This window comes from Enterococcus sp. 5H (assembly GCF_028128615.1).
Taxonomy (GTDB): domain Bacteria; phylum Bacillota; class Bacilli; order Lactobacillales; family Enterococcaceae; genus Enterococcus_L.
Genome location: NZ_AMDP01000019.1, coordinates 288357 through 346027, shown reverse-complemented (window position 1 = coordinate 346027; position 57671 = coordinate 288357). Strand labels below are relative to the sequence as shown.

The 57671-nt window shown below is 35.7% G+C and carries 57 protein-coding genes and 1 pseudogene (1 of these 58 only partly in view); 16 read left to right on the top strand and 42 right to left on the bottom strand.

What is annotated here, in order from left to right:
- Positions 1–42: 42 nt before the first annotated feature.
- From C240_RS07655 to C240_RS07640, 4 genes are read right to left on the bottom strand one after another with little or no spacing between them, the layout of a single operon-like run.
- The gene (locus C240_RS07655; protein WP_271493389.1) at positions 43–1026 is read right to left on the bottom strand and encodes a family 20 glycosylhydrolase; all 984 of its coding nucleotides are present in this window, start codon (positions 1024–1026) and stop codon (positions 43–45) included.
- A gap of 1 nt (position 1027) precedes the next feature.
- Positions 1028–1891 (bottom strand): ROK family protein, encoded by an 864-nt coding sequence (locus C240_RS07650; RefSeq protein WP_271493387.1) that lies wholly within the window; start codon positions 1889–1891, stop codon positions 1028–1030.
- Between the two features lie 17 nt (positions 1892–1908).
- Entirely contained in the window at positions 1909–4599 is a 2691-nt protein-coding gene (locus C240_RS07645) for an alpha-mannosidase (RefSeq protein WP_271493385.1), read from the bottom strand.
- A 24-nt stretch (positions 4600–4623) separates the two neighbouring features.
- A complete protein-coding gene (locus C240_RS07640) occupies positions 4624–5913 on the bottom strand; it encodes a glycoside hydrolase family 125 protein (RefSeq protein WP_271493383.1) in 1290 nt (429 codons plus the stop codon).
- A gap of 171 nt (positions 5914–6084) precedes the next feature.
- Between C240_RS07640 and C240_RS07635 the strand changes: the two genes are divergently transcribed.
- Positions 6085–7122: a GntR family transcriptional regulator gene (locus C240_RS07635; RefSeq protein WP_271493380.1), complete on the top strand. Its 1038-nt coding sequence runs from the start codon at positions 6085–6087 to the stop codon at positions 7120–7122.
- Positions 7123–9267 carry a GH92 family glycosyl hydrolase gene (locus C240_RS07630; protein ID WP_271493378.1) on the top strand — a complete coding sequence of 715 codons (2145 nt, stop codon included), beginning with the start codon at positions 7123–7125 and terminating at the stop codon, positions 9265–9267.
- Positions 9268–9313: 46 nt separating this feature from the next.
- Here C240_RS07630 and C240_RS07625 read toward each other — a convergent pair whose 3' ends face one another.
- The 6 genes from C240_RS07625 to C240_RS07600 all read right to left on the bottom strand — a co-directional run bounded on the left by C240_RS07625 (position 9314) and on the right by C240_RS07600 (position 17063).
- A complete protein-coding gene (locus C240_RS07625) occupies positions 9314–10813 on the bottom strand; it encodes a response regulator transcription factor (RefSeq protein ID WP_271493376.1) in 1500 nt (499 codons plus the stop codon).
- Entirely contained in the window at positions 10803–12554 is a 1752-nt protein-coding gene (locus C240_RS07620; RefSeq protein ID WP_271493374.1) for a sensor histidine kinase, read from the bottom strand. Before C240_RS07620 ends, C240_RS07625 begins: the two co-directional genes overlap by 11 nt.
- The gene (locus C240_RS07615; protein WP_271493371.1) at positions 12529–13143 is read right to left on the bottom strand and encodes a YesL family protein; all 615 of its coding nucleotides are present in this window, start codon (positions 13141–13143) and stop codon (positions 12529–12531) included. The genes C240_RS07620 and C240_RS07615 overlap by 26 nt, the downstream gene beginning before the upstream one ends.
- 179 nt (positions 13144–13322) lie before the next feature.
- Complete coding sequence (locus C240_RS07610) at positions 13323–14789, bottom strand: ABC transporter substrate-binding protein (protein WP_271493369.1); 1467 nt, start codon at positions 14787–14789, stop codon at positions 13323–13325.
- 390 nt (positions 14790–15179) lie between these two features.
- On the bottom strand, positions 15180–16100 hold the full coding sequence (locus tag C240_RS07605; protein ID WP_271493367.1) for a carbohydrate ABC transporter permease: 921 nt from the start codon (positions 16098–16100) through the stop codon (positions 15180–15182).
- Positions 16101–16115: 15 nt separating this feature from the next.
- Positions 16116–17063 carry an ABC transporter permease gene (locus tag C240_RS07600; protein ID WP_271493365.1) on the bottom strand — a complete coding sequence of 316 codons (948 nt, stop codon included), beginning with the start codon at positions 17061–17063 and terminating at the stop codon, positions 16116–16118.
- Between the two features lie 189 nt (positions 17064–17252).
- On the opposite strand from C240_RS07600, the gene C240_RS07595 reads away from it, so the two are divergent.
- Positions 17253–17588, top strand: a complete 336-nt coding sequence (locus C240_RS07595) for a RidA family protein (RefSeq protein ID WP_271493363.1) — start codon at positions 17253–17255, stop codon at positions 17586–17588.
- A 60-nt stretch (positions 17589–17648) separates the two neighbouring features.
- Here the strand turns inward: C240_RS07595 and C240_RS07590 are convergent, their stop codons facing one another.
- The 3 genes from C240_RS07590 to C240_RS07580 all read right to left on the bottom strand — a co-directional run bounded on the left by C240_RS07590 (position 17649) and on the right by C240_RS07580 (position 19572).
- Positions 17649–18134: an AmiS/UreI family transporter gene (locus tag C240_RS07590; RefSeq protein WP_271493361.1), complete on the bottom strand. Its 486-nt coding sequence runs from the start codon at positions 18132–18134 to the stop codon at positions 17649–17651.
- Between the two features lie 224 nt (positions 18135–18358).
- A complete protein-coding gene (locus C240_RS07585; RefSeq protein ID WP_271493359.1) occupies positions 18359–18970 on the bottom strand; it encodes a class I SAM-dependent methyltransferase in 612 nt (203 codons plus the stop codon).
- 14 nt (positions 18971–18984) lie between these two features.
- Positions 18985–19572 (bottom strand): SGNH/GDSL hydrolase family protein, encoded by a 588-nt coding sequence (locus C240_RS07580; protein ID WP_271493357.1) that lies wholly within the window; start codon positions 19570–19572, stop codon positions 18985–18987.
- A 164-nt stretch (positions 19573–19736) separates the two neighbouring features.
- Here C240_RS07580 and coaA point away from each other — a divergent pair, with 164 nt between their 5' ends.
- Positions 19737–20660, top strand: coding sequence for a type I pantothenate kinase (gene coaA, locus C240_RS07575; protein WP_271493356.1), 924 nt, complete (start codon positions 19737–19739; stop codon positions 20658–20660).
- 312 nt (positions 20661–20972) lie between these two features.
- Positions 20973–22529, top strand: a complete 1557-nt coding sequence (guaA, locus tag C240_RS07570; protein ID WP_271493354.1) for a glutamine-hydrolyzing GMP synthase — start codon at positions 20973–20975, stop codon at positions 22527–22529.
- Between the two features lie 87 nt (positions 22530–22616).
- Here the strand turns inward: guaA and C240_RS07565 are convergent, their stop codons facing one another.
- Positions 22617–23759, bottom strand: a complete 1143-nt coding sequence (locus tag C240_RS07565) for a protein kinase family protein (protein ID WP_271493352.1) — start codon at positions 23757–23759, stop codon at positions 22617–22619.
- Between the two features lie 199 nt (positions 23760–23958).
- Positions 23959–24273 (bottom strand): hypothetical protein, encoded by a 315-nt coding sequence (locus C240_RS07560; RefSeq protein ID WP_271493350.1) that lies wholly within the window; start codon positions 24271–24273, stop codon positions 23959–23961.
- 87 nt (positions 24274–24360) lie between these two features.
- Here C240_RS07560 and C240_RS07555 point away from each other — a divergent pair, with 87 nt between their 5' ends.
- On the top strand, positions 24361–24591 hold the full coding sequence (locus C240_RS07555) for a helix-turn-helix domain-containing protein (protein ID WP_271493348.1): 231 nt from the start codon (positions 24361–24363) through the stop codon (positions 24589–24591).
- Positions 24592–24667: 76 nt separating this feature from the next.
- A complete protein-coding gene (locus C240_RS07550; RefSeq protein ID WP_142477141.1) occupies positions 24668–24889 on the top strand; it encodes a helix-turn-helix domain-containing protein in 222 nt (73 codons plus the stop codon).
- Between the two features lie 233 nt (positions 24890–25122).
- On the opposite strand, the gene C240_RS07545 is transcribed toward C240_RS07550, so the two are convergent.
- A protein-coding gene (locus C240_RS07545; protein ID WP_271493344.1) for an IS3 family transposase occupies positions 25123–26249 on the bottom strand; the annotation gives its coding sequence in 2 pieces (ribosomal slippage) (positions 25123–26018 and positions 26018–26249; 1128 coding nt in all).
- Between the two features lie 67 nt (positions 26250–26316).
- Here C240_RS07545 and C240_RS07540 point away from each other — a divergent pair.
- Positions 26317–26550, top strand: a pseudogene (locus C240_RS07540) (integrase core domain-containing protein); the annotation flags it as partial.
- A 139-nt stretch (positions 26551–26689) separates the two neighbouring features.
- Here C240_RS07540 and C240_RS07535 read toward each other — a convergent pair.
- The 6 genes from C240_RS07535 to C240_RS07510 form a co-directional block, all read right to left on the bottom strand.
- The gene (locus tag C240_RS07535) at positions 26690–26926 is read right to left on the bottom strand and encodes a hypothetical protein (protein WP_271493342.1); all 237 of its coding nucleotides are present in this window, start codon (positions 26924–26926) and stop codon (positions 26690–26692) included.
- A gap of 220 nt (positions 26927–27146) precedes the next feature.
- Positions 27147–27458 carry a hypothetical protein gene (locus C240_RS07530; protein ID WP_271493340.1) on the bottom strand — a complete coding sequence of 104 codons (312 nt, stop codon included), beginning with the start codon at positions 27456–27458 and terminating at the stop codon, positions 27147–27149.
- Positions 27459–27531: 73 nt separating this feature from the next.
- The gene (locus C240_RS07525; RefSeq protein WP_271493339.1) at positions 27532–27900 is read right to left on the bottom strand and encodes a hypothetical protein; all 369 of its coding nucleotides are present in this window, start codon (positions 27898–27900) and stop codon (positions 27532–27534) included.
- 26 nt (positions 27901–27926) lie between these two features.
- A complete protein-coding gene (locus tag C240_RS07520; RefSeq protein WP_271493337.1) occupies positions 27927–29435 on the bottom strand; it encodes an EndoU domain-containing protein in 1509 nt (502 codons plus the stop codon).
- The gene (locus C240_RS07515; RefSeq protein ID WP_271493334.1) at positions 29428–29790 is read right to left on the bottom strand and encodes a hypothetical protein; all 363 of its coding nucleotides are present in this window, start codon (positions 29788–29790) and stop codon (positions 29428–29430) included. Before C240_RS07515 ends, C240_RS07520 begins: the two co-directional genes overlap by 8 nt.
- Positions 29791–29797: 7 nt before the next feature.
- Positions 29798–30064 carry a DUF3130 family protein gene (locus tag C240_RS07510; RefSeq protein WP_271493332.1) on the bottom strand — a complete coding sequence of 89 codons (267 nt, stop codon included), beginning with the start codon at positions 30062–30064 and terminating at the stop codon, positions 29798–29800.
- A gap of 280 nt (positions 30065–30344) precedes the next feature.
- Between C240_RS07510 and C240_RS07505 the strand changes: the two genes are divergently transcribed.
- Positions 30345–30668: a winged helix-turn-helix transcriptional regulator gene (locus C240_RS07505; protein ID WP_271493330.1), complete on the top strand. Its 324-nt coding sequence runs from the start codon at positions 30345–30347 to the stop codon at positions 30666–30668.
- Positions 30669–30765: 97 nt separating this feature from the next.
- Positions 30766–31374: a hypothetical protein gene (locus C240_RS07500; RefSeq protein ID WP_271493328.1), complete on the top strand. Its 609-nt coding sequence runs from the start codon at positions 30766–30768 to the stop codon at positions 31372–31374.
- Positions 31375–31432: 58 nt separating this feature from the next.
- Here the strand turns inward: C240_RS07500 and C240_RS07495 are convergent, their stop codons facing one another.
- The 12 genes from C240_RS07495 to C240_RS07440 all read right to left on the bottom strand — a co-directional run bounded on the left by C240_RS07495 (position 31433) and on the right by C240_RS07440 (position 44499).
- The gene (locus C240_RS07495) at positions 31433–32323 is read right to left on the bottom strand and encodes a hypothetical protein (protein ID WP_271493326.1); all 891 of its coding nucleotides are present in this window, start codon (positions 32321–32323) and stop codon (positions 31433–31435) included.
- Positions 32324–32473: 150 nt separating this feature from the next.
- Positions 32474–35104, bottom strand: a complete 2631-nt coding sequence (locus tag C240_RS07490; RefSeq protein ID WP_271493324.1) for an HAD-IC family P-type ATPase — start codon at positions 35102–35104, stop codon at positions 32474–32476.
- A gap of 218 nt (positions 35105–35322) precedes the next feature.
- Entirely contained in the window at positions 35323–36174 is an 852-nt protein-coding gene (locus C240_RS07485; RefSeq protein WP_271493322.1) for an aldo/keto reductase, read from the bottom strand.
- A 78-nt stretch (positions 36175–36252) separates the two neighbouring features.
- A complete protein-coding gene (locus C240_RS07480) occupies positions 36253–36684 on the bottom strand; it encodes a MerR family transcriptional regulator (RefSeq protein WP_271493320.1) in 432 nt (143 codons plus the stop codon).
- Between the two features lie 27 nt (positions 36685–36711).
- Positions 36712–37290, bottom strand: coding sequence for a histidine phosphatase family protein (locus C240_RS07475; RefSeq protein WP_271493318.1), 579 nt, complete (start codon positions 37288–37290; stop codon positions 36712–36714).
- An 83-nt stretch (positions 37291–37373) separates the two neighbouring features.
- Positions 37374–38294, bottom strand: coding sequence for a helix-turn-helix transcriptional regulator (locus tag C240_RS07470; protein WP_271493315.1), 921 nt, complete (start codon positions 38292–38294; stop codon positions 37374–37376).
- Positions 38295–38372: 78 nt separating this feature from the next.
- Positions 38373–38867: a DUF1456 family protein gene (locus tag C240_RS07465; RefSeq protein ID WP_271493313.1), complete on the bottom strand. Its 495-nt coding sequence runs from the start codon at positions 38865–38867 to the stop codon at positions 38373–38375.
- Positions 38868–39001: 134 nt separating this feature from the next.
- Positions 39002–40633 carry a peptide ABC transporter substrate-binding protein gene (locus C240_RS07460; protein WP_271493311.1) on the bottom strand — a complete coding sequence of 544 codons (1632 nt, stop codon included), beginning with the start codon at positions 40631–40633 and terminating at the stop codon, positions 39002–39004.
- A 26-nt stretch (positions 40634–40659) separates the two neighbouring features.
- Entirely contained in the window at positions 40660–41736 is a 1077-nt protein-coding gene (locus C240_RS07455) for a M42 family metallopeptidase (RefSeq protein WP_271493309.1), read from the bottom strand.
- 32 nt (positions 41737–41768) lie between these two features.
- The gene (ald, locus tag C240_RS07450; RefSeq protein ID WP_271493307.1) at positions 41769–42881 is read right to left on the bottom strand and encodes an alanine dehydrogenase; all 1113 of its coding nucleotides are present in this window, start codon (positions 42879–42881) and stop codon (positions 41769–41771) included.
- Positions 42882–43062: 181 nt separating this feature from the next.
- On the bottom strand, positions 43063–44052 hold the full coding sequence (gene lacD / locus C240_RS07445; RefSeq protein WP_271493305.1) for a tagatose-bisphosphate aldolase: 990 nt from the start codon (positions 44050–44052) through the stop codon (positions 43063–43065).
- 102 nt (positions 44053–44154) lie between these two features.
- Positions 44155–44499, bottom strand: a complete 345-nt coding sequence (locus C240_RS07440; RefSeq protein WP_271493303.1) for a hypothetical protein — start codon at positions 44497–44499, stop codon at positions 44155–44157.
- Positions 44500–44720: 221 nt separating this feature from the next.
- Here C240_RS07440 and C240_RS07435 point away from each other — a divergent pair, with 221 nt between their 5' ends.
- A complete protein-coding gene (locus C240_RS07435; RefSeq protein ID WP_271493302.1) occupies positions 44721–45008 on the top strand; it encodes a hypothetical protein in 288 nt (95 codons plus the stop codon).
- Between the two features lie 18 nt (positions 45009–45026).
- Positions 45027–45956, top strand: a complete 930-nt coding sequence (locus tag C240_RS07430; protein WP_271493299.1) for a LacI family DNA-binding transcriptional regulator — start codon at positions 45027–45029, stop codon at positions 45954–45956.
- Positions 45957–46016: 60 nt separating this feature from the next.
- Here the strand turns inward: C240_RS07430 and C240_RS07425 are convergent, their stop codons facing one another.
- Together C240_RS07425 and C240_RS07420 are read right to left on the bottom strand one after the other, a co-directional pair.
- Complete coding sequence (locus C240_RS07425; protein ID WP_271493297.1) at positions 46017–46412, bottom strand: DUF1801 domain-containing protein; 396 nt, start codon at positions 46410–46412, stop codon at positions 46017–46019.
- 70 nt (positions 46413–46482) lie between these two features.
- A complete protein-coding gene (locus C240_RS07420; protein WP_271493295.1) occupies positions 46483–47208 on the bottom strand; it encodes a YebC/PmpR family DNA-binding transcriptional regulator in 726 nt (241 codons plus the stop codon).
- Positions 47209–47391: 183 nt separating this feature from the next.
- Between C240_RS07420 and C240_RS07415 the strand changes: the two genes are divergently transcribed.
- The 3 genes from C240_RS07415 (at position 47392) to C240_RS07405 (ending at position 51070) form a co-directional block, all read left to right on the top strand.
- Positions 47392–48162, top strand: coding sequence for a MurR/RpiR family transcriptional regulator (locus C240_RS07415; protein WP_271493294.1), 771 nt, complete (start codon positions 47392–47394; stop codon positions 48160–48162).
- Positions 48163–48305: 143 nt separating this feature from the next.
- The gene (gene malX, locus C240_RS07410) at positions 48306–49862 is read left to right on the top strand and encodes a maltose/glucose-specific PTS transporter subunit IIBC (protein ID WP_271493293.1); all 1557 of its coding nucleotides are present in this window, start codon (positions 48306–48308) and stop codon (positions 49860–49862) included.
- An 11-nt stretch (positions 49863–49873) separates the two neighbouring features.
- Complete coding sequence (locus tag C240_RS07405) at positions 49874–51070, top strand: MalY/PatB family protein (protein ID WP_271493292.1); 1197 nt, start codon at positions 49874–49876, stop codon at positions 51068–51070.
- Between the two features lie 151 nt (positions 51071–51221).
- On the opposite strand, the gene C240_RS07400 is transcribed toward C240_RS07405, so the two are convergent.
- From C240_RS07400 to C240_RS07390, 3 genes are all read right to left on the bottom strand, one after another.
- A complete protein-coding gene (locus C240_RS07400; protein ID WP_271493291.1) occupies positions 51222–51431 on the bottom strand; it encodes a hypothetical protein in 210 nt (69 codons plus the stop codon).
- Between the two features lie 79 nt (positions 51432–51510).
- On the bottom strand, positions 51511–51903 hold the full coding sequence (locus C240_RS07395) for a YxeA family protein (protein ID WP_271493290.1): 393 nt from the start codon (positions 51901–51903) through the stop codon (positions 51511–51513).
- Positions 51904–52052: 149 nt separating this feature from the next.
- Positions 52053–52553, bottom strand: a complete 501-nt coding sequence (locus C240_RS07390) for a VanZ family protein (protein ID WP_271493289.1) — start codon at positions 52551–52553, stop codon at positions 52053–52055.
- A gap of 118 nt (positions 52554–52671) precedes the next feature.
- Between C240_RS07390 and C240_RS07385 the strand changes: the two genes are divergently transcribed.
- Complete coding sequence (locus C240_RS07385; RefSeq protein WP_271493288.1) at positions 52672–54480, top strand: M3 family oligoendopeptidase; 1809 nt, start codon at positions 52672–52674, stop codon at positions 54478–54480.
- A gap of 97 nt (positions 54481–54577) precedes the next feature.
- Here C240_RS07385 and C240_RS07380 read toward each other — a convergent pair whose 3' ends face one another.
- The 3 genes from C240_RS07380 to mreD form a co-directional block, all read right to left on the bottom strand.
- On the bottom strand, positions 54578–55873 hold the full coding sequence (locus C240_RS07380) for a coiled-coil domain-containing protein (protein WP_271493287.1): 1296 nt from the start codon (positions 55871–55873) through the stop codon (positions 54578–54580).
- Positions 55874–56132: 259 nt separating this feature from the next.
- A complete protein-coding gene (locus C240_RS07375; protein WP_271493286.1) occupies positions 56133–57449 on the bottom strand; it encodes a coiled-coil domain-containing protein in 1317 nt (438 codons plus the stop codon).
- Between the two features lie 203 nt (positions 57450–57652).
- A protein-coding gene (mreD, locus tag C240_RS07370; protein ID WP_271493285.1) for a rod shape-determining protein MreD crosses the window boundary here: on the bottom strand, positions 57653–57671 show its 3' end. Its footprint extends 491 nt past the window's final position; 19 of the gene's 510 nt are visible here — the last part of the coding sequence; the start codon falls outside the window, past its right edge; it ends in the stop codon at positions 57653–57655.

Genomic DNA, 57671 nt, shown 5'->3' with positions numbered 1-57671 from the left:
CGACTTTTGTTACAACCTTATCAGCCATATTCAACTGATTTTTCATTTATAAAAATGTGTAGCGAATCCCTGCATTAGTTTTTTGAGATCGTTCAAGATCTCATTTTCACTCTTAGCTTCTGGCAGATCACACCAAACAGCTAATGCAGATCCTTTGACTTGCTCCATCTCTTTTTCAGTCACTAGTTGATTTGACGCAAAAAGATTCGGTTGCCAGCTATTCTTGATTTTTTCAACAGTAGGGTACGTATAACCAGCGTTTTCACCCAATACATAATACAAGTAATTGTCATTAAAATTCAGCACTGAATAGCCTTGATCTAAAAACGTTTGAACAGGAGCCATGTTCTTGTGCCACTTCGTCCAATAAGTGATTTCAATTTCCTTTGAAAGTTGACTCTCTCGACCATCCCTAAAAAAAGCATCATTCCAAACTCTAGGGATAAATCCACGCGCTCTAACAAATTCAGCCACTTTATTCACATAATTTTCAAATTGTGCCAAACCATATGATGCCAACATCGGATAATTTTCAATTTGATCAAATTCAACAAACTCATCTGCTCCAATATGAAAGTAGCGACTCTTACTAAACAGATCCGTATATTCTCCATAAAGTGACAATGCGAAATTAACTGCTGCTTCATTTGTAATATCCAATGCTGAAACAAGCTTTTGACTATCACCATTCGCTGTTTTTCTCGTTAATTGCCATTTTGGTTTTCCCTTCAACAAGTGGGCCATATGTCCTGGTGTATCCAAATCTGGGATAATCTCAATCGATAAGTCAGCGGCATAATCAATCAGCGTTTGAACTTCATTCCATGTTAAAAATTGCTCCGAAACTAACTCAGGATATAAATGAGACTCAATCCGAAATCCTTCATTTTCAGAGAAATGGAGCTGTAAGTAGTTAAAATCATAAAGTGCCATTTGTTCGATTAACTGCTTTAATATTTCCAGCGAGAAATATTTTCTACCAATGTCCAGCATGAGAATCCGCTCTTTAACTAACTCCTGTCTCACTTTAAGCCCCCTGCTCTTTTGCTAGCAATAAACAACCTAAAGTTCCACTATTATCTCCTAACTCACAGCCAACTACATATTCGTCTAGAGGCGGCAAAGAAACATAACCGCCTAATTGTTGTTGTAAAGACTCTCGGATTTTTGGAAATAGCTGTGTTTGTTTCATGACACCTCCACCTAAAATGATTTTTTCTGGTGAAAGAGTCAGCGTATACGTCATTAGTGCTTGAGCTAAATAATAAGCCTCAATCTCCCAAACCTCATGCGTTTGCTCTAAAAGTTGACCTTTAATACCCGTTCTTTTTTCCAATGCTGGACCCGCAGCTAAACCTTCTAAGCAATGATCGTGGTACGGGCAACGGCTTATCAAAGTATCTTCTGGATATCGCTGAACAGGAATATGCCCCATTTCAGGGTGACTAAAACCTTGTAAAACGTGACCATTTACAACCGCTCCGCCACCAACACCTGTACCGACCGTCAAATAAATGCAGCTTTGCGTATTTTTCCCTGAACCGAGATGCATTTCACCATACGCAGCCGCGTTAACATCAGTTGTCCAAGCCATCGGAATATTGTAGCGTTGCTTTAATTTCCCTAAAAAATCGATATTTTTCCAACCTTGTTTCGGTGTTGAAGTGATATAACCATAAGTATCTGAGGTTTCATTTACATCAATCGGTCCAAAAGATCCTACGCCCAAAGCTGTTAATTGATATTCATCGAAAAACGCAAACACTTTTGCCAGCGTTTCTTCCGGAAATGTTGTGGGAAGACTGATCCGTTCTAAAATAGTCAAATTTTCATCGGCAACGGCACAAACAAATTTTGTTCCACCTGCTTCGATTGATCCATAATACGTCATACAATGTCCTCCATTTCCTAACGGTTAAAACCGATTGTCCGAATTTCGTAAGCACCTAGTTCACTTGAAACTTCTGCTGATTGTTTTTCTTCTAGTAAGTTTAACAAGTGTGGTGAGTCATTCTCTTTTTTGGTTATTGTAACTTCAGAAGCGCTAGCCCCCATATTAAATCCGCGAACGACTAATAATTCGTTATCTTCACTATTTTTCATTGCCGTTATCGCTAATGTTTCACCTTGAACCGTTAAATAGCCAGCTTGTGGCTGTAAGGTTCCACTATGCTTTGTTGTTTGTTTTACACTAAATGGAATCTGATCGGCATAGGCTGTTTGATAGGTTGCATAGCGCTCTTCTTTTGCTCCATGGAAATCAATTCCATATTCGAACTGATGGACTCCTAAACATTGTGCTTCCGGCGTTGGAAAATAGCCCCAATCGCCAAGTTCTCCCACCGCTCTTAATAAGGTCAGTGCAATCGTATTATTTTCAGCTAAAATCTCGTATTCATTTAAGCCATAATTTGAAACAGTTACCCCAGCATTTTCTTCGTGAATATTGACAAAGGCGTGCTGATGTTGCGGGTTCGTTGGGTTTTCCCAACTTTTACTTACTTGATTTGGACGTGTCACCACTTCATAGATACTGTCTGCTTCATGGGTTGTTGCTTCGAGTCCAGTTGGAAACAGCATCCGTACACGGTGATCTTTACACTGATTATCAATTGTTGTTTCAAAACTCAAGCGTGAAGAGTCTTTTTCCATCGTAATAATGGTTTCAACAGTCATTTCTCTTAGTTTATTTGATCTGCCAGCTTTACGGTAACGGAAATCAACAACCGCTATTTGTTCCTGTTCCAATAACTCATCTGCTGCTTCTGGTATCATCAATCGTTGCACAATTTTTAATTGAACTTTAAATGATTCATCCATTACTACAGAAATATCGGCTTGTTGAGTACTTGATAAAATAGGTTCTGTTCCTTCAGGTTGCTTAAAAATATATTCATTGGCAATATCCCCTGTGTCTTCAATTGTCAATAATTCTATATATTTTCGGTTTGTTTTTTTATCTAGCACATCCAGAGTACCGTCATTGTTTATTTTTACATTTAAGAGTTCATTTTCTAACACATAGTTTTTGTTATGCATAATCATAGACTCTACGGTCTCTGTCTGTAATTGTGCTTCTTCCAAAGCAAACGTTGTCCAAGAAAATGCTGGTAAATCTTTCACTTGAAGCGTAACTTCTACATATTTAGCCATATAGGGAACTCTGAAACGGTCTTTGGGTAAATCATAGCCAAAACGAACTTTTGGTGCTGAAATAGCTGCAGTTATTGTTTGCCCTTGACTATCAATTACTTCAAAACTAGGCGTAGGCTCATCTTCCAACTTTTGCCATAATTCATGCGGAATACCTTCTTTAAAAGGTTTTCGATCAATTTCAACTGTAATCGTTACACAATCTGTTTTTTGATAGCCTGATGTATTGAAAACCACAAACGGATAACTAGCTTCAGAAAACTGAGTTGTATCGACTGCATCAACCAATGTTGTTAAGGCATCTTCTGCTAAAAATTTTCCAACTTCGCTAGCCTTTTCGAATCTTGGCATCATTTCTCGATGGACTTCATCGACAGAACAACCACAAATACTATCGTGTGGGTGATTTTGCAGCAATAATTTCCAAGCATAATCTAATTGGTCATGTGGGTAATCTTGCGTTAAATCATAGGCCATCGCCGCTAGCGGTTCAGTAATATTTTCTAATTGGCGTTGTACTTTAGTATTCCATTGTTTCAAGAACACTCTCGCCGAAGCAGTATTCGCTAATGTAAACCAGCCGTCCGTTTCTTGGCTTGTTAATTCGCCGTGAACTGTACCTACTTTTTCGGGTAAATCTTGGCGAACTGCTTTTAGATAATCTTCAAAATTTGAATGAATAAATTCATAGTCCGGGAATAATTCATTAGCCAAAGCAATTGCTTGCCCTACATCTTTTTGAACGGGTTGATGATCGACGCCATTCATCATTAATAAATGATCCGTAGAGGCAAATTTTTCTGCTTCCGCTAATTTTTGGGTCCAAAAAGTGATTGCTTCCTCTTTTTGAGCTGGAATTTCATTACCATTGCTGTACCAATTAGCAAAAAGTAATCCTAAAATTTCACTGCCATCTGGACCTTGCCACCACATTTCCGAAAATTGAGATGTATAATTTTCGTCATCCAACACTTCGTTATTAAAGCCGACTGGTTTAACCCCTCTTCCAAATGCCGCCACATCAAGTCCAGCCTGTAACATCATTTGCGGTGTCTGTCCCATATTGCCAAAAGTATCCGGGAAATAACCGAGTTTAACCGAAGCTCCCCATTTTTCACATTCCTTTTTACCAATCAACATGTTGCGCACATTGGATTCTGAACTAATCAAGAAATCATCCTGCAAAATGTAAAACGGCCCAATTCGAAGTTTCCCTTCTGAAATTGCTTTTTGGACATCTGCTTTGCGCTCAGGGCGAACTTCTAAATAATCGTCTAAAATAATCGTCTGCCCATCTAAGTGAAAACTTTTAAATTCTGAATCAGTTTCAAAAAGTTCCAGTAGATCATCCATTAATTCAACTAACCGCATATGATGTTGCTCATATGGCATGTACCATTCCCGATCCCAATGTGAGTGAGAAATAATATAAACTTTTTTCTTCATGTTTTTTCCTCCAAACTGTTTATGTTAACGTTCTACTCGCAAATCAAAATAATCCATCACTAGTTCACAAAACATCATATTTGCCCATGAAAACCACTCACGAGTATATTGATTCGGATCATTTACATCAAAACCTTCATGCATTAAATGAGTCCCGCCATCATTTGTCACCAAAGAATCTAAAATACGTTCTTTTTCAGCTTTATCTTTTGTTGTCATACCCTCCATAGCTAAAGCAATCGGCCAAACATAGTTTTCTGGTGTATGAGAACTGCCAATTCCTCTTGCATACTGTCCTTCGTAAAAATAAGGATTTTCTTTACTTAAAATAGTTTTTCTTGTCATTTGATAGACAGAATCTTGTTCAGAAACGTAACCTAAATAAGGTGCTGAAAGTAAGTTGGGAATATTACTATCGTCCATGATGCTGGCATTTCCTAAACCATCCACTTCGTAGGCGTAAACATTTTCACCACTTTGATTTTCCGTTTGGCCGTATTCTTGAATTCCTTGCTCGATTTCTTTTTTCAACTTAGTTGCTGTTTTAACTACCTGATTATTCGGCAAAATATCGGTAAAAATTTCTTCAATATAGCCCAAAATGACCACCGCAAACATATTCGACGGAACCAAGTAACCATAACGACAAGCATCGTCGCTCGGACGGAAACCAGACCAAGTCATACCTGTTGGTTTCACTGGGGAACCGTTACCATTATTCGGCAGCGTATCTTCTAAGCGAGTTGTATCTCGTTCAAAGGTATATGGAGAAGTATTGTGATCTTGTTCGGTAATAAAAACCTCTAGAATTTTCTTCACACCAGCGATAAAGTTGTCATCAAATTGTTTGGTATAACCAGTATTTTTAAACAACAGATAAGCCAATTGAACTGGGTAGCATAAGGAATCAATTTCATATTTACGTTCCCAAATCCATGGATTCATCGTTGTATGATCGCTTTGATGCCCAGCATTATTGGCTGTTTCGTTAAAAGCATTAGCATATGGATCTATATTAATATAGAAAAACTGACGTTGGACTAATCCTGCAATCATATCTGCCAATTCATGATCTTCTTTAGCAAGTACTAAATACGGACGCACTTGCGCCGTTGAATCTCTGAGCCACATAGCCGGAATATCTCCCGTCAGTAAAAAGGTTGTGCCATCTGCTTGTTTACGAACCGTTGTTGTTAGGGTATTCGCAAAAGCTGCACGGAAATTTTCTGCCCATCCAGCATGTTCTTCACCACATAGTTGTGTAATTTTATCCATAAAATCTTTTACTGAGTTTGGTATATTATTCTTAGTCATAAGAACCTCCTAAAGTTGATATATCATTTCACGATGCAAGTATATGCTAATGAAAGCGTTTTGTCTACTGTTTTTTTCGACTTAATCCGATTTAAGTTTAAGTTGAGCTCTTTTTAATTTTATGGTACACTCTCAATAATGATATATCATTTCACATCTAGGAGACCTATTATGTCAAAACCACTATATAAAAAAATTATCGACGACTTATTAGCAGCGATGGACAATGGACAGTTAGCTGAACACGCACAGTTGCCCACAGAAAAGGAATTGTCTCAAACTTATGGTGTTAGTAGAATCACATCAAAACGTGCACTAACAGAATTGGAAAGTCTAGGATTAATCTACCGTACTCAAGGAAAAGGCAGTTATGTTCAAACGAAAAAAAAGCAGCAGAAAAAAGTTTCTCGTATTCTGTTTTTAATTCCTTTTGCAAACGATCTTTCTCTAGGAAATTTTAACGAAGGTTTGGCCCCAGTAACTAACGCTCACCAGTATGAAGTAATCATGTCTTCAGCAGAGTTTTTAATTAATGAGCAAGCAACAGATATTATCGAAGATTTCGACGGAATGATCTACTATGCGCACAATACCGAAGATTTTCTAGATACGTTATTTGAGTTATCCATTGCACAGTTTCCTGTTATTATTTTAGATAAAAAAATTCATGATCTACCTTATCCAACCGTTCAATCTGATAATTTTTCTGGTGGAGAGATGGCTACGAAGTCTTTAATCGCTCAAGGACATCAGCGGATTGCTTATATTTTCGGCGAACCGACATTACCTCAGTCCGTCCGTCAGCGTTATTTGGGCTACCTCCATGCAACAAAAGAACATAAGCTAGCATTTCATACAGCAATCACTGATAAGCTGGCTTTTTTAACCAATGATGTTATTACTTATCTTAATGAAAACCGTATTACTGGTGTTGTTTGTGAAAATGATTTAGTCGGCATTTCTTTAATGAATCAAGCGAAACAAGCCAACATTGATATACCAACTCAATTATCCGTAATCGGCTTTGATAATATTCAAGCAGCAGCTCTTGTTAATCCTGCTCTCACAACTATCGCTCAGGACTTCGAAGGAATGGGTAAGTTAGCAGGAGAAATGCTGATTAATTGGATTGAAAAACAAATCGTACCAACAGATCAACAAATACCAGTTCAACAAATTATCCGAGACTCAACAAAGGAGAACGAATAAATGACTCTTAACTTTATTGATACAAGACATGGTACAAATAATCGCTATTCATTTTCAAACGGTAATTGTTTACCGTATACTGGTGTTCCTTTCGGCATGAACTACTTTGCTCCTCAAACCAATGGTGATAACGGCAGTTGGTGGTTTAATCCTGATGATCGTGTTTTCCAAGGATTCCGCTTAACGCATCAACCTAGCCCTTGGATGGGGGATTTCAGTCATTTAGTTTTACTGCCGTTTAATGGAGAACTAAAAGAGGAAACCTTATTTCATGCTCAATCTTCTTACCGACCAGATGAAAGCGTTTTTATACCCAGTTACTTAAAAATTACTGAACAACGCTATCAATTAACGACTAAAATGATCCCAAGCATGTATGGTGGCGCACTTACTATAGATTACACACAAAAAACGGCTGGATTAATGCTTTCACTTCCTGGAAAATACGAATTAACGATTGAAGATCCTCAAACAGTTTCAGGGAAAATTATTAATTTTTCCGGCTGTGAAGACCCTAATTTTTCATTTTATTTCACTTTACATTTCCAGCAACCATTAACGATAGAGAATTTTGTGAAAAAAAGCGGAGAAAATGAATGTGTGACCTTTTCTTTTGGGGATATTGCAGAACAAATCGTCCAATTCGGGACTTCTTTTATCAGCGGTGAACAAGCGAAACTGAATCTAGCTCGTGAAATCGAATGGCAGCCGCAAGACTATTTGACTAACTCTGAACAGCAATGGGAGGACTATTTAAGCAGAATCGAAATTCACGACAAAAACCAAGCACGACGTTCGACTTTTTATCATAATTTATATCGAACCTTTTTATTTCCACAAACCTTTTATGAAAAAGATGCCGATGAGCAAATTATCCATTATGATACATTGGCGAAAGAAGTCAAACCGGGTTATCTGTATACCAATAATGGTTTTTGGGATACGTATAAAACAGTGTACCCTCTTTATTCCTTAATTGCTGAAGAAAAATACGCGGAAATGTTGGAAGGATTTTTGAATAATTATCGGGAAAGTGGCTATCTACCCAAATGGTTATCACCTGATGAACGCGGTTTAATGCCGGGAACCTTGATTGATGCTGTAATTGCCGATGCTGCGGTGAAAAATATTCGCCCTGATTTGATGCCTGAGTTGTTAGAAGGAATGATTACTGGGGCTACTATTCAAAGCGATAATCCCAATTACGGACGCCAAGGAACCAAGGATTATTTAACGTACGGATATGTTCCGGAAAGCTACCACGAATCCGTCAATCATACGTTAGACTATACTTACAGTGACTTTTGTATTAGCCAAGTAGCAAAAGTTTTAGGCAAAACAGAGATCGCCAAACATTATCAAACACAAGCGAAAAACTACCTCAATATTTTCGACTCTACAACTGGATTTATGCGGGCAAAACAAACGGATGGAACCTTTAAAGAATCGTTTAATTGTCATCAATGGGGGGAAGATTATGCAGAAGGCAGTGCATGGCAAAGTAGCTTTGCAGTTTACCATGATTTTGCTGGGCTAATTCAAGCATATGGCGGAGAAAAAACTTTCCAAGAAAAACTAATTGAGCTATGTAATCAAGCACCTACTTTTGATGTTAAGGGCTATGGTTTTGAGATTCATGAAATGAGTGAGATGGCGGCTACTGAATTTGGTCAACTGGCGATTTCCAATCAACCAAGTTTTCATTTTCCTTATATGTTTAACTATATTGGTAAACCAGAATTTGCTCAGCCGTTATTAAAACAATTGATGACTCAAGAATTCAATGATAGTCCAACTGGCTATCCCGGTGATGAAGACAATGGTAGTATGGCTGGCTGGTACATTTTTAGCTCCCTAGGACTCTATCCTGTTTGTCCAGGTTCTGGAGAGTATGTTGTTGGTATGCCATTATTTGATAAAGCAGTGATCCATCTTTCAAGTGGTAAAAAATTAACTATCACAGCAAAACCAAATCAGGAACAACAGCAATTTGTCGATCATATAACTTATAATGATTCGATTTACGAAAACTTATTTTTTAATCATGATGAGTTAATCAATGGTGGAGTAATTGATTTTTCTCTAGGCATCGTGCCTCATCCGAGAGAATATATGAAAGAACAATTACCGTTTAGCATGATATAGACAAAGAAACCACAAGTTGAGACACTTGTGGTTTCTTTGTCTATACCTACTCATCTTCTCCAACGGAATGATACTGATTCTGGTATTTTTCACGAAATTCTTTTGGTGTTAAATCATTCATCTTCTTAAAAATCTGAGAAAAATATGTGCTATTGTTAAAGCCAATTTTATCCGCGATTTCATTCACGTTATCATCTGAATAAAGAAGTAGATTCTGCGCTTTTTTCATTCGATATTGATTTAAATATTGAGAAAAACTCTTTTTGGTTTCTTTTTTAAAGAGCTGACCCAAGTACATCACATTTAAATGCAGCGATTGTGCCACACATTTTAACGTCAATTCACTTGCATACTCCGAACGAATTTTGTTAATCACATTTTGGACATTCTCCGAATAATCATAGGATAGCTTTTCTTTGGTGATCTGCTTAATTGTAGTCGTTAAAATCCCCTGCAATTTATCAGCATTCGACGAGTGGTTGATATCGTCTAAAACTTGCTGATACTCACTTTCATCTAGATGATTAAAACGTCGATAAATGTCCATGAATAGCATAAAGGTAATGTGTCGAACATCTTCTGGGCGTGCACCAATCTTTTGAGTTTTGTTAAAAATCTCCGCAATTGTTGCTTCAATCGTGGTAAAGTCCCCCACCATCAAGGTTTTGTTAAAATTGATAATATCTGCAGATAAATCAAAATCATCTGAAAAAACCGAGTACAGTAAATTGCTTCCGCTACTTTCATAAAATTTATAGCGCTGTAACGTTTGATTCGCTTTCTCAAAGCTGTCAGGAACATCTTCCCAATCATTCACCGTTTCTCCGATACTCACCAGCCAATTTTCATCTTCACATGACTGAAGTTGGTTACTTGATAACAATTGGTTTAGCTGATACTTCCCCCCTTTAAAAATATGTACAATCAAACTCTTATCTCCTAAGTTTCGAGAAAAAAAGAGGTTTTGCTGCTGTTCTTCCAGCCATCGAATTGCTTGTATTTTGTTCTCACGCGTGACCTCAATCACTAAAACCGTCCATTCAGCTTTTTCTGTGGTGTTTACCAGTTGATTTAATTCTTCGTAATTATCTTTATCAATCTCACCATTGACCCATTGAGCTAGCAAAATTTCACTATACAAACCATCTCTGGTTTCCTGCTGACTGCGACTGTCCAATCTTTTTTTCGCCTTCCGAACACTCTTTAGTAGTTCTTGTTTATCGACAGGTTTCATCAAATAATTGATTGCACCAAGCTGTAGACCACCCTTTAAGAAATCAAATTTTTGGTAGCCGGAAAGAATCATAAATTCAAATTGATTCGCTGCTTTTTGCGCTGCTTCAACAAATTCTAATCCAGTCATTTCCGGCATCGTAATATCTGTAATCACTAAATCAATGGCTTCTGTTTCCATCACCGTCAGTGCTTCTTTAGCATTTCTTGCCGTTCCTTTAATCGTAAACCCTTCATCTTCCCAAGAAATAATTCTCTTCAAGCCATTCACAATCATATATTCATCATCAACTAACAAAACATTATAATTCATTCTTTTGCTCCTTTTTAAACGAAAGTATAATTGAAACACCATTTCCCTCATTCGGATTAATGCTCATCAAAAAAGAAGTGCCGAAAAAAGCGCGCAATCGTTCGTTGACATTTTGCAGACCAATCGAGTCATGTAATTCAATTTGAGTGCTGCTTAACTTCGTTCGAATCAATGCTAATTTTTGCGGCGAGATCCCTTTACCATTGTCACGAATCATAATTTTTACTGTATTATCAACTAAGTGAGCTTTAACACTAATCGCATTATCGTTTCTTGAGAAATCAATCCCATGAACAAAATAATTTTCAATCAAAGGCTGAATGGTAAATTTAGGTATTGTCAATTTTTTCAGTGCATCGTCTATTTCAAAGTGATAAGCTACGCGATCTGGATAACGCATTTGATACAAGTAGACGTATTTTTCACAGAAGCTTAACTCTTTTTCCAACGTAGTTGTTTTCGCTTGATCGGTATTATTTCGCAATAACGTTGAAAAAGCATAAACTACGTCAGCCAATTCCTCGCTGCCTTCACTCAACGCATACATCCGAATATACTCTAACGTATTATAAAGAAAATGCGGGCTAATTTGTGCCTGTAACGCCCTCATATGCGCGTCCTGCTGCTTGATTTCCAGTTTATAAATATCCGCGATATATTGTTCGATGTTATCTAACATCGTATTGATCCCTTTAGACAACTCTCTTAACTCAAATTGAGTTGCTTGTTGATCAATTCGCGTATTTAAATCGCCTTGTGAAACCAGTGCCATCGAATCCATAATAATATCAACTTGCTGAGAATACTTGGTAAATGTCCGATACAATAAATACAACAATAGTAAAATTAATACAATTCCCCCTACTATTAAGATACGCAAATCCCAGAAAACATGTTGAAAAATTTTTTCTTTTGAAACAGTCACTAGAATATCAAATCCGCTTGTAGTTTGAAGATGTTCCAATTGATTATTTTCTTTTAGTATTTGGATTGGCAATTGAGAGTTCTTTTTCATTTCTTGCTGGATTAATTGTAAATCATTTTGCTTAGGGAGTTCTGAATAGACTAATAATTGATAGTCTGTATTTGAAAAAACATAGGCAGATAGTCCGCCGAAAGAAGTCAAATTGGCCAAACTGTCTAGCATATCTTTTTTAGAAAATTCAACATAAAAACTACCCAAAACCTCAAGTGTCACCGGATTGGTAATCGGATATGCCAAATAAAATTTATTATTTAACTGCGGTGACCCACTCTTTTTCACACCACTTTTATTAGACAAAGTTGATAGATAATAACCATCATAATTATTCAGCACCATTACAATTGATTCAATATTGTCGTACATTGTATAGAAATTTTGCACTTGTCCCGGTAAAAATAAATAATTTCCTGTTTCCAATTGTTGATCATAGGAATAGTTTAAATAATTAGAAATTGACGAGTCCATATAGCGGTTCAAGTTATTGATTTTCTCTTGATTGTCGGTCAGATTATTCAACATCGTTTTTCCCTGCATGTTCTTATCATTAATTGAACGACTAATCATATCAACTGCCTCTTGGGCTGTAATTTTCCCTCTTCCCATTGACTGCCATAACGTATTCATTCCAATACTAAACATGCCAAATAAAATCAGTACAACTAAAATCAACGCATAATTTTTCAACAATCGGTTCAGCAAGGTTTTTTCATTTAGAGAAGAAGGTTTCGTTTTACGCATGTAGTCCCAATCGCTCATCAATCGTTTCTCGCCATGATTTTGTTGCAGTAAAACTCCACAGCTGAATCATCGAAAATGTCCCAAATAAAATTAATCCTTTAAACTTCCAGGTAATAAACAAAATAACCCCTATACCGATTGCAATTTTCAATAGATTCGTAAAATTAGATAACGTTGAAATAAATGCTAGTTTCAATAAATTTTTTAACCCGATTTCATAAGAGCTGTCCAACAATAACGCATATTGAAAAGTAACAAGTCCATAAATCATGGCAAACACTAAGAGAAAATCAATAGCTAAAAAGAGCAATCCTTGGATTTGAACAGATAAAAAAAGGTTATACGTTAAGAAACTTAGTAGTACGACAACTCCGTAAAAAAGGATATTCCCTCGAATAAAATTCTGCTTAAACCGCTCCCAGCCTTCTTTTAACGTGATCTCTTTATAATTAAACTCATGGGTAACAAACAAATCGTTCACTGTTTTTAAAGCCGGACCGACGCCAGCGACTAATAACCCACAACAGCTAAACAACCAGAAAAATAAATTCAGTTTTATGATCACCCAGATTTTTATGAATAACGTTTCTAAAGCTTTTCCAACCATGTGTCTCTTCCTCTCTTTGTATCTATTAACATCATAAATAACTATTGCTCGAAATCCAAATAAAAAACACAGCGAAAACGAGTATCTGTTTTCGCCGCGCCTCAAAAAATCTGAATAAACGGCGAAACAGAAGTTGTTATTATAAAATAATCACTTCTGTCTAACCTTTTAACTATTGTTTATTTTTTCAAAAATTCATCGTATTGTTTTTGCATTTCAGTTAACACTTTATCATAACCAGCACCTTTTAGTGCTTCTTTTAATTTTGGTACTGTTTCTTCTGGATCAACAGTTCCTGTGTTTAAGCCATCTAGATACTGATTCATCACGTTTGCAATATTACTTAGTTCTGTTTTCACACTAGATGTCACAAAGTTAAACCCTAAGATTGGTGATGTTTCAGCATCAGCGATTGATTCATCACGTTCTTTAATCATTTCATCAGTAATGCTGTCTTGCGTGTACAAAATTTTGTTATTCCCTGTGTTCCAAGCAGAAAAATGGGTATTTGGTTTGTAGCCATCAAGTAGTTTGATTTTATCTTCTTTACCTTCAATTTTTTCCCAAGCTTCGCCTTCAATACCCCAAACTAAACCATTTAACAACTCAGGATCACTATTGATTTGACCTAAAACTTCAACAGATTTTTCCTTATTTTTAGACGTATTAGAAACAACGAAGTTTGCCATTTGTGCTTGAGCTGTCGATTTTAACGGAATCGTGAATGCTTTAGAAACTAATTCTTGTCCAGCTGCATTACTTAAAATTGTATCACCATAATCGTAAGGTCCTTGTGTTTCTTGGCGAATAAACCAAGTATTTCCTTCAAGCGGATATTCTGTGTTACTTGTTGCTGCATCAGATGGAATATAGCCTGCTTGATACCATTTGTGCATGATTTTTAGAGAATCCATAAAGTCTTTATTTTCATATTGATTGATAATTTTTGTCGGATCGCCATTCAAATCAACTGCAAACGGGTAGTTATTCCCAATTGGAAAATCAACATCTCCTTGAACTTTAAAACCTTGACCAATAGCAAAAGCTGCGATGTTTGGTTCTTTTTCATGGAACGTTTTTAGAACACTTTCAGCATCCTCATATGACTCAATATCATCAATAGATAAATTATATTTATCTAAATATTGCTTGTTAAATGTTAACACTTGTTGAGAATAAACATTTCCATTTACCGGAAACGCATACAATTTACCATCAACTAAATTCCCTTTAATGTACGCTTCATCCAACTGGTCATAAGCATCTTTAGCATATTTAGGCGCTAACTCAGTTAAATCAGCAAAGGCACCTTTTTGTGCATTTGGTACATAATTATCAGCAAAAGCAATATCATAATTTTCACCTGAAGAAACGATAACGCTCATTTTCTTCTGATAATCTCCCCAGCCGATATATTGAATATTTAACTTCACACCGGTTTTTTCTTCAATTTTTTTATTAGCAATGTCCATTAATTCATCATAATTATCCGGCTTATCACCAATTTGGTACATTAACAACGTATTCTCATCTGCATTCTTACTACTACCGTCCGTTTTGTCCTGACTTCCACCACCGCAAGCTGTTAAAGCACCTAAAAGAACAACCGCAGCACTAACACTGACCACTTTTTTCCAGATTTGCATTTGAATACCTCCTAATTTTAAAAGCTGAATGAGCTTGGTAGTATCGACGAAAAATAGGAAAAGTTGGATGTGACGCTTTTTGTCACGAACAACTTTTATCTTTTTTCCGAGATACTGGTTCATGAAGCTAGATAACTTAAAAGCTGAGCAGGTTGTTTAACCTTGATGAAAAATGGGAAAACATCACAGAGGCGTCCTCTGCCTCATTTAGGTTTTATCTTTTTTCCGAAAGGTTGACCTGCAAAGCTAGATAGATAAAAGCTGAATGAACCGATTAGCATCGACGAAAAATAGGAAAAGTCAGGTGTGACGCTTTCTGTCACAAACTACTTTTATCTTTTTTCTGAGGTGCTGGTTCATGAAGCTGGATAGATAAAAGCTGAATAATTTCTATTCTTTCACTCCGCCAATCGTTAATCCTTTGACAAAGTATTTTTGGAAAAATGGATAACTAATGGCAATTGGCAATGTTGAAATGACTACAATTGCCATTCGAGCTGATTCGCCCGGTATAGATGCCATACCACCAGCTAACTGACTGCTGGCACCTGCATTTTGCGTTAAATATTGAATATTATTTTGGATCTTCATCAATAAGTATTGCAACGGTACTAAGCTATCTTTTTGAATATACAGTAACGCGTTAAACCAATCATTCCAATAACCTAAAGCTGCGAATAAACTAATCGTTGCAATTCCGGGAACTGCTAACGGCAGCACAATTTGAATAAAAATCCGCAACTCAGACGCACCGTCAATTCTAGCAGATTCAATAATAGAATCTGAAACAGAACGCTTGAAGAACGTACGCATCACAATAATATTAAACGGACTGACCGCCATTGGCAAAATCAATGCCCAAATTGTATCTTTTAACTGCAGTAAATTCGTCATTACAATATAATTAGCAACCATCCCTGGAGAAAACAACATCGTAATTAAACAAAACACGGTAAAAAAACGACGGAAGGGAAAATTCGACCGCGAAATCACATAGGCATATAATGAAGTCGCCGTACTGTTAATCAATGTACCAACAACTGTCACAATCACAGTCACTAACAAAGCTTGAAAGATTTTTTGATTCATTTGATCAAATAAATAGGTATACCCGAAGAAACTAAACTCTTTCGGCCAAAAACTATAACCATACGTTGCTAACGCTGTTTCATTCGTTAAAGAAATCGCCACAACAAACAGAAACGGCAAAATACAAGAAAGAGCAAAAACAGCGATCAACAAATTAAAAAATATATTAACAGGTTTATTAAACGAACGAATTTCTATTTTTGAAACTGGTTTTTTCCTCAATGTTTTCACTCCTTCTTAGAATAATGCTGATTCATTATCGAATCGGCGAACAAGACCATTCGTAATCATCAACAAGACAAATCCAACCGTAGACTGATATAAACCAGCAGCTGCTGTCATGCCAAGATCACCTGTTGAGGTCAACCCATTATAGATATACGTATCTAAGACAGAAGTTACCTGATATAACGAACCAGAATTTCGAGGTACATTATAGAATAAGCCAAAATCGGCTCTGAAAATATTTCCCACTGCTAAAATTGTTAAAATCGTCATCAGCGGTAATAATTGCGGTATCGTTACATTTTTGATCTGCTGCCACTTACTCGCACCATCCACCATCGCGGCTTCATAATATGTCGGATCAATCCCCATAACTGAGGCAAAGTAAATAATGCTGTTGTAGCCAATCCCTTTCCAAGTACCAATGAATACTAAGATAAACGGCCAGAATTTCGGCTCGCTATACCAATTAATTGGTGTTCCTCCATTACTAGTAATCCATTGATTGAAAATCCCTTTATCTGGACTTAAAAACGCATAAACAAAATATCCGATAATAACCCAAGATAAAAAGTAAGGTAGTAAAGACATTGTTTGGTACACTTTGACCAAACGCTTATTCCGTAATTCACTCATCACGATTGCGAAAAATACAGAAATGACAAGGTTTAACGTAATAAATGTTACGTTGTACAACACTGTATTTTTAGTAATCAAGAACGCATCATTGGATGAAAATAAAAACTTGAAGTTTTCCAAGCCCACCCAAGGACTCGCTTTTAAACTAGCAAGAAATCCATCTGGAGAGATGTGAAAATCCTTAAATGCCACAACATTGGTCAATACTGGAATATAAAAGAAAAAAATCATCCAGACCATCGCCGGAATCGCCATAATAATCAATGCTTTATAACGCCACACATTACCCCAAAACTTGGCACTTTTTGACTTTCGTTTCATTTACTCAACTCCTTTCCTAAAAATCTCTACATTTGAATTGTAGCGCTTTCAAAAAGGAATAAAAATAAACAAATTATAGATGTTCGTATAAAAAATATAGATATTAATTAAATATATGAAAAGCACTCTATTAAAACGAATCTTCCAAGCTATGCTATACTCATAGTAAAAAAACGAGGAGGAATCCGCATGGCCATTTATCAAAATTCAAAAATCGCTGGAAACAAAACATTATATATATCTGGACAAACACCTAGCAAAGACAACTCAACACCAGATACAATTGCCGAACAAATGGATATTGTTATCGAAAAAATCGCTGCTACGCTTGAGGAATACGATTTAACCGCTGATGACCTAGTGAAAATTAATATCTACATCACTGACACAGCCTATTTACAAACCGTTAGAGAAAAGCTAGCTGAGTTTGTCGGCGATTCAAAATCAACAGCTACATTAGTCGTGGTTGCTGGATTAATTGATCCCGCATTTAAAATAGAAATTGATGGAATTGCTACTTTTTAATCATGAAAAAAGCCCCAGACAAAGTTAATCATCCTTTTGCCTGTGGCTTTTATTTTTATCTTACCAATTATTCGTTAACATCAATAATCCCGGGATCCAGCAGGTCACAACACCTTCAACAATCGCCAGATACAATACTGGTTTGCCAATTTCTTTCTTCAATACATACTCGACAAAACCCGTGAACCATAACACGCCCCATGCTAACCAAATCAAAGCAAAGCGCCAATCGCCATCTACAGTATAACTAATATAAGCTGCTGGTATGGTGTTTACCGCTACAAATAAAGCAAAAATACCATAAATCCGCATATCCAAATGAAACAAATAAATAATTCCCACCATCAAATAGGTAAACGCAAATAAATAGCCAGTTCCCGCATCATAGTACTCACCACGAAATAAATGAATTGTATTAATAAGGAAAGACAAACTTCCCGTAAGAACATTTAAAAGTCCTGTTGATTTTTTATCGACTCCCGCTAAACCACAATAACCATTACTAATTAAAGTAATCGCTACAAATAATAAACCTACACCTAACATCCAAATCCCTCCGTTACTCAAGAAAATATACTCCGATAACCGTGAACTATTTTACTTGAATTTTCATGACAGGAAAAGACTTTTTTCAATTGTATGAGGGTTTTCTAAAAAAAATGGATGCGAATAAAAATTTTTTCACTATGTATTCTAATAAAACCACACTTTTTGCACATAAAAAAGCCAAAACCATCACCCTTACTAGTGACAGCTTTTGGCTTAAATTATTATTCTGCTGCTTCTTTGACACTCTTCAAAATATAATAGCCTTTATCTTTCGTTACAATTTCCACATTGCCAAAAACTTCAGCCATTTTTTTCTCAGCACTTGGTGCACCTTGCTTTTTCTGAATAACGACGGTCAAAGTTCCCCCTACGACAAGCAGCGGATACGCTTCACTCAAAATCTCATGAACGACTTTTTTCCCTGCACGAATCGGCGGATTGCTTAAAATTGCGGCATATTGTGTTTCATGAATATCTGTATAAATATTGGATGCATGGATATCTACGTTTTCAATCTGATTTTTCTGCGCATTCTCTTGTGCCAATGCAACAGCTCGTTGATTCACATCAATCATTTCCACTGTTCTGCCGCTAATTGCTGCTAATGTCAGCCCAATCGGTCCATACCCACAACCAACATCTAACAAACGTCCTTCCGGCAACTCTTCCCATTCAAAGGCATCGATTAACACTCTTGAACCGAAATCAACCGTATTACGTGAAAAAACGCCGCTGTCTGTCAAAAACTGAAATTTTTTTCCTCTTAATTCAAACGACCACTGCTCTAGATCATGAGCAAGATCAGGATTTTCTGTATAATAATGATTCGCCATTTTCTTCGTCCTTACTATTTTTCTTTTGTCATCAGTCTACCTTTTATTTCCCGAACAATCAAGGCTGCAAGCAGATCATACCCTGTTTGTGAAAAATGCAGTCCATCTTCTTGTAAAAATTCATCTGTGCCGGGATATGCAGCCATCGCTTTGTACAAATCAATGACCGGAATTTCGTATCTCCCACCAATTACTTTTACTCGTTCAGCATATTCTTGGATGCGATGATCCTCACGATTTGGTTTGCGACCGCAATCTACGTATGGGGGTGTTAACAAAATGATTTTTTCCTTGCCGATTTTTTGGATCATGGTTTCGATATTTTCAGCGTATTTTTCTAAAGGAACTAAGTTATCACTATTCGTGTCATTGGCTCCAAAAAAGATCGTCACCATATCTGGTTTTTCCGCTAGAACTTCTTTTTCCAGCCGCTTCATACCATCATCTGTCGTATCTCCCGGCATTCCTGCATTCATAATCAGAATTTCTTCAAAATTTTGCGCGTCTAAGCCTTCAGTAATCAGGTTTTGTAAAATCGGCGTAATGGCTTCTTCCCCATACCCAGCTGTGATACTATCACCAAATAAAACCAGTTTTTTCATGCCTTGTCTTCCTTCCGTTCAACGTTTTTTCTGTTAATATGATACCACGATCTTCTTCATTTAGCTGAAGGAAAGAATTCTTTCAGGAATTGGTGTTAGGTCAAGCTAAATTGTGTTAAAATAAAAGGCGGAAAGAAACAATGCTGGCTTTGGTGGAGGTTTAAATGGACGAAAAAATGAATTACTACCCCATTTCCCGTGAGGAATGGCAAGGCTTCTATCATAACGGCAAAGCGCCGCTGACGGAAGAAGAATTAGAAAGTATTAAAGGCTTTAATGACCAGATCTCCTTGCAGGACGTTCAGGATATTTATGTTCCTTTGACACATTTAATCCATTTATATATGAAAGAATTTGAATCCTTGACTGTTAGTAAGGGCCTATTTTTACATGAATACGTACCTGTGCCGCCATTTATTATTGGGATCGCCGGAAGTGTAGCTGTAGGCAAAAGCACCACTGCGCGCTTGCTGCAGATCATCTTATCCAGAACCTTTAAACGCCGCAATGTTCAACTAATTACGACGGACGGTTTTTTATATCCTAATCGAGTTTTAGAAGAAAAAGGCATTATGAACCGTAAAGGATTCCCTGAAAGCTACGATATGGAAAAGCTGATTGATTTTTTAAATCAAGTTAAAAATGGGCAGGACGAAATCAAAGCCCCCCTGTATTCTCATAGTGTTTATGACATTATTGAAGGTGAGTACGAGATCATCCAACAGCCGGATATTTTGATTGTAGAAGGAATTAACACCTTACAACTGCCAGCGAATCAACAGATTTATGTTAGCGACTTTTTTGACTTTTCTGTTTTTGTTGATGCTGACCCAAATTTGATTGAAAAATGGTATCTAGAACGCTTCGGCGCCTTACTGGATACAGCTTTTCTTGAACCAGATAATTATTATTACCAGTATGCGATTGGAAATCGAGAAGAAGCATTTTCAATGGCAAAAGAAGTCTGGAAAAATGTGAATTTGAAGAATTTAGAAGAATACATCTTGCCAACACGCGGCAGAGCAGATATTATACTTCATAAGACTGAAAATCATATTATAGATAAAATTTTTATGCGTAAGTACTAGCTTATGAAGCTAGATCACAAAGCAACACTTAACTTGATTCTAAAGGGGTCAGAATTTTCCTAACGGAAAATTCTCCATAAACGGTGTAAAAAGAGCAGGTTTCTTGCTTTGAAACATACCAAGAAATACAACGAAGTGATGAGTTGCTATTGATTGGTACAAGGTGACTGAAAGGAACGTTGTTTCTATTTAGTGTCTTATGTTGAAAAGTACAAGACGCAACATTTGCATGTTGTTCCTTCTCGGCTCGAACCTAAACGCCGTTTTTACAACCTCTTATTAGATAAATCTAAATGAATAGGGGTAATAGATGTGACTAACGTTGCCGATTTGACAACTGTCGAAAAAATTATTGTTTTAGACTTTGGTAGTCAATATAACCAATTGATTACTCGACGTATTCGTGAATTTGGCGTGTTCTCAGAATTATTGAGCCACCGAATCACAGCGGATGAAATTCGCGAAATGGCACCAAAAGGAATTATTTTCTCTGGTGGTCCAAATAGTGTTTATGATGAAAATGCCTTCCAGATTGATCCTGAAATTTATGAATTAGGGATTCCAATTCTAGGGATTTGTTACGGTATGCAATTGATGATGCATAATCTAGGTGGAAAAGTTGAACCTGCCGGCAACCGTGAATATGGCAAATCAGAGCTATCTCTTTTGATCCCTGATTCACCTATTTTTAAAGGCACTCCTGAAAAACAAATCGCTTGGATGAGTCATGGTGACCTTGTTGCTGCTATCCCTGATAGTTTTGAAACGGTGGCAACTAGTGCAGATTGTCCGTTTGCAGCAGTTCAAGATACCGCTCAAAACCTTTACGGCGTACAATTTCATCCAGAAGTTCGTCACTCTGAGTACGGAAACGACTTATTACGTCACTTTACTTTTGATATTTGTCATTGCGAAGGCGACTGGACAATGGGTAACTTCATCGAAATGGAAATCAACAAAATTCGCGAACAAGTTGGCGATAAAAAAGTCCTTCTTGGCCTTTCAGGCGGTGTGGATTCAAGCGTTGTTGGTGTGCTTTTACAAAAAGCCATTGGCGATCAATTGACTTGTATCTTTGTAGATCATGGTTTATTGCGCAAAGGTGAAGCAGAACAAGTAATGGATAGTTTAGGCGGAAAATTCGGCTTAAACATTATTAAAGTAGATGCAAAAGAACGTTTCTTAGATAAATTAGCTGGCGTTTCTGATCCAGAGAAAAAACGTAAAATCATTGGGAACGAATTCGTTTATCTTTTCGATGATGAAGCGACAAAACTTGATGGCATCGACTTCCTAGCGCAAGGTACCCTTTATACAGATATCGTAGAAAGCGGGACTGAAACAGCGCAAACAATCAAATCTCACCATAACGTGGGCGGATTGCCAGAAGATATGCAATTTGAATTGATCGAACCGTTGAATACGTTGTTTAAAGATGAAGTTCGTGCATTAGGGATTGAATTAGGCATGCCTGAAGCGCTAGTTTGGCGCCAACCATTCCCTGGTCCTGGTTTAGGGATTCGTGTGCTTGGTGAAATTACTGAAGATAAATTAGAAATCGTGCGTGATTCGGATGCGATTTTACGTGAAGAGATTGCCAATGCTGGTTTAGATCGTGATATTTGGCAGTACTTTACTGTGTTACCTGGTATCCGCAGTGTGGGTGTGATGGGTGATGGTCGTACGTATGATTATACGGTTGGTATTCGTGCCGTGACTTCGATCGATGGGATGACGGCTGATTTTGCGAGAATTCCTTGGGATGTGTTGCAGAAGATTTCTGTGAGGATCGTGAATGAAGTGGATCATGTGAATCGGATTGTTTATGATATTACGAGTAAGCCGCCTGCTACTGTTGAGTGGGAATAATTAAAGAAACCGTGAAACCTTTGATACTAAAGGGTTTCACGGTTCTTTTTTGTTTGGTGCAACCATTTTGCAACCAATAGAGCTGACTTAAAAAGGTAAATCATCATTGTCAATATCAAATGGTTGAATTTTATTCTCTATCTGACTTAATCTACTTTTTAAGTTTTCTAGAATAATTTTTCTCTTCTGAAAATTACTATTTAAAAATAGCTCATAGAATTTCTCAACAACACTTACTGGTACACGAATTTTTATGCTATAAGAATACCCATTGTTTACAAACGCATTAATTAACAAACTGTTATTTTGGACTACCTCTTCTAAAATATTACTTTTAAGAATATCTTCCAAGTTAGTTAGTACTTCATTAGCATCAGTTACTGGAGAAAACTTACTGGTAAAATTTTTAATAATGGAACTTAAATTTTCTGCCATCGCTTTGTAAGTTCTTTTTTCAAACTCAGAAAAGTTCAGAGTTAAAAGCATACCCTTAGCAATTTCAACAGAAATTTTTTCAAAACTCTCATATCTGTTTTTTATATTGGTTTCACACATCTTCTCTAATATATTTGCAAATTTGAAATCATTAATAGAGTTTTCTTTGAGTAATTTTCTAAAAAGGTATCCTAAATAATAGATTTCCGTTTGAACAGTATAATCATTATGGCACTCAACTTCATCAGGATGTTCAGTTGCTGGCCAATTTAAAAGAATGCTATTTTCAGAATTCTCGCTATTTAAAATTTTGCCAAAACCAAAATCAATCACTTTAATTTGTCCGCTATTATCAACCATAATATTTGCTGGTCGTATATCTCTATGTAATACATTATTTTTTTCTAAACAAACAAATGCATCAATTGCACTACGAAATAAATTGTTAAGGTCAACAAAATTGTTTTCTACATATTCATCAATAGGAACGCCTTCAATGTATTCCATTTGAAGATAGCCTAGTGTACTTTGAGGATATAGATAATAATTATAAACTCTTACTATGTTTGAATGAGACAGTTGGAATAATATTTTAATTTCATCCACAAATCTATTATAGTATTCTTCCTCGTACTCTATATTTCCACCTGATGGTTGATATTTTTTTATCGCAAAAAAAGTGTCTGTGGTTTCGTCTTTAAATAGATTAGTTACTCCAGTACCACCACTACCTAATTCTCTTATAAATTTAAAATGCTTTGATTGATTAAACTTAACATTGTCTCCTGTTCTCATAAAATACCTCCCAAATCGCATTGTCATTACTATTCTATCATAAAATAGACAAAATCCATTTTTATTAAAAATATGCAATCTACTAAAAAACAAAAAAAGCTTATCTCACTATTTCTCTGAGATAAGCCATATATCAGAAAATCAGCTCTTTCTGGAAAGCTAATTCTCCTAAAAAATCAGTATTGCCGTACTGATTTTTTTACACTTTTATTTTTTCTTTTCTTTCTAAATTTGCAGCTTTTTCTTCTAACGTGTCCATACTTAATATAAAATTCATATAAAATATATTGAACACCCTAGCTTGTGCATGAAATTCCCTCATAATTTTCTTTTTGTTCAAAGGAATTGCCTGATTCTCAAAAAATTCATTCACTAATTTCAATGGCTCTTTCCAAGAAGCTAATTGTTCCAAGTGATCCCTTAAATCATAAATATCTTGCTTGGCAATCGACTTCACTGGCTGGTTTTTTTCCGTCAACAAAAGGCTTTCATTTTTTTCCTCGTTCTCTTCCATCTTAATTCCCCTTCCTTTCTATGCGTTTATCGCATGAAACAGTCCATGCGAAAATTGCATACTATAAAATAACCTTGAGGTGATTTTATGTATTATCGTATTCGTGATTTGCGTGAAGACGCTGATTTAAGCCAAGAACAACTAGCAAAGCTTTTAAACGTTAGTCAAACAACTTATTCACGCTATGAAACTGGAAAACTAGACATCCCAAGTCAATCACTGATAAAACTTGCTCAATATTATTCCACAAGTATTGATTATTTAGTAGAACTTACTAATCAAAAAAGTGCTTATCCAAAAAATAGTCTTTATTCTTAATCCCATTCTATGCGTTTAACGCATAAAAGTCAATATGCAAAAAACGCATATCGTAAAATAATTATGAGGTGATTCCATGTATTATCGTATTCGTAATTTACGCGAGGATAAAGATTTAAGTCAAGAACAACTGGCAAAACTTTTAAACGTTAGCCAAACTACTTATTCTCGTTATGAAACTGGGAATTTAGATATTCCTAGTCAGTCATTAATAAAGCTGGCTCAATACTACTCAACAAGTGTCGATTATCTTTTAAATCTCACAGATATAAAAACACCTTATGGTAAACACAAATAAAAAGTAGAACGATATCCATTTAGATACCATTCTACTTTTTTTATTAGCTTTTAAGCCTTTAAAATCTTCATGTTCTCAGCTTTAAACGATAGCGCAATAAAGCCATTTGATACATAAGGGTTAACGACTAAATTTTCAAACAAAACTTTTGTTTCTTCAACTTTATCAATTTCTGCTTGTGTAATAATAGGTGGATTTGAGTCAATATCTTGGACATATTTTAGTAGAGACGCTTACGCCATTTGTTCTTTTGCTAGCTCTTCAAACTCCTGTGGGGTTAGATAGTGTGTCGAGCTATGGATTCTATTTCGATTATAAAATCCTTCAATGTAGCTAAATAGTGCTCGATTTGCTTCTTCAAAATCTGAGTAACTAGTCGTGTAGACTTCTTCCTTTTTCAATGAGGCATGAAAAGATTCGATTCCTGCATTATCATAAGGGGTTCCTTTTCGACTATAAGAATGCCTTATTTTGTTGGTTTCAAGCCATTGTTCCACTTCGCTAGCTGTGTACTGGCTGCCTAAATCAGTGTGTAGAATCATTCCTTCCGGAATGTGATACTGTAGTTTTGCTTTATTCAATGTTTGGATGACACAATCCACAGTCATTCGTTTTGAAAAGGTATAGCTAATAATTTTTTTCGTGTGTAAATCCATGATCGAAGATAAGTAGCACCACCCATTTTTCTTAGTAGGAATGTAAGTAATGTCAGCTACCCATTTCTCACAGATCGTTTTAGTAGAAAAGTCCTGATTTAAGAGGTTCGCTTTTGAAATAATTGGTTTATTAGACCTTTGAGGTCTATATTTCTTAACTACAATTGACCTCATATTTAATTGTTTCATTAGCTTTTGAACATGTTTAAGAGAGACTGAAATCCCTTCTTTTAGTAACACTTGATGGATTTTTGTGGCACCATAGCGTTGTTTATTAGCTAAAAAAATCGTTGAAATCTTTTTTTTCATCTTATTATTTCTGATTTCCGTAGCTGTCAACGGTTTGTTTTTATAAAAATAATAGACACTTCTAGGAATTTCTAATAACCGACACAACAAAGAAACAGTGTAATCCTTACACCATTTTTCAATAAATTGAACAAGCGAATTTAGGTTTCCCGAGAGAATATGGCAGCGGCTTTTTTTAGGATTTCAAGTTCCTTTTTCAAACGGGCATTTTCTTTTCTCAGTTCAGCCGCTTCTTTTCCAGTCAGTCCTGTGGACTGATTAGGTAAATATAAATTCTTCCATTTGTAAATCGTCGCTTCAGGTAAGCCATATTCTTTCGCCAAGCCTCGGACAGAACGTCCAGTTTGATTCAGTTCAACAATCATCTGTTTAAAATTTTCTTCATAGCGGGTCATAAAAATTCATCCTCTCGTAGATAAGTTTAATTTATTTTTGTCTCTACGAAAAGTTGTCTAAGATTTGATACTAACACCATTATCGAAACCTGGTTATCCTTGGGACAATGCTGTCACAGAAGCTTTTTTCAAATATATGAAAAAAGAGGAACTAAACAGAAGAACTTTTTCTTCTCTTAAAGAAGTACAACTAGCCTGCTTTGAGTACATCGAAGGGTTCTATAATTCTAAACGTCCTCATGGCACTCTAAATATGCTTACACCAAATGAAAAGGAGGATAACTATTTTAATTCTCACTAGGTATTTGCTCTTTTTGTGTCTACTTTATTGACATTTATCCAAACTTCCACATAATCATTTTTGTCAATGTCCTTAGGTATATCGCCATCAGATATATCTATTTTAAGCTCTCCTATTTGTAAAATCTCACTGTCCTTATCTACAAGTTTTCCTTGAATAGAGTAGCTACCGTTTTTTTATCTATTACGTATTCCTTATTGAAGCTTTTCACGATATTTCTAACATTAAATCCATAAAGAATATCTAAAAATGCCTCATCTTCTGAAAGATTACAATCACTACAAAAACATTCAATGGAATATGTACCATCTGAAAGTAAAATATCTGCCTCTCTTGAATCTATATCTATCCAATTCACTTTTTTTACAATAATCATCTTATATTACCTCCTACGGTTTTAAACCTAAACTAGGTGCCTTTTTAGCAAGCTCTTTTACATATTTCAAATGTAATGTTGTTATATTACCAGTTGTCCTATCTAATCCTACAAAAGCATATTTAGCAATGCCTTCATCACTAAAAGTATTTTAAAAATCTTATTGATATCAGTATTTTGTAATCTCTGATATCAATAAGATTCTAAATTAGATGTTTATTTATTTTTCAATATAACTTTCAGCGATATCAATATCTTTAGTCATATCTAACTCAGGAAATTTTTTATCCAGTTCTTTCAAACAGTTAATAAATTGTTCACTTTGAAGCTTTTCAGATATATCTTCAAAAATTTCACTGATATAGTATAGATCATTTTCATTAACATCAGCAAGATAGCATGTTGTCTCACTCTCATTTTGAGATAGTGATTCTGTCATCTCATTCCAACACTTTTCAATTCCAAAGTCATCATTTATATTTAAGTTTTTTCTCCTTTTTAAGACTTCTTTCACCCTGATTTCTAATTTCATTCCTTTTTTTATCTGTATTCATTTAACTTCAATTATTTTCATCAAAAGAGGAATTTTTTTAAATTTCCTACTATTATTCCTTCTCTCCAAATAATTTCAAATGCTTCTGATAGTCTAAAATTATTTCCTTTAACTCTAATGTAGCAATTTTTATTGTAGGGTTAGCCTCCTCTTCTGGTACTAATTCCTCAAATAAATCATAAATTGTTGTTGTATCTTCTTTTATTTCAGCCAAACTTCTCTCTGTTCCAATTTCTTCAATCACGCTTTCTCCAGAAATGACTAATTCAATTTTTACGAGAATATCATCCAAAGTGATTGCAAACCCTTCAACATTAAGCAATTCCTCAAGTCCAATATTTTTTTTATCTGTAAAAACTATTATTAATTCAGTAGGTGACTGGTCGTCGTATCTCCATTTTTCGAAAGTATAACTTATCAATATATTTACTCCTTTTCATTTTCTTATTAATATTTTGGAAACGCTGAAATAAGCTTTCCTGTCGTTTTATTAATATACATTTCAATCTGCATTCCATTTGATAATTTTCCCACATAAATGTTTCCACTTCTAAATACTTTTTTACTATATGCTTCATTTATAGAATCTACAATTTGTTGTGAACTCCAATTGTCAGGGAAAAAGGTAGATTTACCCCCATTTCCTTTTTTTAGAGTACCATTTATTTCTACCTGAGCTTCGTAAACACCATATTTATTAGGTGCAGTTTTACTTCCATCAACAATTTTCCCGATACTACCATCTATAGTATCAACATGATATCCTGAAGTCCCTCTTTTAGTCAGTTCTCCTTCAAAAACATGCTTTAGAGACTTGTCTGTAAAAATATCTGTATTTTTCAATCGTTTCAAATCATCCAGTGTTTCAATATTTCTAATTATATTCCCTGCATCTTTCCCTCTATCAACCGTCTTAACAACATCCGCCGACTTCTCAAACTCCTTCAACGCTTCCCACTCTTTAGCAGTCAACTTGATCGCATCCAGCGTATAATCACCATTTCTAAGTAACTTAGCTGACTTCAAAATATCTTTCACTCGATCAATCGGCAATACAGCTAATAACAAGAAAACACCAGAAGATGAGCGCTGTATCGTCGTAGAATCTTTCGCAAGCAGGATCTCAATATCATCAATATTGGTAAGGATTTTAAAAATCTCTGGTCCATACTCCTTAAACAATTCAACATTATGAACACGAAACAGTTCATGTAACTCTTTTGTTTTTTGAACATCCAATTTTCCATTGCGATAAATCTGATATTCGACACCGTTCGATAATTCTTTGATGACCACATCAATTCGGTCTTTGGGTTGGGCTTCGTCAAAGTCCTTTAGTGCTTTATACCATTTTTGATTTTTAAAATCAATGGTTTTATAGCCATCTTTACCGCCTGAAAAATTTCCAGCACTGCCTAGAAAAGCTAATCCTTCGGCAATCGAAGCAATGACTGTTTGTACGTCTGAGAAATCACTCCCATGTGCTGCTTCAAAAGCGCTATATTTTTCGAGGATTTCAATTTTCTTGGCAGTTCCTAACATGCTTTGTTTATTAAAAAATTGATTGACAAACGGTACGTCTTCGAAGGCTTTTGCCAAAGCTTCCATGATCACATCATTTTCTGCTTGTAAACGACGTAACTCAGCTTTTAGACCTTCCATTTTTGCGGTATCCAAATCATTTTCTGCTGGTCCAACTTCTGAGGTAAAAGCGCTCAAATAAGAGGTGATCGCATCATCAAGGGTATTTAAGGCATTGCCCACTGTGGTTGATACTTCTGAGTAGGCATCAAAATAACTTTTAGTCGAATCCCACCCTGTACCAGATAATTTCCCTGCACTTTGAAACGCTTGTTGCGCCTCTTTAAAAGAATTTAGTTGATCTAATACTGTTAAACGTAGCGTTTGGACTTCACTGGCAACGTTTTGCCATTCCGTATATCTAAATTTAGGCATCTTCCTCCTCCTTTTGTGCTTGTTGCTTTTTTTGCAGCCATAGGAGGTCGTCTTCTGCTTGGATTTTTTTACGTTCTGTTTCACTGACTAATTCAGTTAACTCTTCTTTGCCCACATCAAAGGTTCTGAACGCTTCTGTTCGTTCATCTTCTAGCATTTCTAAATCTATCCTAGCTGAACGTTCTGCTTCTGTTCCTTTGCTGTAATAGAGAAATTCTTCTAATATCTCTGCTTGTTGTTGGTAAACACGTTGGAGATTATTGATTAGAAAATCACTTTCGGTATCTTTTTTCTTTAATTCTATTTTTCGATCTTCATATTCTTCGATTTTCACTTGTAGTTGTTTTTCTTCCATAAAGCACCTACTTTACTGCATTTTTTTCAGCCTGTTTGATGGCTTGATGTATTTTTTCTAAGTTTCCAATGTCTTTTGATGCGTTGCTTTTGAACGTTGATACGATAGAACTTAGAGAAGAAACACTGCTTTTCATCGCACTAGCTGCATTACTTTCAGAAAAACTCATACTACTTGCTTGTTTTGGTTTGAATGACAATGATGAGATACTGCTTGTAAATTTACTTGTTAAAGAATTTACTGTCGCTGCATCGGTACTGATTTTATCTGACATCTTAAACATCTCCTTTATAAGAAAACTATTGATTCTATTACGAAATTTTTTAACATTGGGCTCATATATTCTTTCCAACTTCTACGCAAACATATATGTAATTTATTATTATTAATAGGTCAAATATAACAATTATATCATATGCAAAAAATTACTTTTTTCATATTATTCATTCCCACACGAACTATTTGATAACTTTCCTATTACCTCAAAAACCTGATATAATCTCTAATACAAATATCCAGATATTTACTAACTATAGACTTAGGAGATACTTACAATGATCAAAAAAGAAGATATGCCTCTTTGCGATGTTGCGACTACAGTGGAATTAATCGGCAGTAAATGGAAAACATTACTTATCCGTGATTTAATCTCCGGTTCAAAAAGAACCTCCGAATTAAAACGTTCTCTCGTTGGTATTTCGCAAAAAGTTTTAACTGAAAGTCTGAATTCCATGATTGCAGATGGTCTGGTGGAACGAATTGATTTTCAAAAAGTCCCACCTCACGTTGAATATCAGTTAACCCCACTTGGCGAAACTCTATTACCTGTTATTGAAGCGATGAGAAAATGGGGCCAGTTTTATAAAGAACAGCTCTAAGGATAGTTACAAATTTGTGCCTACTTACCCTATTTTTGAAAATCAGCTATACTTTAATTAGCGTTATGATAGTCAACTTATATTGAGGAGGACATTTATGAATCCTGAAACAACATTAATCAAAACAGTCCATACAAATGCTGAATGGGTAAATTTAGCTGATGAAACTGTTTTAAAAGTCGTGAAAAAAGATAAACTAATGAAATTCGATGAAAATACTTATGTAAAACTGGTAGACAGTTCTTTTCATAATGGAGAAATTGAAGTGAAAATGCTTAGTCGCCTATTGCCTGATGCACCAGATTTTGCTCGTGGTTTTATTGGTATTGCTTTTCGCATTAATGAAGAAGATACAGCGTTTGAATCTTTCTATGTCAGACCTACAAATGGACGTGTGACAGATCCGATCAGAAAAAACCGTGCTGTTCAGTATTTCTCTTATCCTGACTATACGTTTGAGTATTTTAGAAACCTGGAGATAACAGATTTTGAGGGACCTGCGGATATTGGGCTTGATGAATGGATTACCTTAAAAACGGTAATCAATGGTGCGACAGCGAAGTTTTATTTAAATGATCTTACGGAACCCGTTTTAATCGTGGAACAGATGAAGCTTGGAGCAGATGCACGAGGAGAAGTTGGTTTGTTTGTTGATATTGGTACGGAAGGTTTTTTTAAGGATTTGAAAATAACTGCTGTTGATTAAACAATAGAACCATACTAAAAAAGTTCTGAACTTTTCGTTCAGAACTTTGTACTCATTTTCAATTCTCTTTCACTTCATCATCAGAAGCTATTTTATCCTCAGACAAGCGTTCAATCAATACTTGTTGTTGTTCAATCACTTCCACTAATCGTTCGTTTAACTCAATTTGACGAACTCTTTTCGTATGATGTAAGTTAAATTTATTTTGTAAATACTGACTGTCTTTTATCATGCGGATACCTTCAACCACATGTCCTACTAAGATAATAGCTACCGCGCCAATACTGCAGCCTACCAACCAATTTTTCAAAATCAAAATCTGTGCCCAGCTTTGTTGGAGCAGGTCTGGAATACCAGCAATTTTCTTTGTTTTTTGGATTAAGCCACGGATTTGATCGATCAACGAAAGAATATTGGAAACCAATTGATCCAGTGAAAATGATGAGTTCAAGAAGATTTCCGATAATTTATCTTGAAAAGCTTGCAGCTCACTCACACTCAAACTATTAATTCTATGATTAACAGTATTGTATGTTTGTGAAACCTCCATTCCCATTTTAACAAGAATCGTTACCAAGGAAATGACCAAAAACAAGTAACCCGCTATAAGCAACTTCTCACTCAGATGCCAGCGATCAATCCTCTTTAATCTCCATAACAAATATCCAATTAAAATCAAACCAAGAATAATAAAGATAATCTGGGATCCAGCAAGTATTGCTAGTTCAATCCCCATTTGTTTTGCTTGCTCCTGCAGGCTAGTCAACCAATCCTCAGAAGAAAAAAGTAGTAATACACTTTGAATATTGATTTTAAAATACTTTTGCGTAATTCCTTGAATAAAACTTTGCTGATTTACAACTAAAAAAAATAATACCGCTAAATAAAGCAAACTACTAATGTGTACAATCGGTCGTAGATACTGTTTTTTCCCGAACCACTTTACCATCTCTAACTCAGCTCCTCTTTTCCCAACTAAACAAAATTCACTTACATCATATCATTAAACCTCAAAAGTCAGTACTGATTTACCCTATAAATAAAAATGTACTTTGTCTAAACTAATGGTAGTTTCTAACAAAGTACATCTCTATTTATATTATTTCATAAAAGGTCGCGTAATTGCTTTTTCAATCTCTACAATAACGTAAACCGCTATCCCTGATAACAATGCTAAACCGATATAGTTCCAGCCAATAGCTGTTGTCCCCAGAGCCATATGCATTGGTGTTGTGAAAATTAGTAGTAATTGCAAGAAGAACAATACTAGTAACGACAACCACAATACTTTGTTCGTAAGAATACTCTTATTAATTGAAAAACGGTGAATTTCCCGACAGTTTATCATGTAGAAAACTTGCCCGAATACAATCGTCGTAATCAACGTTGTCTGCATAGCAGCTGTACTAGAGCCGCGATCAGCCAGATAGCCGTTTACTAAGAAACCAAGAGCTGCTAGTAAAATTGATACATAGAAAATCCGGAATACGGCATAACGATTTAAAATATTTTCCTTTGGATCACGTGGTGGACGAGACATTCCTTGATCTTCCAACGGTTCAAAACCTAAAGCAAAAGACAAAGTGATCGTCGTTACCATATTTAACCATAGAATTTGAACTGACGTTAGCGGTAATGGTTTATCAATCAATAATGAAACTACTACTAGCAAACCTTGAGCAAACGCGGTCGGTAATGAGAAGTAGATGGTTTTCTTTAAGTTGTCATATACTCTGCGGCCTTCTTTTACAGCACTCGTAATTGTCGCAAAATTATCGTCTGCTAAAACCATATCTGCAGCATCTTTAGTTACTTGTGTTCCTTTGATTCCCATGGCAATTCCGATATCTGCTTGTTTTAATGCTGGAGCATCATTCACACCATCACCAGTCATTCCCACGATTTGACCATTTTTTTGAATTGCATTTACTAAACGTAATTTATGTTCAGGAGTCGTTCTAGCGTAGACATCATTGTTTAACACAACTTTTTCTAGTTCTTCATCCGACAAGGCTTCGATTTCTTTCCCAACTACAGCATTTTCGTAGTTTTCGATCCCAATTTCTCTTGCGATCGCAATGGCTGTATCCTTGTGGTCTCCTGTAATCATTTTCACTGAAATACCTGCTTCACGGCTGATTCTAACTGCTTCAATCGCTTCTTTTTTCGGTGGGTCCATAATTCCAAACAAACCGATAATAATCATATCTTCTGTCAAATCATTGTGTGTTAAAGAATCTTTATCTTTGGGTACTTCTTTAAATGCAGTTGCTAAGATCCGCTGTCCTTTTTTAGCATGAACGCTGATCTGCTCTTCCCAATAAGCTAAATCAAAAGCAGTTGTTTTATCATCACTTAATTGGAATTGCATCATTTTCAGTAAAACATCTGGTGCACCTTTTAAATAGATAAAACGTTTGTCATTAATCTCAACTAAAGTAGCCATATATTTGTATGAAGAATCAAACGGGATTTTATTAATATCATGTTCTTCTTCAACTAACGCCATATGATTCGCCCAATCAAGTAGCGCTCCTTCAGTTGGATTTCCGATTACTTCACGTTGACCATTTTTGTAAGTAATTTTTGTATCATTACAATATAATGCCGCTTCAATCATTTTTCTGATAGAAAAGTTTCTTTCCGCTTGATTTAGATAGTCGGTATTTCCACTGTTTTCTTCTACATCAATGACTTCTTGGGCTGTAATAACAGCAACAACTTCCATTTCGTTTTTAGTTAGCGTTCCTGTCTTATCTGAACAAATAACGGCCATGCTTCCTAATGTTTCCACTGCAGGCATTTTCTTGATAATCGCTTTTTGTTTCGCCATTCTCGTTACACCTACAGAAAGAATGATCGACAGAACTGCCGGCAAACCTTCCGGTACAGCCGATACTGCTAAAGCAATCATTGAAGAAAGTAATTCTTCACCTGTAAGTTCTCTAAACATCACGCTAAACACAACAAGAAAAACAATTAATCCCGCTAAAATGAAGAAAATTTGTTTATTCAGTAGCTTCATCTTTTTAATTAGCGGTGTTTCATTGTCGCCAACATTTTTCAAGTGCTGACTGATTTTCCCGATTTCTGTATTATCACCAATATCCACAACGATTCCTTTACCTGAACCACTATTGACTAGTGTACCTGAAAAAACCATATTTACTCTATCACCCAGCTCGACATCTTCATCAATCGGCTGACTGTTTTTCTCAACTGGAGTCGATTCACCCGTTAAAATTGCTTCTTCTACAACTAAATTATATGCTTCAATAACACGTAAATCGGCTGGTATAATATCACCCGGATTTAAATAAACGATATCTCCTCGCACTAATGTTTCCGCTTGAACAGTTTCTTTCTCATCATCAATGAGCACAATCGCTTCTGAACTCATCATTGAATTCAAACTGTTTAACGAGTCTGAAGCTTTGGCTTCTTGGACGTAACCAATAATCGAGTTAATAACTACCACCAGCAAAATAATAACCATATCAATATAGTCACCACTGATTCCTTTTAACACGGCTGATGCAATCAGCACATAAATAAGTAAATCGTGAAAGTGACTAAAGAACTTTTTTAGATTACTTACCTCTTCTTCCTTTGAAAGCGCGTTGCTGCCATCTTGAATATGTCTGTTGTGCCTCTCTTCACTTGTTAAACCGTGTAAATTTCCATGTAAAGAATTTATTAGCTCATCTGTTTTCATTTTATACCACTTCACAAAAATCCCTCCTATTTTTTTCATATTTCTATGTAAAGATTATAAAAAGTCTATCAAAAAAAAGAGAATTATGCACCAAATATGGTTATGAAAGGCATAAAATTAAAGTTTCCTGAAACTTTTCATTCCAGATCATACATAATGCACTAAAATAAGTTCTCAACCATGATTTTACTCAAAGATTAAGAACTTTATTTTATTTTTTGTCCACAGAAGTTTTACACATTCAATTTTCTACTAGCCATCCACTTAATCATTTCCGGGTCCGCATGAGAGAAAAATTGACTTTCTCCTTCATTTAATTCTGCAATAGCCTGTTTATCCGAGTCTGTTAAACTAAAATCAAATACTGCCAAATTTTCCAACATCCGATCTTTTTTCACCGTCTTAGATAAAACCACAATTTCTTGCTCAACTAACCAGCGAATAATGACTTGAGCAACTGATTTATGGTATTTTTTGGCTATGCTTGTTAGAGTTTCATTATTAAAAATGTCTTTTTTCCCTTCAGCAAATGGCGCCCAGGCTTCTGGAATAATCCCTTCCGCTTTTAAAGCTTCGATATTTTTAGTTTGCTGATTGAATGGGCTGATTTCAATTTGGTTGATTTGCGGTATTATTTTGTTAAATTCTGCCAAATCAATTGCACGATCCACTGCAAAATTTGAGACCCCGATTGCACGGATTTTTCCTTCTGCTTGTAGTTCTTCTATCGCACGCCATGCTCCGTAAACATCATTGTAAGGTTGATGCAGTAAAAGTAAATCAATATACTCTAAATCTAAACGCTCAAGCGAACGTTGAAAAGAAGTTTTCACGCCTTCATAAGAAACATTTTCCACCCAGATTTTGGTTGTAATAAACAATTCATCGCGGGCAATACCTGAACGCGCAATACCTCTTCCTACGGCTTCTTCATTCAAGTAAGACTGAGCAGTATCAATATGACGGTACCCTGCTTCAATAGCATCAAATACTGCTTGTTCTGCTTCTTTTGGATCAGTGATTTGATAGGTACCAAAGCCTAAAATCGGTACTGCTACGCCATTATTCAAGTTAATTGTTTTCATAAATAGTCCCTCCAGTTAATTGTTTTCATATGAACAATTTTATAATAAACCTTGAAGTGAGCTCCATAGCAAGTCTTTTTACTTATTTTTTTCTTGAAAATAATTCATCTGCCAAAGTTCTTCCACCGTATCGTCTGTAATTTCTCCTGTTTTAAACTTAGCGATATGATCGTCATAGGTTTCAATTTTATATTGAAGTAATTCTTTGGTTTTAGTCATTTCCTGAAGTTTTTTCTCAATTTCTTGCAGCTGATCTTTTAAAATTTGTTTTTGCGCTTCTTCTACATCACCATCAAGTTGAGCTAAAGTCGCAAATTCAATCAAGGATTCGATTGAAACACCTGCACGCCGTAAGCTTTTAGCTAGAAAAATCCAGTTAAGATCTCTTTTTGTATACACTCGGTAGCCATTTTTATCACGTTTAATTGCTGGAATTACACCCACTCGTTCATAATAACGGATGGTATCTGTAGTTAGGTCAAACATTTCTGCGACTTGTTTGCTGTTCAATTTTTTTCCTCCTAACTTATTATTCGTTTAAAGGGTTGAATAATCATGATTAATGATCTCTTGTAAGATAAACGTATCCGCTTCAAAATCAAATTTCAGAATGCTGCAATTTTTTAAGCCACCTACTTGGTCTACATCACTGGTATGAGCCCAGCTCCGCATAAATTGACGACAAGAAGCACCATGAGATACAGCTAAAATGGTTTGATTTTTTTCTGCTCTCATCATTTCTAAAATCGTCTCTGACACTCTTTGTCTAAATTGCATTTCAGCTTCTCCACCGTAGGGAACAAAAAAATCACCATAAGGTAAACTGGGATTTAACGCTTCACTCTCTGCTTCAAAACGCCCGAAATTCCATTCTTTTAGCCCTTTCAATCTCCGATAAGGTAGATCTGTCACATATTCTAATGTATCACAAGCACGTTCAGAAGTAGACGCATAAGCGCTCTCAATTGTGATCTGCTGTTCATCAAAATACTGTCCGGCAATCTGTGCCTGTTTAATACCTTTTTCAGTAAGGGGTGAATCACACCAGCCTTGAATTTTCTTTTGTTGGTTAAAAAGAGTTTCCCCATGTCTCATCAGATATAATGTTTTTTTCATCTTTTTCCGCCCTTTCCATTTTAGTATTGATTTATCTTATCTATAGCATAAACCCTGAAGTGCACTTTAAGGCAAGGGGAAATTTAGGAATATAAATGATTTAATTTTTTAATTTCTTGAATGTGTAATTTTTTTAAGGTTTCTGGGGAAATAACCGTTACGCTATCACCAAACATTAACAGAAATGCTAGGATCGTTTGTTGCTGTGAAGTTGAAATATGAACATTTATATATGATTCAGAAATTTCAATTTCATCGTCTGTATAATAATCATACAACTTTCCAAGATCTTCTTTTTTAAAACGTAGGTGAATATGTTCATCTTTTTCTCTGGTTATTGTTTTCTCGGTGTAATTGCTTGGTAAAAATGTGGTTTGCTGGGTTTCTAACTGACGAATTCTAGTTACTTTAAAGTAGCGGAAATCTTCACGAGTTTCACAATAGGAATAGATATACCAGCTACCATTCATCAGCATTAACTCATATGGATGGATCATTCTATGCGTGAACTCGCCTTTATTATCTACATAGGTAATTTTCAGCTTACGATTTTCTTTTAATGTGGCATTAATTCTATCAATTTTTAACTTCGTCTCTACTTCAATCTCGTGTCGATGCATCGTTGGTGAAGCAAATGAAAACCGCTGTTGCGGATGCTTTTGCTGATTATCGGCTACTTGCAGCGCTGAAATTTTTTCCTTAATCGTACTTTTTTGATCGAACAACCCAAAGAGACCTTCTTTGACATTCAAGGCATTTAGTATATCTTGTTTTTCTTCACCATTGTAGGTATACGTTCGTAGCTTAAATGAATTCATTAGTGAAAAACCGCCATTACGCCCCGGCTGTGAAATAATCGGAAAACCAGCTAATTCAATCGTTTCAATATCTCTAAAAATTGTACGTTTGGTTACTTCAAAACGTTGAGCCAACTGCGTAGCTGAAACAACTTCATTATCCAAAAGCAAAACAATAATTGCCAAGATTCTCTCAATTTTTTTCATCGATACCCTCCCGTTCCCTACTAAAAAAGGATAAAACTAGTCTCTACCGCCAGCTTTATCCTTAAATTTTTTTGTTTTTCACTCACGATATTTGATAGCTAGACCTTTTAGAAAATTCCTCGCATAGCGATCGCCGCATTCTTTGTAATTTCGGTGACCTTCTTTTCGTAAAATAGCACTCAGTTCACTATCAGATACATATACACCTGCTAGTCGCAACACGTCCAACATATCATCGCTAGTAAGGGCTAAAGCAATTTTTACTTTTTTCAGCATCACGTTATTAACATTGCTTTGACTAGTAATTAAAAATGACGGTTTTGGTGCTACACCGTTTTTCATTGGCGCTTTCCCACGTTTGAAGGTAATTAATCCATTTAAGAAAGCTTCCAGTGTATGATTATCACAAACTGCATCCTGCGGTAATTCGTCCTCTTCTTTTTGCTTAGTCAACAATACGCGCAATTCTTCTCTGGAAATATCCAGATTGCCTAGTTTGAAGATTTTAATCATGTCCGTATCTTTAATGTCCAACGCATAACGCAATCGAATCAATATATCATTATTATTCATCTTTTTCCTCCAGAAAACTTGTCATCGTTTCTTTAGTATAAAGCTTTCCAGCAGATAATGCATCCATTTATTGACTCTCTTTAATAAAAAACTTGAGAAGCGGTAATTTCTACCGTTCCTCAAGTCTATTTACTTTATTTTACTGATACGTTTTTATAGTATGGTGCTCCGATTGCGCGGTAAACTAAGCCTTCCACACGCTCATTAACTAAGAATGCTTCTGATGCTTGATACAATGGTGTCACTGGTGAATTGTCCATTAATACTTTTTGCGCATCTAACAACGTATCCCAACGTTTTTCATTTTCAGTTGCATAGGTCGTTGCAGATTCCGTTAGTAGTTGATCGTATTCTTCATTACTGAATTTACCGTAGTTTTGCTCTCCATTTGATCTAAACAGTTGTAAGAAATCATATGGATCTGCGTAAGTCGCTGCCCAGCCGGCTAAAACAACATCAAAATCACCATTACTCATTTGATCTAAGCGATTTTTAAAAGGGACACTTGAAATAGTTACTTTTAATCCGCTTAGATTTTCTGTTAATAAACCTTGAATATATTCAGATAGTTTCTTCGCAGAATCTGTATCTGACGTTAATAATGTGATTGAAGCGGAATCAATGCCTAATTCTTTTTTTGCATCTTCCCAAAGTTTTTTACCAGCATCAATGTCGGTTTTCATTAGTTCACCAGCGGCTTCAGCAAAATCTTCGCCTGTTTCTTGGTTTACAATGCCTTTAGGTACAAACGCTTCAATAGCCATCGAACCATCTTTTAAGATATTCTTAGCGATTTGCTCTGAGTTTACTAATTTAGTAATAGCATTTCTCGCATTTTTATTGGCAAAGATTTGATTTTCTGTATTATATTGCAAGTAAGATGTTGATGGATAGATCCGTGTCACTAATTCTGGATTGTCTTTTTCTTGATCTACATATTCTCCTTTAATCGGTGCAATATCTGTTTCACCTGCTTTAAACAAGTTAACATTCGTACCGATCTCTTTACTTACTTGTACATTGACTTCATCTAATTTTACATTGTCAGCATCTCTATATTTATCATTTTTCATATAGTTCCAAGTAATGCTTGTGCCATCCCAATCCGCAAGGGTAAATGCACCATTATAAATCATGTTCTCGCTATTTGTACCGTAATCTTTGCCTTTTTCTTCCACAAATTTTTCATTCAATGGATAAAATGTTGGTTTAGCTAAAAGTGAAGATAAATATGGAATAGGATATTCTAAATTAATTTCCAATGTGTAGTCATCGATTGCTTTAGCACCCAAATCTGTTGCAGGCTTTTCTCCTTTTGAAATAGCTGTGTAATTTTCAAAACCATCAAAAAGATACGCGTACTCTGAACCAGTTTTTGGATCAACTGTTCGTTGCCATGAATAAACAAAATCATGAGCTGTTACTGGATCACCATTGCTCCATTTAGCATCATCACGTAATTCAATGGTATATTTTTTACCATCATCAGTCGGTGAAACAACTTCTTTAGCGATTGCCGGCGCTGATGTGCTATCATCTGCAAATTCATAAAGTCCTTCCATCACTTGACTAATTGCTGAGAAACTTACAACATCGGTTGCTTGAGAGATATCCATCGTTGGTAACTCTGCGCTTTCTAAAACTTTTAATACTTGTTTTTTATCCCCAGTTGATTCTTCTTTTTTGTCACCTGAACTACATGCAGCAAGTGCTAAAACTAACGTACTAGCTGCCAGTATTGTTACTGCCCACTTTTTGATGTTCATTTTTTATCCCCCTAATTTCTATATTTTTAAAAACTTTCGATCTTGGCTTTACTCAAGTCATTCACGATAGCGATTGCTAGTTTCTGCGCTGCCTGATAATCTTCAAAAGCAACATAACCATAATGTGTATGTGCATAACGGACAGGTACACCGATCACGATTGCAGGCACACCTTTATTCGTTAAATTAATAATTGCTCCATTCGTTCCGCCACCTTTTCTAACTGAACTTTGCATCGGCAAACCATATTTTTCAGCTGTCTCCTTAGCAAAACGTTGAAAGCGCGGATTGGTAATCATTGATACATCGAAATTTCTTAGCATTGGACCACGTTTAAGTCCAGACTGAATCATGTACTCTTCTGAAAAAGTATCATCTGCTGGACAACCTTCAAAAACAATAGCTAGATCTGGTTGGACATTATTCATCGCTACTGTTGCTCCACGTTCTCCCACTTCTTCTTGAGCTGTCATGGTTCCAATCAAATTAAAACCAGTTTCTTTTTTAGATAACTCCTGTAATGTTTCCAATAAACAAGCACAGCCAATCCGGCAATCAAATGCTTTGCCAAGCATTACATCGGTAGCTTCAAGGTATTCAAAAGTAACATCTGGAATCACGGGGTCGCCAATCGCTATATTTAGCTTTTGAACAACTTCTTCAGCACTGGTGCACCCCACATCGATAACCATGTCATCAATAGTTTGAACTTCCTTACGCTCTGCTTCTGTCATAAAATGAGGTGGTTTACTGGCGATAATTCCTGGAACTTCTTTTCCATTTGATGTTTTAATTCGTACTCGATGGGCTGGAATCGTGTTAGACACCCAACCGCCTAGTGGTAAGAAACGTAACGTTCCGTTGGGCTTAATAGCTTGAACAATAAAACCAACTTCATCACTATGAGCATCAAAAACAATTGTTAGTTGGTTTGATTTTTGTTCACCAACTTTCATATAAACATTTCTGATGTGATCCTCACTCACTTCTGCAAATGGTGCTGAAAATTCTTTAGCAATTGCTACAACATCATCTTCAAAACCAGAAACACCAGAAGCATTTGATAAACGTTCAATTAAATGTAGCGATTCTTTTTTCGTCATTTAGTCACATTTCCTCTCGATAAATTTTGCAACTATAACACTGTTTGAACGGACGTATAATCTAAATCCAAATCAGTTGCGACAGCTTGATTCGTCATTGATCCATTGATTGTATTAACACCTGCCATTAATGCAGAGTCTTGTTCAATTGCTTGTCTAAAACCTTTATTTGCTAATTCTAAAATATAGCGTAATGTAGCGTTTGCTAAAGCAAAAGTCGCTGTCTGCGGCACTGCTCCCGGCATATTTGCTACAGCATAATGAATCACCCCATGCTTGATATAGGTAGGGTGTTCATGAGTTGTTACTGCATCAATTGTTTCGAAAATCCCACCTTGATCAATTGCTATATCAATAATAACCGAATGTTCCGGCATAGAAGCAACCATTTCCTCTGTTACCAGAACTGGGGCTTTCCTACCCGGGATCAAGACTGCGCCAATCACAAGATCTGCATCTTTGACTGCTTCTTGAATATTAAAGTGATTGGAAACCAGTGTTTTAATCGCACCGTTAAATTGATTATCAATTTCTTGCAGTTTTTTGATATTCACGTCTAATATTGTTACATCGGCACCTAACCCTAAAGCGATTTTAGCCGCATTACAACCAGAAATACCACCACCGATAATTATTACTTTACCTTTTTTCACACCCGGTACGCCACCTAGTAAGATTCCTTTTCCTTCAGGAACTTTTTCTAAAAATTGAGCGCCAATTTGCGTTGCTAGTCGCCCAGCAATTTCACTCATTGGTGCTAAGAGCGGCAATTCTCCAGATGATAATTGGACACTTTCGTAAGCAAGCGTTTTAGTTTTGCGTTTCAATAATTCTTCTGCTAATGGTTTATTTGCTGCTAAATGTAAGTAAGTAAATAAAATTAAGTCTTCTCTTAAATATGAATATTCGGCTGCTAACGGTTCTTTTACTTTTAACACTAACTCTTGAGCCCAGGCTTCTTGAGCAGTCTTTACAATTACAGCTCCTACCGCTTCGTACTCTTCATCTCGAATCGAGGCACCTAATCCGGCCTTCGTCTCGACAAATACTTCATGACCTTGTGTCACTAGCTCTAAAACTCCTGCTGCTGGCAACGCTACTCGATTTTCACCATTTTTTATCTCTTTTGGAATACCAATTTTCATTTTTCAGGATCCTCTCTACCTCATTGCTTCTTAAGCTTTAGGCTTCTGTATTAAATTATAGTTTAATGAGAGTTCAACTGCAATATGAATAAAAAATTATTTTCTGCTTCTATTCTAATTTTCATACAAAAAAATACCTGAAACAAATCTTTCTATGATTTATTCCAGATATTATTAATTTTTATCCAACCTCAACTTTTGAACGCCACGAAGTTCCACAACGATCAACAATCTCATTCAAGGTTTCAACATTCTTCTTCCCATATTCAGTAAACCATTTTCGCCCAGCTTCTTCTCCATGTGCAGCAAAAGGTTTCACTCCTTCTCGCCACGTAGCGCGTCCACACAGAACGCCGCTAAATTTTGAGCCGGCTTCTTTAGCAAATTTCAAGGTTTCTTGGAACAACTCAGTTGAAACGCCAGCACTTAAAAAGATAAACGGTAATTCTGTCAAATCACTTTGTCGTTTAAAATAATCCAACGCTTCTTTTTTACTGTACACAACTTCATCGTCTGTGAATCCTTCTACATACTTCATATTAACAGGAACTTCCATTTTTAAAACATCAATGTGATAATTCGGCTTAGAAAATTCAACCATAGATTCTAAAACTTTATGTGGTTTTACTCTTGCAAAAGCCGCAGAAGAAGCATCTAAAATTTCTGTATCATAAGTAACAATTTCCACAAAAAAAGGAATATCTTCACCTAAACATTCACTACCTAAACGTTCGACAAAAACATGTTTTAAATGATTAATCGCAGTTGGTTCATCTGGATCATAATACAGTAAAAACTTAATTGCATCCGCACCAGCCTCCTTCAAACGAGAAACAGACCAATCTTCTAATAAATCAGGCATTCGACCGGGTGTTGAAGCATCGTAGCCTGTTTTTTCATAGGCCAATAGTAACCCACAGTTCTTATCACGAACTTTTGTTGCTGGCAATCCATATTCAGGATCCAGTAGAATAGCTGAGGCATAAGGCGTTAATTCTTCTGAAGCAACTTTTTTAAAATCAATAATTTCTTCACCAGTAGCGACTGTACTAGCATCTGCCAGCATCTTTTTCAAAGAACCGCGCTGATCGATAGCTAATGCTTCAATTAATCCTTTTTCATTTGATAGTCGGTTTAATGCATCCATTTTAGCTTGACTGATTTTTATCATGTTGTGGTCTCCTTTGCATTTTTGAGTATAACCTCTCTTACTTTCGAGTATACTCGCTGCTATTTATAAAAACAAAAGAGAAGCTTTTTGTTAGTTTTAAGCTTAAAAGAAACTGAAGATAGAATAGACACTATAAATACTCAAGGCAATCAAAGTAAATAAATAGCTGTAGATACTAATTTTACTTAATGATGTTTTCTTCAATTGATACAAAATAACAAACATACAGATAACTTGTGCATATAATAAAAAATTTCTAAAGAAGTGATCGTCAAATCCAAACAGGATTCCAGTCATATCAAGTGAAATCACAACTAAAATTAATAAACCGAATAAATGAAAACTCCTTTTAGAACTTGTAGTTAACTGACTTGGACTCAACGATCCATAAAGAACGATGATTGAAATATATGCAACATAAAATAAATTATTAAAAATAAGGTTCATTTTCCTTTTCACTCCTCAAATTGAATGGTTAAAAATCATTTTAACATACTACGTGAGAAATCTGATATATCATCAATTATTGCGAAGTATATATTCAAAAATTCCTGATAAATTTTACATATTTTAACCAAACCATCTCATAAATTCTTTTTCCCATTTCTTGCTTGACCTGATACGCGTTTCATACTTTATAGTTGAAGCAAAGATAGGAGGAAATAATTATGAATGGGATGCTCGAATTGACTGATCGCTTAGGTCTTGATTATTATTTTGTTTCGTTATTCACTGAAAATGGTGTGTTTGTTATCCGCAGTTTGAATAACTATTGCAAACCAATTAATAAAGCAGTAGAATTGGCTGAAATAGAAGGATTAACGTTTGGAAAACAAAATGAACTGGATTTTGTTTGCTTTGATTATGAAGAGGAGCATTATCATTTCCTCGATTATGGCAATCATTTGGTGCCTTTTTTAAACAACATTTTGCAACCTGCCAATGTTAGTTCCTAGTATTGAAAGGAGTCATTTATGGCAAACATTCGTGATATTGCCAAGTTATCTGGTTACTCAGTAGCAACCGTTTCCCGTGTTATCAATAATCATCCATATGTCTCTGAAGAAAAAAGAAAACATATTCAAAAAATCATGCAGGAACTCGATTATATTCCAAATGTCAAAGCCCGTGATTTAAGCACTGGCATATCAAAACATATTGCTGTTATGATTCCTTTTGCCAACCATCCATATACAGATAAAATTGTCAGCGGTATCTTAACTGCTGCATTCAATGATGGTTATAAAGTGACTTTACTTCCGACTAATTACAATCCGGAAATAGAAAAACAGTACTTAGATGCATTAGCTGCCAAAGCATGGGATGGAATGATTATCACTTCAAAAAAAATTTCTTTTGAGGTAATTGCTCGTTATCTAAAATATGCCCCCATCGTTTGCTGTGAAGATACTGGTCATTTCCCGATTTCTTGCGTATCGATTAATCGTGAACAATCATTTACCGAACTATTTACTAGTCTGACTCAGCAAGGTTACAAAAAAATCGGCTTAGTCGTTGGTCGAACAGAAAAAGAAAGTGCAAGTACTGGTGTTGTATTACGCGCATATGGAAAAGTTCTCGGTATGCTGGATAATTCTTTGATTATCAGAAATTGCCGAACGTATGAGGATGGACTCAAAGCTGGGAACTATTTTTCAACCATTAATGATCTTGAAGTGATCGTTACAAATGGTGATGATGTTGCCGCTGGTATTCTACAACATGTGTCCTCAGCTAAAGTAAAAGTCATTGGCGAGGAAAATTTACTTTCCAGTCAACTGCTTAATTTTTCAACTATAGATCATCGTTTAGATAAATGTGGTGAAGCAGCTTTTGCTTTGCTGTTAAAAGAACCAAATCAAACAGTCACGATTCCTTACAGATTTATAGAAAGAGGTACGTAAAAACCATCTTGCTTTGAATAAAGCTAAAGATGGTTTTTATTCTATCTATAGTAGCAATTATTATTTGCTGGTTTTCTTATGATAAGTTAGCGCTCGCTGAATGCAGTATCTTAATTCTTCTACTGGAAGTTCTTCGTTCGGATCAAGAACAATCGCTCGATTTCCAGAAAATTCCAAACGATCATTGAACAATGCTCGAAACTCCTCTATCAATGTTGTTTGACAATGGAAGAACAGAGCGATTTTGTCATCACCAAAGCGATCAATACGGATTGGGCTACCCGATTTACTAACTTTGGTTGCATACGATGGCTGATTCCATTTCAAGCTCTCTTCCAGTTCTCCAACGCCATCTATCTCTGCTGCTGTAGCAAAGATAAGTTCACGAATTTGTAGAAGCGGAATTCGATATTCTATCGGAAATTGTTCAAATCGATCAACTATAATTTTTTCCATCTGGCACCTCTTTTCGATAGCTAAAATGTATCATACAAAAGATGACAGCTGATTGTCATCTTTAATTAATTTACATTTCTGCTGAAGTAAAAACTTCTGATACGTCGTCATCTTCTTCTAATTTATCAATCAAGATTTGTAATTGTTCTTGTTTGGCACTATCCAGTTCAACTAAAGTTTGCGGAACCATCGTCAATTCTGCTTGAGCTAAAGTATACCCATCTTTTTCTAATGCATCTCTGACTGTGGTAAAATCTTCTGATGCGGTATAAATTTCAAAGACTTCTGCTGATGTTTCTAAATCTTCTGCACCTGCTTCCAGCACATTCTCAAACATTGTATCTTCATCAACTTCCAAACCTTCACGCTCGACTGCAATATAACCCTTTCGATCAAACATGTAACTTACTGAGCCTGTTTCACCTAACGAGCCGCCACTTCTAGTAAAAGCCACGCGGACATTGGTGGCTGTCCGATTACGATTATCTGTTAAAGCATAAACCAAAATCGCAACACCACCAGGTCCATACCCTTCATACGTAATTTCATCGTAATGTTCATTATCACCTGCGCTACTGGCTTTTTTGATTGCCCGATCAATGTTATCATTCGGCATATTTGCTGCTTTGGCTTTATCCATCACTAATCGTAACGCTGCATTAATTGTTGGGTCTGCTCCTCCAGCCTTTGCCGCTACGTAGATTTCTCTAGACAGCTTTTGAAAAATTTTACCTCGTTTCGCATCTTGGGCATTTTTACGTCCTTGAATATTCTTCCACTTACTATGACCTGCCATTAAATATCCTCCTTAATATTAAAGCAGAACAAATCACTTCATTTAGCATATGACTTACATTGCTCCACTTCATTCCTCTTTCTTCTTATTCTACTATTGTTCGCAATAGTTGCAACCTTTACTCTCCTTCTAGCAGTTTGCTATACTAATAGAATGAAATACCTGTATAAAGGGGGAAACATAGTGAATGTGTTTTTTAAAAAGCTGCAAAAATATCGGGACCAGCTAAGCCGATTAGAACAACAAGTGCTAGATTATATTATTGATTACCCTAAAGAATTCTCACAAAGTCGAATTGATGAAGTGGCGCAAAAACTTTATGTTTCAACCGCTACAATCAGCCGAACAAGTAAAGCTCTAGGTTATTCTGGATTTCAAGAATTAAAATATGCCTTAATTCATCAATTAGAAGAAGAACAACACCCAACCTATGAGCCATCACAAAATTTCGATCAACTAGCAAATCGAGTACAAAGTGAAATCAGCGAAACCCTGCAGTTGATTCAACCGAAAAATCTTGAATTAGGTGCACAACTACTTGAGGAAAGTCTGCGAGTTGAATTTTTTGGTGTGGGCAGTTCTTATTCTTGCTGTTTTGAAGCAGCACGTAAATTGACCTTTGCTGGTAGAATAGCAAATGCTCGTGAAGACTGGGATGAACTAAGAATTGTTGCGAAACACTTAACTTCAAATGATCTGGCAATTTTAGTTAGTTACAGCGGTGAAACAAGTTTACCTTTAGAATATGTAGCTATTCTAAAAGAAAAACAAGTACCTATTATCGCCATTGTTGGTTCCAAAAATAATCAGCTGGAAGAATTTGCTTCTTTAGTTTTTCATGTTAAAGTTGCTAACGGCTATTATGGTGAGATTGACATGAGTTCTAGAATTCCGATGCATCTTATTTTAGAGTTATTGATCCTACGCTATATTGAAACTTATGTAGAAAAATGAAAGACCATACATTTTTTGTACGCTCTTCCAAGGTTTATGAAAGCGCTTGTTTTCGCGATTGCTTAATCGTAAACTGAATTTAATAACAAGCTCGTTTTATTACTTAAGTTCAGTTTTTCTTAATTGGAAAGGAGAGCACTAACATGAAAAAGAAATTTAGTTTTTGGGAATTTTTCCAAGGAATTGGTAAAACATTTATGCTGCCAGTCGCTTTGCTGGCTTTTATGGGGTTAATTTTGGGAATTGGGAGTTCCTTTTCTAGTCCCTCAACGATTGAAATGCTGCCGTTTTTAGATCAACCTTGGCTGCAAGTGATTTTCCGGTTTATGACAACTGTCGGCGGATTTGCTTTTACTTATTTACCTTTATTATTTGCAATGGCAATTCCGTTAGGGTTAGCTCGTAGTGAAAAAGGCGTAGCTGCGTTTTCTGGTTTCGTTGGTTATGTGGTTATGAACTTATCGATTAATTTTTATTTAACTGAAACTGGAAAACTAGCCGATCCCGATCATTTGCGTGAAGCAGGTCAAGGAATGGTTCTTGGCATGCAGTCAGTGGAAATGGGGGTTTTAGGCGGGATTATTGTTGGGATTATTGTTTACTTGCTTCACAATAAATTCTATACGATTCAATTGCCAGATGCTTTTGCATTCTTTGGCGGTGCTCGTTTTATTCCAATTATTACTTCACTAACCATGGCGATAGTTGGTGTCTTGATCCCAATTATTTGGCCTGTTTTCGCTATGGCAATCAATAGTGTGGGATTTGCGATTCAAAAAGCAGGCATTTTCGGACCATTTCTATTCGGTGCTGGAGAACGCTTGTTGCTGCCATTTGGTTTACATCATATTTTAGTTTCGATGATTCGATTTACTGAAGCTGGTGGAACGCAAATTGTAGATGGGCAAAGTGTTTCTGGTGCTTTAAACATTTTTTATGCACAGTTACAAAGTGGCTCACCTATTAGTCCAGCAGCTACTGCCTTCTTGTCACAAGGAAAAATGCCGACATTTATGTTTGGTTTACCTGCTGCTGCTTTAGCGATGTACCGGACTGCTCTACCGCAAAATCGTCATAAAATTAAAGGTTTACTAATTTCAGGTGTGATAGCGGCCTTTGTCACTGGGATTACTGAGCCTATCGAATTTTTATTCTTATTTATTGCACCAGTTTTATATGGTTTCCATGTAATTATGACCGGTTTAGGATTTATGCTGATGGCTTTACTACAAGTTGTAATTGGTAATACCGACGGCGGTGTACTAGATTTTCTGATTTTCGGTGTCTTACAAGGTACGTATACAAAATGGTATCTAGTTTTAATCGTTGGCGCACTTTGGTTTGCTGTTTATTATTTCGTCTTCAAATTTGCCATCTTAAAATTCAACTTAAAAACACCTGGTAGAGAACTAGCAACAGCAGAGGACACATCTGATACAGAGCGGACATATAAAAAAAGTGGTAACTATGATGGTCAATCCATTCTCGCTGCTTTAGGCGGGACAACCAATATCGTCTCATTGGATAACTGTATCACCCGTTTACGGCTAGTTGTAGATGATATGTCGGTAATACAAGAAGACGAGCTGAAAAATCTAGGTGCATTAGGTGTTATCAAGCTAGATGCAAACAATTTACAGGTTATTATTGGTACTCAAGTGGCTAGTGTAAAAAATGAACTAGAAAATTTGATGGGATAGGATAAAGTCATATGAATGATAAAATAGATTTTGATACAATCGTGGATCGAAGAGGAACATTTTGTACGCAGTGGGATTACGTAGCAGATCGTTTTGGCGAAGCAGATTTGTTACCTTTTACCGTATCTGATACAGATTTTGCAGTACCAAAAGAAATCATTGCCACACTTCAGCAAAGAATTACACACCCAGTTTTTGGATATACTCGTTGGAATCATGCAGATTTTAAAGAAAGTATCCAAAAATGGTATTTAAAAAGGTTCGATTATCAAGTAGATAGTGAGTGGATTGTTTATAGTCCATCAGTCATCTATTCGATTGCTAAATTAATTGAATTAAAATCACAAATTGGCGATCATGTAGTTATCCAAACGCCCGCTTATGATGCTTTCTTTAAAATGGTTGAGGCTGAGAATCGGACGTTGATTGAAACTAATTTACTCTATCAAAATAATCACTATAGTATAGATTTTAATGATTTGGGGGCAAAATTAAAACATCCCAACTGTAAAATTTTTTTACTTTGCAGCCCGCACAATCCAACTGGGCGAGTTTGGACTGCAGCAGAGTTACAACAAATAATCCAATTGTGTGAACAATATGATGTCTTTTTGATTTCTGACGAGATCCATATGGATATTTTACGTGAAGGACAACAGCATCTACCGATTTTTAGTGCCACATCTGATTCTAAAAATATTGCATTGTGTACATCTGCTAGCAAAACATTCAATACACCTGGCTTAATCGCATCCTATTTGATGATTCCAGATTCAGCACTTCGGGAACAATTTTTGCTAACATTAAAAAATCGTGATGGACTTTCTTCTACTAGTATTTTTGGCATGCTAAGCACTATTACAGCTTATAATGAATGTGGCTATTGGCTAGATCAGTTAAATGATTATTTAGAGAAAAATGTTCAGCGAGTAGAAAATTTTATTGCAGAGTATGTACCAGAAATGATGGTTGTTCCTGCGCAGGCTACTTATTTACTTTGGATTGATTGCTCAAATTTACCTTTCTCAATGGAAGAAATTCAAGATGTTCTTATTCATCATGGGAAAGTTGCAATTATGGCTGGTGAAACTTATGGCACGACTGGCAAAAACTTTTTGCGTTTAAATATCGGTTGTTCTAAAAATAAACTCATTGATGGCTTATCTAGATTGAGAGACAGTATTCTTTTTCTAAAAAATAATAGTTGAAATTAGACTACCACCCGCTCAATGCATAAAACGCATTGAGCGGGTGGTAGAAAATTTTATAAGATTCCGACTTTTTCACACTGGCTTATTGTGGTTTTCGTTGATGAAGCTATCCATTCAAAGCGTTATCTACCAGTCACATCTTTTTTTATTACCCAACAATCGATAGACATAATTCTACATCACGTAAAGAAAAAATCTCTCCATCCTTAAATGGAATCGTACATTCTTCCTGTTCACCGCTTAACAACTGAATATTAACACATCCTACTTCAGTAAAAATACGATAAGCCAGCATACCCAAACTAGATAGTGTTGCGGTATCTCTTAATTGGTTTTTATTAATCACTAATTTTTCCATAATATCCCCTCCCCTAAATTACATTATAGAGAGAATTATTTAAAATTTAGCGAATGTTTACCTATTTTTCTCTTTTTTATTATAAAAATGGAATAATTCGCTTAGGCACATCCTGGACGCTGATTTCTTGCCAACCCTTTACCTTTTGACCTTTTACCGTTAATTCAAGGATCTTATTTGATTTCAGTTTTTTTCCAAACGAGATATAGGCCAATTTGCGCTTTTGACCATTACTTGTGTAGCAAGTCTGAACATAGGCAAAATTATCAATTTTAGTAACAGCATCAGGATATTTATGATCAAATGTTTGAGTAGTTTTTGTATAAACTTTCTCTGTTTTTACTAGCGGATTAAACTGGTCAATAATAGCTGCAGAACTTGAAAGATTATTGTACGTATAAATTCTGAGTCCAATAATAATTATGAAAAAAATGAAACTAAGAGTAAGTAGCGATTTACAAAGACATTTCATACACTACTCCTTTCTAAAACAATTAGCCCTATCCTATAATCATAATTTTTTTCTCTTGTTGTTTCATCCAGCCTAAGACTGATTTTTTCCATTAAATAAAATGTGATGAAAAGTGTAATTCCAAACACTCCTCATCACATTTTAAGTTATTATTTCCGTAACTTTTTGATTCCTATAACCACTAAACAAATGACCACTGCCGTCAATGCACCGATAGAATCTAGCATAACATCTTGAAAAAGTGGTGTCCGTCCACCTGTCATCATTTGATGAAACTCATCAAGTCCAGCATAACCTGTTGCTGTAAGCCATGCGACAACTCCCACCAACAATGGTTGTTTCATTTTTAAGTTTAAGCCTAAAAACCAACTACCGCCTAATAAAAAATACGTTCCAAAATGAGCTCCTTTACGAATAAAGAATTCAACAAATTTTATATAACCTTTTGCTTTAATACTTACTTCATCACCAGCATAGTTAAAAGATATTCCTTTAAGCTGTTCTTCGAATGGATGACTACTTAATAGTTTTCCTAATAAGCCAACTTGAGATTGCTGCTCATACGTTTGAGAGGAGCTATAAAATAAAATTGCCATAATCAAAAATGCGATCAAAATATAAAAATTACTATTTTTCAAATATTTTTTCACTTCAACACCTCGTTTCTTCTATTATATTAGCCTTTTCTTTCAAAATAAACAATCACTCAAATATTTTTTCTTATGATATACTAGAAGAAATAGTTTTTTAAGAAAGAAGGAATCGTTTATGACTTATTCGCTAGTTTGGGATTTAGATAGTATTTTTCCTGGCGGCAGCAATTCAGTTCAGCTTGAGCAGCGTATGACTGAATTAAAAGAGCAAAGCCACAATTATCATCAATTAATCGAGCAATGGACTCCAGAAGATGACACTAACTATCAAGAAATGCAGCAGATCTTAGCTTTACAGGAAACAATAACAGATGGCTTTTCACAATGCAATAGCTTTATTAATGCGCTATCTTCAGCAGATACGAAGGATAAAAAAGCCAAAATATTAGCTGGAAATCTTTTCGCCTTACTACCAGCAATCCAATTAGCAGAAACTATTTTCACTAAGAAAATAACTGAAATCTCTGATACTGACTGGCAAGAACTGTTAAACTTACCGGCTTTTGTGCCAATTGCTTTTCGTTTAGGTGAAATTCGTCGTGATGGAAAAAAATTACTTAGCGAGCAAGAAGAAAATATTATTAATACCTTATCACTAGACGGTCTTAATGCTTGGAGTAGTCATTACGATACCATCGTTGCTAGTATTACAATTCCATTTAAAGAAAAAGATCAATCAATCTCTAATCTTTCTGCGGGTCAAGCTTTTAATCGCATGATGAGTGATCCTGATAAAGAAGTTAGAGCACAACTATTTGCTGATTGGGAAAAAGCTTGGAGTGAAAAATCACCTTTACTAGCAGATACGTTGAATCATTTAGACGGTTTCCGTTTAAGCCAATACAAATTACACGGAGTTACCGACTATTTAGAGGAACCTTTAAACTATAACCGAATGAAAAAAGAAACCTTAGAGGTTATGTGGTCTACTATTCAAAAAAATAAACAGCCATTTATTGATTTCTTAACACGTAAAGCCCAGTTAATGGGTAAAGAAAAAATGGATTGGCAAGACCAAGATGCACCAATTATTTTAGGAGATCTTCAAGAAAAATCATTTAGTTTTGATGAAGCAGCTGATTTTATTTTAGAAAACTTTGAAAAATTCAGTCCAAAAATGGCGAATTTCTCGAAACAAGCTTTTGAAAAAAGTTGGATAGAAGCTGAGGATCGACCCGGCAAGCGCCCCGGCGGTTATTGTACCGAATTACCAGAAACAAAAGAATCTAGAATTTTCATGACTTTTGGTAATTCAATCAATGAAGTAGCTACTTTAGCTCATGAGTTAGGCCACGCCTTTCATAGTAGTGTAATGTGGGATCTTCCAGCTCTTGACCGAGAATATGCGATGAACGTTGCAGAGACAGCTAGTACTTTTGCAGAATTAATTGTAGCGGATGCGACTTTAAAAGAAGCAAAAACAGCCGAAGAAAAAATTAACTTGCTAGACACTAAAATGCAGAATGCTATCGCAATGTTTATGAATATTCATGCTCGTTTTATTTTTGAAAAGAGCTTTTATGAAGCACGTCAATCTGGATTATTAAGCGAAGATGAAATCACTACTTTAATGCTGGAAGCTCAAAAAGAAAGTTATCAAAATAGTTTGGGATCGTATCACCCACATTTTTGGGCAAGCAAATTGCATTTCTTTATTGATGATGTGCCTTTCTATAATTTCCCATATACCTTCGGCTACTTGTTCAGCATGGGAATTTATGCTTACGCAAATAAACAAGGTAGTGATTTTGAAGATCAATATATTGCTTTACTTCGTGATACAGCGTCTATGTCATCTGAAGAATTAGCGGAAAAACATCTTGGGGTTGATTTGACTAAACCTGATTTCTGGCAAGCTGGAATTGACCAAGTTGTGAAAGATGTAAATGAATTTATGACCTTAACTGACTCATATATTAAATAAATACTTGAAGCTTTGGCATTTTTTGTTAAAGCTTCTTTTTTCTAGATAAAAAAAGAACCAGACAATAGTCTGGCTCTTATCAATTCATTTAATTAGATTACATACGTACAGCAAAGCTTGGTGTGAATGAACCAACATTACTATACTCAACACCTGTGCTTTCATTACCAGCGTGGATATATCCACCGCCACCTGTAGCAATCGCTACGTGGTAAGAAGCGCCTGGAGCACCCCAGAAGTATAAATCGCCTGCTTGAGCTTCTCCTACAGAAATACGAGTACCAGCACTTTCCTGAGCTACTGTGTAACCACCTACGTTACGTCCAGTACCATGTAAAAATGAGTAATAAACTAATCCTGAACAGTCAAAACTGCTAGGTCCTTTAGCTCCCCAAACATATGGTTTGCCAACTTGTGCTGCCGCTACTGCGATTGCACCTTGACCAGTTGGTGGAGGAGTTGGTTCTGGTTCTGGTGTAACAATACCACCGCCACCAGTATTGCCACCAGTGTTACCACCTGTAGAACCGCCAGTACTTCCACCAGTTCCGTTATTCGAATTAGATGTAGATGATGATTGATCAGTTGATTGAGTAGTTGATTGTTCAGTAGCAGTTGTTGTAGATTCAGCAGCTTTTTCAGCTGCAGCTTCTGCTGCTGCTTTCTTAGCGTTATCTGCAACTACTTTTTCTTGTTCAGCAATACGAGCACGTTCTGCTTCTGCTGCTTCTTTTTCTTGTACTAAACCTGCTTTTTGATCTTCAGCTGTTGCTCTTTCAGCAGCTAAAGTTGTTTGCAATACTTTTAAATCAGCTTCTGCTTTAACCAAATCACCTTTTTGAGCTTCTAATGTTACTTGGTTTTCTTGAAGTTCTTGAAGTTTTGTTTCGTTTTCAGCTTTTTTATCTTCTACTGCTTCTTTATCTTCTTGTTGTTGTTTAACTAAATCGTTATTAGCTTTAACAATTGTAGACATTGCAGTCACACGAGTAATTGCATCAGAAACTGATTTCGCGTTCAAAACTGCATCCATATAGCTTGTGCTGTTTCCGTTAACTTGCACGTCACGAGCTTGATTTTGGATTGCTACTTCACGTTTTTCAATACGTGTTTTTAATTGAGAAATTTCATTTTCTAAATTAGTAGATGTTTTTCTTAATTCGCCTTGTTGAGTTAGTAAAGTTTGAGCTTTTTCATTAATTGAAGCTACTTGATTTTGAACTGTAGTCACTTGGCTTTGAGCATCAGCTTCTTGAGATTTCAATCCGCTAATTGCTTGATCTTTTTGTTGAATTTTTGAATCCACTTCATCTGCTGATACAACGCTTGGTAATGATACAGATGTAAGGGCTAATGTACAAATCATTAGTAATGGTAAAACACTTTTCTTCACTATTCATTCCTCCGACTTTTGCTTAATAATATATTCATCGTTTGAGTAATTTTCATTCTTTTATTAACAACGTTGTCATTGTATCATAGTCAGATGTCATACATATAATAATAATGTTACAGGAGTATTTCATTTGAACCGTTAAAAATGACATCTAAAATAGATGCTTATATTATACATAAATTGGCTGCTTATTGCCCATAAAAAAATAGCCTGCAATAAAATACTACTACATTTTATTGCAAACTATTTTAATTTTTTATCCTGGGAAACGCCATACTACTGCTCTGAAGTTTGCCGCATATGGGCTTGGTGTCCATCCAGTAGTTGTTGATACATAACCAGAACCTGCTGGATTATTTGACTCAACAATCTGAACAGAATTTCCATTAACACCTACTACTAAGACAGTATGAACTCCATCCATCCATGCATCGGGACTAAGAGAATTCTCATATTGAACAACATCTCCAACTTGAACATCAGACCATGAAACTTGGACTGCTCCTGATTGAGTATATCCGCTATGAGGACCACCTGGTGTAAAGCGAATGCCTGCAGCGTTCAACCAGTTTTGTACGGCAACAATACATTCACCGCTTTGACCCCAACCAGTTGGATTCGTTTGACCTACAGAATTTAAAGCAATTTGTGCTGCCTTTTTCTTGGCAGCTGACACTTCACCATTTCCGCCAATACTGCTGCTGCCTGTGTTGTTATTATTTTGTGAAGTTGAGTGTTCAGCCTCTTTTGTTGTACCGTCTGTATTAACAACATTAGTTCTTACTAGTCCAGGATTAGCTGCTTGAGCTTCTGCTAATTTCACTGCTGCTTCAGCTTCTGCTTTGCGTTGATCTTCTAATTCTTTTGCTTGTTTTGCTTGTTCTTCTGCTAATTTTTTCTGAGCTGCTTCTTTTTGAGCAACATAATCAGATTTTTTGTCTTCTTCAGTTGAACGTTGTGCTTCTAATTCATTCTTAGCTACTTCTTGTTCAATTTTCAACGTTTTCAAAGAATCTTGTTGTCTAGTTAGTTCTTTTTCAGAAGTTTCCAAGACAGAAATTTGTGTTTCAACACTGTCTGACTTTTTCTCTACATCTTCTTTGTCAGTGTTTTGTTGCTTTAATAAGTCATTATTTGCGCTAACTAGTGTTGAAATTCCTTGCACACGGCTAATTGCATCCGCAATTGATTCAGAATTAACAATGACATCTAAATAACTTGTGCTTGCTCCACTTACTTGAACATCACGTGCTTGATTGCGCATTTGTACTTCTCTTTTTTGAATACGAACGTTCAAATCAGAAATTTCATTGTATAATGCTTTGATTTCTTTTGTAAGTTCATCTTTTTTAGCAGACAATTCATCAATTTTTGCTGCTGTTGTTAACATATCAGATTCAATTGTAGCTAATTTAGCAGCGGCTTCTGATTCTTTTGTCTTCAATCCATTAATTATTTCAGTTTGCTGGTCAATCTTTGTGTCATATTCATCTGCAATTACAGTGCTCGGTAAAGCAATTGACGTCAACGTAACTGAACAAACCATCAAGGCTGATATTATATTTTTCTTCACTATTTTGTTTCCTCCGAAATTTACATTTATGTATTTAAATTGATTTTAAGTATTTTTTGATTAAATCAACAACGGCTTAATTGTAACATAGCAGTATGTCATCCAGATAAAAGGGAGATTACAAAAATGTTTCATAACGATTTTAAAATAACAATCGTCATATGTAGGGAAGTGCTTTTTTTAATAAAAACGTAAAAAAGAGATTACTTATTAGCAAATAAT

What these genes read in the sequence shown, in the direction of transcription:
- C240_RS07535 (WP_271493342.1), bottom strand. Translation starts at nt 26,926, where the DNA reads ATGATTATTGTAAAAAAAGTGAATTGGATAGATATAGATTCAAGAGAG.
- C240_RS07425 (WP_271493297.1), bottom strand. Translation starts at nt 46,412, where the DNA reads ATGGAAAAAATTATAGTTGATCGATTTGAACAATTTCCGATAGAATAT.
- C240_RS07630 (WP_271493378.1), top strand. Translation starts at nt 7,123, where the DNA reads ATGACTCTTAACTTTATTGATACAAGACATGGTACAAATAATCGCTAT.
- C240_RS07650 (WP_271493387.1), bottom strand. Translation starts at nt 1,891, where the DNA reads ATGACGTATTATGGATCAATCGAAGCAGGTGGAACAAAATTTGTTTGT.
- C240_RS07500 (WP_271493328.1), top strand. Translation starts at nt 30,766, where the DNA reads ATGAATCCTGAAACAACATTAATCAAAACAGTCCATACAAATGCTGAA.
- C240_RS07620 (WP_271493374.1), bottom strand. Translation starts at nt 12,554, where the DNA reads ATGAGCGATTGGGACTACATGCGTAAAACGAAACCTTCTTCTCTAAAT.
- C240_RS07495 (WP_271493326.1), bottom strand. Translation starts at nt 32,323, where the DNA reads ATGGTAAAGTGGTTCGGGAAAAAACAGTATCTACGACCGATTGTACAC.
- lacD (WP_271493305.1), bottom strand. Translation starts at nt 44,052, where the DNA reads ATGATAAAAATCAGTCAAGCTAAAATGGATGCATTAAACCGACTATCA.
- C240_RS07510 (WP_271493332.1), bottom strand. Translation starts at nt 30,064, where the DNA reads ATGTCAGATAAAATCAGTACCGATGCAGCGACAGTAAATTCTTTAACA.
- C240_RS07590 (WP_271493361.1), bottom strand. Translation starts at nt 18,134, where the DNA reads ATGTTAGGTGTAGGTTTATTATTTGTAGCGATTACTTTAATTAGTAAT.
- C240_RS07465 (WP_271493313.1), bottom strand. Translation starts at nt 38,867, where the DNA reads ATGAATAATAATGATATATTGATTCGATTGCGTTATGCGTTGGACATT.
- C240_RS07405 (WP_271493292.1), top strand. Translation starts at nt 49,874, where the DNA reads ATGAATGATAAAATAGATTTTGATACAATCGTGGATCGAAGAGGAACA.
- C240_RS07595 (WP_271493363.1), top strand. Translation starts at nt 17,253, where the DNA reads ATGGCCATTTATCAAAATTCAAAAATCGCTGGAAACAAAACATTATAT.
- C240_RS07505 (WP_271493330.1), top strand. Translation starts at nt 30,345, where the DNA reads ATGATCAAAAAAGAAGATATGCCTCTTTGCGATGTTGCGACTACAGTG.
- C240_RS07435 (WP_271493302.1), top strand. Translation starts at nt 44,721, where the DNA reads ATGAATGGGATGCTCGAATTGACTGATCGCTTAGGTCTTGATTATTAT.
- C240_RS07430 (WP_271493299.1), top strand. Translation starts at nt 45,027, where the DNA reads ATGGCAAACATTCGTGATATTGCCAAGTTATCTGGTTACTCAGTAGCA.
- C240_RS07565 (WP_271493352.1), bottom strand. Translation starts at nt 23,759, where the DNA reads ATGAGAACAGGAGACAATGTTAAGTTTAATCAATCAAAGCATTTTAAA.
- ald (WP_271493307.1), bottom strand. Translation starts at nt 42,881, where the DNA reads ATGAAAATTGGTATTCCAAAAGAGATAAAAAATGGTGAAAATCGAGTA.
- C240_RS07555 (WP_271493348.1), top strand. Translation starts at nt 24,361, where the DNA reads ATGTATTATCGTATTCGTGATTTGCGTGAAGACGCTGATTTAAGCCAA.
- C240_RS07440 (WP_271493303.1), bottom strand. Translation starts at nt 44,499, where the DNA reads ATGAACCTTATTTTTAATAATTTATTTTATGTTGCATATATTTCAATC.
- C240_RS07470 (WP_271493315.1), bottom strand. Translation starts at nt 38,294, where the DNA reads ATGAAAAAAATTGAGAGAATCTTGGCAATTATTGTTTTGCTTTTGGAT.
- C240_RS07400 (WP_271493291.1), bottom strand. Translation starts at nt 51,431, where the DNA reads ATGGAAAAATTAGTGATTAATAAAAACCAATTAAGAGATACCGCAACA.
- C240_RS07640 (WP_271493383.1), bottom strand. Translation starts at nt 5,913, where the DNA reads ATGACTAAGAATAATATACCAAACTCAGTAAAAGATTTTATGGATAAA.
- C240_RS07580 (WP_271493357.1), bottom strand. Translation starts at nt 19,572, where the DNA reads ATGAAAAAACTGGTTTTATTTGGTGATAGTATCACAGCTGGGTATGGG.
- C240_RS07600 (WP_271493365.1), bottom strand. Translation starts at nt 17,063, where the DNA reads ATGAAACGAAAGTCAAAAAGTGCCAAGTTTTGGGGTAATGTGTGGCGT.
- C240_RS07585 (WP_271493359.1), bottom strand. Translation starts at nt 18,970, where the DNA reads ATGGCGAATCATTATTATACAGAAAATCCTGATCTTGCTCATGATCTA.
- C240_RS07635 (WP_271493380.1), top strand. Translation starts at nt 6,085, where the DNA reads ATGTCAAAACCACTATATAAAAAAATTATCGACGACTTATTAGCAGCG.
- C240_RS07395 (WP_271493290.1), bottom strand. Translation starts at nt 51,903, where the DNA reads ATGAAATGTCTTTGTAAATCGCTACTTACTCTTAGTTTCATTTTTTTC.
- C240_RS07455 (WP_271493309.1), bottom strand. Translation starts at nt 41,736, where the DNA reads ATGACGAAAAAAGAATCGCTACATTTAATTGAACGTTTATCAAATGCT.
- C240_RS07420 (WP_271493295.1), bottom strand. Translation starts at nt 47,208, where the DNA reads ATGGCAGGTCATAGTAAGTGGAAGAATATTCAAGGACGTAAAAATGCC.
- C240_RS07385 (WP_271493288.1), top strand. Translation starts at nt 52,672, where the DNA reads ATGACTTATTCGCTAGTTTGGGATTTAGATAGTATTTTTCCTGGCGGC.
- C240_RS07550 (WP_142477141.1), top strand. Translation starts at nt 24,668, where the DNA reads ATGTATTATCGTATTCGTAATTTACGCGAGGATAAAGATTTAAGTCAA.
- coaA (WP_271493356.1), top strand. Translation starts at nt 19,737, where the DNA reads ATGGACGAAAAAATGAATTACTACCCCATTTCCCGTGAGGAATGGCAA.
- C240_RS07460 (WP_271493311.1), bottom strand. Translation starts at nt 40,633, where the DNA reads ATGAACATCAAAAAGTGGGCAGTAACAATACTGGCAGCTAGTACGTTA.
- C240_RS07475 (WP_271493318.1), bottom strand. Translation starts at nt 37,290, where the DNA reads ATGAAAAAAACATTATATCTGATGAGACATGGGGAAACTCTTTTTAAC.
- C240_RS07560 (WP_271493350.1), bottom strand. Translation starts at nt 24,273, where the DNA reads ATGGAAGAGAACGAGGAAAAAAATGAAAGCCTTTTGTTGACGGAAAAA.
- C240_RS07515 (WP_271493334.1), bottom strand. Translation starts at nt 29,790, where the DNA reads ATGGAAGAAAAACAACTACAAGTGAAAATCGAAGAATATGAAGATCGA.
- C240_RS07485 (WP_271493322.1), bottom strand. Translation starts at nt 36,174, where the DNA reads ATGAAAACAATTAACTTGAATAATGGCGTAGCAGTACCGATTTTAGGC.
- C240_RS07625 (WP_271493376.1), bottom strand. Translation starts at nt 10,813, where the DNA reads ATGAATTATAATGTTTTGTTAGTTGATGATGAATATATGATTGTGAAT.
- C240_RS07520 (WP_271493337.1), bottom strand. Translation starts at nt 29,435, where the DNA reads ATGCCTAAATTTAGATATACGGAATGGCAAAACGTTGCCAGTGAAGTC.
- C240_RS07645 (WP_271493385.1), bottom strand. Translation starts at nt 4,599, where the DNA reads ATGAAGAAAAAAGTTTATATTATTTCTCACTCACATTGGGATCGGGAA.
- malX (WP_271493293.1), top strand. Translation starts at nt 48,306, where the DNA reads ATGAAAAAGAAATTTAGTTTTTGGGAATTTTTCCAAGGAATTGGTAAA.
- C240_RS07530 (WP_271493340.1), bottom strand. Translation starts at nt 27,458, where the DNA reads ATGAAATTAGAAATCAGGGTGAAAGAAGTCTTAAAAAGGAGAAAAAAC.
- C240_RS07610 (WP_271493369.1), bottom strand. Translation starts at nt 14,789, where the DNA reads ATGCAAATCTGGAAAAAAGTGGTCAGTGTTAGTGCTGCGGTTGTTCTT.
- C240_RS07615 (WP_271493371.1), bottom strand. Translation starts at nt 13,143, where the DNA reads ATGGTTGGAAAAGCTTTAGAAACGTTATTCATAAAAATCTGGGTGATC.